This is a genomic window from Clostridioides sp. ZZV14-6154 (assembly GCF_020657785.1).
Taxonomy (GTDB): Bacteria; Bacillota; Clostridia; order Peptostreptococcales; family Peptostreptococcaceae; genus Clostridioides.
The window spans coordinates 1-57,671 of the sequence record NZ_JAGWCY010000007.1 but is presented as its reverse complement, the minus strand read 5'-3'; the positions used below and the strand labels follow the sequence as shown (position 1 = coordinate 57,671).

The 57,671-nt window shown below is 30.4% G+C and carries 48 protein-coding genes, 1 pseudogene and 1 other annotated feature (1 of these 50 running past the window's edge); of the genes and pseudogenes, 4 read left to right on the top strand and 45 right to left on the bottom strand.

What is annotated here, in order from left to right; genetic code table 11:
• The 25 genes from hisJ to KGF45_RS14170 form a co-directional block, all read right to left on the bottom strand.
• Nucleotides 1-779: the 5' portion of a histidinol-phosphatase HisJ gene (hisJ, locus tag KGF45_RS14290; protein ID WP_227842782.1), read on the bottom strand. 1 nt of this gene lie to the left of the window's left edge; 779 of the gene's 780 nt are visible here — the first part of the coding sequence; it begins with the start codon at nucleotides 777-779; the stop codon is cut by the window's left edge — 2 of its three bases fall inside, at nucleotides 1-2.
• A gap of 211 nt (nucleotides 780-990) precedes the next feature.
• Nucleotides 991-1,344, bottom strand: a complete 354-nt coding sequence (locus KGF45_RS14285) for a zinc transporter (RefSeq protein WP_227842781.1) — start codon at nucleotides 1,342-1,344, stop codon at nucleotides 991-993.
• 15 nt (nucleotides 1,345-1,359) lie between these two features.
• Nucleotides 1,360-1,776, bottom strand: a complete 417-nt coding sequence (locus tag KGF45_RS14280; RefSeq protein WP_227433437.1) for a DUF3842 family protein — start codon at nucleotides 1,774-1,776, stop codon at nucleotides 1,360-1,362.
• 18 nt (nucleotides 1,777-1,794) lie between these two features.
• Nucleotides 1,795-1,986 (bottom strand): CooT family nickel-binding protein, encoded by a 192-nt coding sequence (locus KGF45_RS14275; protein ID WP_227433438.1) that lies wholly within the window; start codon nucleotides 1,984-1,986, stop codon nucleotides 1,795-1,797.
• Between the two features lie 150 nt (nucleotides 1,987-2,136).
• Nucleotides 2,137-2,952, bottom strand: a complete 816-nt coding sequence (locus KGF45_RS14270) for a lipoate--protein ligase family protein (protein ID WP_227829480.1) — start codon at nucleotides 2,950-2,952, stop codon at nucleotides 2,137-2,139.
• Between the two features lie 46 nt (nucleotides 2,953-2,998).
• Complete coding sequence (locus KGF45_RS14265; protein ID WP_227829479.1) at nucleotides 2,999-3,937, bottom strand: radical SAM protein; 939 nt, start codon at nucleotides 3,935-3,937, stop codon at nucleotides 2,999-3,001.
• On the bottom strand, nucleotides 3,934-4,806 hold the full coding sequence (locus tag KGF45_RS14260) for a radical SAM protein (RefSeq protein ID WP_227829478.1): 873 nt from the start codon (nucleotides 4,804-4,806) through the stop codon (nucleotides 3,934-3,936). The genes KGF45_RS14265 and KGF45_RS14260 overlap by 4 nt, the downstream gene beginning before the upstream one ends.
• A gap of 67 nt (nucleotides 4,807-4,873) precedes the next feature.
• Nucleotides 4,874-6,802: a corrinoid activation/regeneration protein AcsV gene (gene acsV / locus KGF45_RS14255; RefSeq protein ID WP_227829477.1), complete on the bottom strand. Its 1,929-nt coding sequence runs from the start codon at nucleotides 6,800-6,802 to the stop codon at nucleotides 4,874-4,876.
• Between the two features lie 112 nt (nucleotides 6,803-6,914).
• Entirely contained in the window at nucleotides 6,915-7,292 is a 378-nt protein-coding gene (gene gcvH, locus KGF45_RS14250) for a glycine cleavage system protein GcvH (RefSeq protein ID WP_003418363.1), read from the bottom strand.
• Between the two features lie 86 nt (nucleotides 7,293-7,378).
• Nucleotides 7,379-9,505 (bottom strand): acetyl-CoA decarbonylase/synthase complex subunit alpha/beta, encoded by a 2,127-nt coding sequence (gene acsB, locus KGF45_RS14245; protein WP_227829476.1) that lies wholly within the window; start codon nucleotides 9,503-9,505, stop codon nucleotides 7,379-7,381.
• A 56-nt stretch (nucleotides 9,506-9,561) separates the two neighbouring features.
• On the bottom strand, nucleotides 9,562-10,368 hold the full coding sequence (acsE, locus tag KGF45_RS14240) for a carbon monoxide dehydrogenase/acetyl-CoA synthase methytransferase subunit (RefSeq protein ID WP_227433444.1): 807 nt from the start codon (nucleotides 10,366-10,368) through the stop codon (nucleotides 9,562-9,564).
• A gap of 49 nt (nucleotides 10,369-10,417) precedes the next feature.
• Nucleotides 10,418-11,785, bottom strand: a complete 1,368-nt coding sequence (gene acsC / locus KGF45_RS14235) for an acetyl-CoA decarbonylase/synthase complex subunit gamma (RefSeq protein ID WP_227842780.1) — start codon at nucleotides 11,783-11,785, stop codon at nucleotides 10,418-10,420.
• A gap of 30 nt (nucleotides 11,786-11,815) precedes the next feature.
• Entirely contained in the window at nucleotides 11,816-12,760 is a 945-nt protein-coding gene (acsD, locus tag KGF45_RS14230) for an acetyl-CoA decarbonylase/synthase complex subunit delta (protein WP_227829474.1), read from the bottom strand.
• A gap of 19 nt (nucleotides 12,761-12,779) precedes the next feature.
• Entirely contained in the window at nucleotides 12,780-13,550 is a 771-nt protein-coding gene (locus tag KGF45_RS14225; RefSeq protein ID WP_227829473.1) for a carbon monoxide dehydrogenase accessory protein CooC, read from the bottom strand.
• A gap of 55 nt (nucleotides 13,551-13,605) precedes the next feature.
• A complete protein-coding gene (gene lpdA, locus KGF45_RS14220; protein WP_227829472.1) occupies nucleotides 13,606-14,991 on the bottom strand; it encodes a dihydrolipoyl dehydrogenase in 1,386 nt (461 codons plus the stop codon).
• Between the two features lie 41 nt (nucleotides 14,992-15,032).
• Nucleotides 15,033-15,914: a methylenetetrahydrofolate reductase gene (locus KGF45_RS14215; RefSeq protein ID WP_227829471.1), complete on the bottom strand. Its 882-nt coding sequence runs from the start codon at nucleotides 15,912-15,914 to the stop codon at nucleotides 15,033-15,035.
• Nucleotides 15,915-15,949: 35 nt separating this feature from the next.
• Nucleotides 15,950-16,624: a methylenetetrahydrofolate reductase C-terminal domain-containing protein gene (locus tag KGF45_RS14210; RefSeq protein WP_227829470.1), complete on the bottom strand. Its 675-nt coding sequence runs from the start codon at nucleotides 16,622-16,624 to the stop codon at nucleotides 15,950-15,952.
• Between the two features lie 35 nt (nucleotides 16,625-16,659).
• On the bottom strand, nucleotides 16,660-17,532 hold the full coding sequence (locus KGF45_RS14205; RefSeq protein ID WP_227842779.1) for a bifunctional 5,10-methylenetetrahydrofolate dehydrogenase/5,10-methenyltetrahydrofolate cyclohydrolase: 873 nt from the start codon (nucleotides 17,530-17,532) through the stop codon (nucleotides 16,660-16,662).
• Between the two features lie 91 nt (nucleotides 17,533-17,623).
• Nucleotides 17,624-18,256, bottom strand: coding sequence for a cyclodeaminase/cyclohydrolase family protein (locus KGF45_RS14200; protein ID WP_227842778.1), 633 nt, complete (start codon nucleotides 18,254-18,256; stop codon nucleotides 17,624-17,626).
• Between the two features lie 84 nt (nucleotides 18,257-18,340).
• A complete protein-coding gene (locus KGF45_RS14195) occupies nucleotides 18,341-20,017 on the bottom strand; it encodes a formate--tetrahydrofolate ligase (protein ID WP_227829467.1) in 1,677 nt (558 codons plus the stop codon).
• Between the two features lie 240 nt (nucleotides 20,018-20,257).
• Nucleotides 20,258-21,037, bottom strand: a complete 780-nt coding sequence (locus KGF45_RS14190; protein ID WP_227433452.1) for an AAA family ATPase — start codon at nucleotides 21,035-21,037, stop codon at nucleotides 20,258-20,260.
• Between the two features lie 304 nt (nucleotides 21,038-21,341).
• Nucleotides 21,342-23,261, bottom strand: coding sequence for an anaerobic carbon-monoxide dehydrogenase catalytic subunit (cooS, locus tag KGF45_RS14185; RefSeq protein ID WP_227842777.1), 1,920 nt, complete (start codon nucleotides 23,259-23,261; stop codon nucleotides 21,342-21,344).
• 610 nt (nucleotides 23,262-23,871) lie between these two features.
• Nucleotides 23,872-24,783, bottom strand: coding sequence for a bifunctional enoyl-CoA hydratase/phosphate acetyltransferase (locus KGF45_RS14180; RefSeq protein ID WP_227829465.1), 912 nt, complete (start codon nucleotides 24,781-24,783; stop codon nucleotides 23,872-23,874).
• A 336-nt stretch (nucleotides 24,784-25,119) separates the two neighbouring features.
• Entirely contained in the window at nucleotides 25,120-26,262 is a 1,143-nt protein-coding gene (locus KGF45_RS14175; RefSeq protein ID WP_227839059.1) for a tetratricopeptide repeat protein, read from the bottom strand.
• Nucleotides 26,263-26,279: 17 nt separating this feature from the next.
• Complete coding sequence (locus KGF45_RS14170; protein ID WP_227829463.1) at nucleotides 26,280-28,034, bottom strand: B12-binding domain-containing radical SAM protein; 1,755 nt, start codon at nucleotides 28,032-28,034, stop codon at nucleotides 26,280-26,282.
• A 134-nt stretch (nucleotides 28,035-28,168) separates the two neighbouring features.
• Here KGF45_RS14170 and KGF45_RS14165 point away from each other — a divergent pair, with 134 nt between their 5' ends.
• Nucleotides 28,169-28,375 carry a hypothetical protein gene (locus KGF45_RS14165; protein ID WP_227433457.1) on the top strand — a complete coding sequence of 69 codons (207 nt, stop codon included), beginning with the start codon at nucleotides 28,169-28,171 and terminating at the stop codon, nucleotides 28,373-28,375.
• Between the two features lie 4 nt (nucleotides 28,376-28,379).
• Here the strand turns inward: KGF45_RS14165 and KGF45_RS14160 are convergent, their stop codons facing one another.
• The 4 genes from KGF45_RS14160 to KGF45_RS14145 all read right to left on the bottom strand — a co-directional run bounded on the left by KGF45_RS14160 (nucleotide 28,380) and on the right by KGF45_RS14145 (nucleotide 34,250).
• On the bottom strand, nucleotides 28,380-29,303 hold the full coding sequence (locus KGF45_RS14160; protein ID WP_227842776.1) for a hypothetical protein: 924 nt from the start codon (nucleotides 29,301-29,303) through the stop codon (nucleotides 28,380-28,382).
• Nucleotides 29,304-29,555: 252 nt separating this feature from the next.
• A complete protein-coding gene (argS, locus tag KGF45_RS14155; RefSeq protein ID WP_227829461.1) occupies nucleotides 29,556-31,256 on the bottom strand; it encodes an arginine--tRNA ligase in 1,701 nt (566 codons plus the stop codon).
• A gap of 177 nt (nucleotides 31,257-31,433) precedes the next feature.
• Complete coding sequence (locus KGF45_RS14150; RefSeq protein WP_227829460.1) at nucleotides 31,434-31,850, bottom strand: DUF523 domain-containing protein; 417 nt, start codon at nucleotides 31,848-31,850, stop codon at nucleotides 31,434-31,436.
• A 21-nt stretch (nucleotides 31,851-31,871) separates the two neighbouring features.
• Nucleotides 31,872-34,250: an endonuclease MutS2 gene (locus KGF45_RS14145; protein WP_227829459.1), complete on the bottom strand. Its 2,379-nt coding sequence runs from the start codon at nucleotides 34,248-34,250 to the stop codon at nucleotides 31,872-31,874.
• Between the two features lie 322 nt (nucleotides 34,251-34,572).
• On the opposite strand from KGF45_RS14145, the gene KGF45_RS14140 reads away from it, so the two are divergent.
• Nucleotides 34,573-36,024 carry an aminoacyl-histidine dipeptidase gene (locus KGF45_RS14140; protein WP_227829458.1) on the top strand — a complete coding sequence of 484 codons (1,452 nt, stop codon included), beginning with the start codon at nucleotides 34,573-34,575 and terminating at the stop codon, nucleotides 36,022-36,024.
• Nucleotides 36,025-36,337: 313 nt separating this feature from the next.
• Here KGF45_RS14140 and KGF45_RS14135 read toward each other — a convergent pair whose 3' ends face one another.
• From KGF45_RS14135 to KGF45_RS14080, 12 genes are all read right to left on the bottom strand, one after another.
• Nucleotides 36,338-38,830: a diguanylate cyclase domain-containing protein gene (locus tag KGF45_RS14135; protein WP_255287810.1), complete on the bottom strand. Its 2,493-nt coding sequence runs from the start codon at nucleotides 38,828-38,830 to the stop codon at nucleotides 36,338-36,340.
• Between the two features lie 243 nt (nucleotides 38,831-39,073).
• Entirely contained in the window at nucleotides 39,074-39,895 is an 822-nt protein-coding gene (locus KGF45_RS14130) for a nitroreductase family protein (protein WP_227842774.1), read from the bottom strand.
• A gap of 104 nt (nucleotides 39,896-39,999) precedes the next feature.
• Nucleotides 40,000-40,476, bottom strand: coding sequence for an 8-oxo-dGTP diphosphatase (locus KGF45_RS14125; RefSeq protein WP_227829455.1), 477 nt, complete (start codon nucleotides 40,474-40,476; stop codon nucleotides 40,000-40,002).
• Nucleotides 40,477-40,511: 35 nt separating this feature from the next.
• Nucleotides 40,512-41,090 (bottom strand): HD domain-containing protein, encoded by a 579-nt coding sequence (locus tag KGF45_RS14120; protein WP_227829454.1) that lies wholly within the window; start codon nucleotides 41,088-41,090, stop codon nucleotides 40,512-40,514.
• Nucleotides 41,091-41,193: 103 nt separating this feature from the next.
• Nucleotides 41,194-43,635 carry a U32 family peptidase gene (locus KGF45_RS14115; protein ID WP_227842773.1) on the bottom strand — a complete coding sequence of 814 codons (2,442 nt, stop codon included), beginning with the start codon at nucleotides 43,633-43,635 and terminating at the stop codon, nucleotides 41,194-41,196.
• A 137-nt stretch (nucleotides 43,636-43,772) separates the two neighbouring features.
• On the bottom strand, nucleotides 43,773-44,453 hold the full coding sequence (locus KGF45_RS14110) for a YoaK family protein (RefSeq protein WP_227829452.1): 681 nt from the start codon (nucleotides 44,451-44,453) through the stop codon (nucleotides 43,773-43,775).
• 201 nt (nucleotides 44,454-44,654) lie between these two features.
• A complete protein-coding gene (gene zapA, locus KGF45_RS14105) occupies nucleotides 44,655-45,245 on the bottom strand; it encodes a cell division protein ZapA (protein WP_227829451.1) in 591 nt (196 codons plus the stop codon).
• Nucleotides 45,246-45,269: 24 nt separating this feature from the next.
• Entirely contained in the window at nucleotides 45,270-47,663 is a 2,394-nt protein-coding gene (pheT, locus tag KGF45_RS14100; protein WP_227829450.1) for a phenylalanine--tRNA ligase subunit beta, read from the bottom strand.
• A gap of 16 nt (nucleotides 47,664-47,679) precedes the next feature.
• Complete coding sequence (pheS, locus tag KGF45_RS14095) at nucleotides 47,680-48,699, bottom strand: phenylalanine--tRNA ligase subunit alpha (RefSeq protein ID WP_227829449.1); 1,020 nt, start codon at nucleotides 48,697-48,699, stop codon at nucleotides 47,680-47,682.
• Between the two features lie 49 nt (nucleotides 48,700-48,748).
• Nucleotides 48,749-48,983, bottom strand: a binding site (T-box leader).
• A gap of 186 nt (nucleotides 48,984-49,169) precedes the next feature.
• Nucleotides 49,170-49,967 (bottom strand): TrmH family RNA methyltransferase, encoded by a 798-nt coding sequence (locus KGF45_RS14090; protein ID WP_227829448.1) that lies wholly within the window; start codon nucleotides 49,965-49,967, stop codon nucleotides 49,170-49,172.
• Nucleotides 49,968-50,148: 181 nt separating this feature from the next.
• Nucleotides 50,149-50,820, bottom strand: coding sequence for a potassium channel family protein (locus KGF45_RS14085; RefSeq protein WP_227829447.1), 672 nt, complete (start codon nucleotides 50,818-50,820; stop codon nucleotides 50,149-50,151).
• Between the two features lie 233 nt (nucleotides 50,821-51,053).
• The gene (locus KGF45_RS14080) at nucleotides 51,054-52,430 is read right to left on the bottom strand and encodes a TrkH family potassium uptake protein (RefSeq protein ID WP_227829446.1); all 1,377 of its coding nucleotides are present in this window, start codon (nucleotides 52,428-52,430) and stop codon (nucleotides 51,054-51,056) included.
• 427 nt (nucleotides 52,431-52,857) lie between these two features.
• Between KGF45_RS14080 and KGF45_RS14075 the strand changes: the two genes are divergently transcribed.
• Nucleotides 52,858-54,600: a peptidase M3 gene (locus tag KGF45_RS14075; protein WP_227842772.1), complete on the top strand. Its 1,743-nt coding sequence runs from the start codon at nucleotides 52,858-52,860 to the stop codon at nucleotides 54,598-54,600.
• Between the two features lie 81 nt (nucleotides 54,601-54,681).
• On the opposite strand, the gene KGF45_RS14070 is transcribed toward KGF45_RS14075, so the two are convergent.
• Together KGF45_RS14070 and KGF45_RS14065 are read right to left on the bottom strand one after the other, a co-directional pair.
• Nucleotides 54,682-54,879, bottom strand: a complete 198-nt coding sequence (locus KGF45_RS14070; RefSeq protein WP_227829444.1) for a hypothetical protein — start codon at nucleotides 54,877-54,879, stop codon at nucleotides 54,682-54,684.
• On the bottom strand, nucleotides 54,876-55,460 hold the full coding sequence (locus KGF45_RS14065; RefSeq protein ID WP_227829443.1) for a TetR/AcrR family transcriptional regulator: 585 nt from the start codon (nucleotides 55,458-55,460) through the stop codon (nucleotides 54,876-54,878). Before KGF45_RS14065 ends, KGF45_RS14070 begins: the two co-directional genes overlap by 4 nt.
• A gap of 162 nt (nucleotides 55,461-55,622) precedes the next feature.
• Between KGF45_RS14065 and KGF45_RS14060 the strand changes: the two genes are divergently transcribed.
• A complete protein-coding gene (locus KGF45_RS14060) occupies nucleotides 55,623-56,441 on the top strand; it encodes a MerR family transcriptional regulator (protein ID WP_227829442.1) in 819 nt (272 codons plus the stop codon).
• Nucleotides 56,442-56,817: 376 nt separating this feature from the next.
• Here the strand turns inward: KGF45_RS14060 and KGF45_RS14055 are convergent.
• A pseudogene (locus KGF45_RS14055) lies at nucleotides 56,818-57,315 on the bottom strand (GNAT family N-acetyltransferase); the annotation flags it as partial.
• Nucleotides 57,316-57,405: 90 nt separating this feature from the next.
• A partial coding sequence (locus KGF45_RS14050; protein WP_227842771.1) for a transposase occupies nucleotides 57,406-57,671 on the bottom strand: 266 nt, incomplete at its 5' end.

Genomic DNA, 57,671 nt, shown 5'->3' with positions numbered 1-57,671 from the left:
TAGCCTATATCATAATTATTTATTTCTTCTGCACAGTGAGAATCTGAGCCCAAAACCAATGGAATATCATATTTTTTTGCTAATTCTAATAAGTATCCATCTACATAAGGCTCTTTACAGTATTTTTTTCTGTTTCCAGAAACATTGTAGTCAAGTTCATATCCTTTTTCTTTAACTAACTTTATTAATTCTTCAAGAACTTTATTTCCTTCATAATCATATGGAAATACTTGATTAAACTTTCTAACTAAATTTAAATGACCTATTCTCTTTGGTTTATATGTACCCAAGTCAGCATTTACAGCTTTTATTAATGCTTCATAATATTTATTATAAACAGCTTCAATGCTTCCAAGCTTATCAATCAGATTTTGAAACTCTTCTACACTATAGTCTACACAACAATAATCACCATCAATTTTAATTATATGTACTGATAATAGAGAATCCTCTAATTCATCACCATGTTTATCTAAATTGTTTTTTATGCCTTCTTCATAACCTTCAAGAAAATCTACTTCCGCTCCTACATTTATCTTAATTTTACCCTCATATTTTTGCTTAAAATTTTTAACATCATTAAGGTAATTTGATAAATTTTCAAGATTCATGCAACTATCATTTTCGGGTGCAGGGTCTTTAAATCCCTCTGGATATGGAAAATGCTCTGTAAATGTCATTTCTGTTAGACCAACATCAATTGCCCTTTGTATATATTTTTCAAAATCATCCTTACTTCCATGAGGACAATAAGGTGAATGTATATGACCATCTTTCATAACTAATGCTCTCCTTTTATTAAATTGAACTACGTATACTTAACTGCCTTCAGTAACTTTTAAAGGCGGAGATATATTAAATAACTCAGTCTATAATAAATTTCCTCATTAAAGTATAGTACATACTCATTAGAAATTTCAATAATTAAATATCAATAAAACATAAAAAATCGCCTATATCAAAATATATAAGCGATTTTAACAATCATATTTACATATGTTTTTTAGCCTCTAATAACATTTTATTTGCTTCTTCCATACACTCTATAGCTTTTTCAATACTCTTTGCAGTTTCTTCTTTTCCAATAGCTCTGGCCTTTTCTACCCACTCTCTAAATCCTTCTTCATGAGTCTCATTGTGATTTATCCAATGCACTAAAAGTATTTTTAAAGTTTTCTCATCTTTAGACTCTGATGATTCTTCATGATTATGTTCGTGGTCGTGGTCATGAGTATGGTCGTGTGGATGTTCGTGACATATATCTCCATGAGTATGTTCATGGCAATGGTCGTCATGGTCATGGTGCCCATGGTGGTATCTTACAATCTCTTTATCAAACATCATTAGTTATTCCCCCTGTTATTTTATATTAAATTCTTTTTTTATAACATTAACAGAATCTTTTACAAGTAGTGCTAATGGTTTACCTTCTAATCCAACTAACTCTATATTTTCTGGCATAATAGGTAAAAGTATCTTAAGTGCCTCACTATCTGCAATAGCTTCACTTATATTACAAGTGACTTCACCCATCATAGAATTAGGTATTATTACAGAAATAGGTGCAACTATTATATTGGCTTTTCTAGCTGATACTACTATAGCATTTTCCCCTGTAGCTCCTTTATTAGCATGAGCCTTCATCATAGAACTAGTTGCTATAGAATTAGTTCCTAGTGCATAAATTTCTACATATGTAGGTAATTCTTCTCTCAAAGAAGAAACTATCTGGGCTCCTATACCTCCACCCATTCCATCTATCACTGCTATTATCATATGAAATTCCCCTATTAATTAATTTTCTTGTATTATTATCTTATGGTCCATCAATCTTATTTCTTTAATTATTCCATCTATTATTTTTTGTTCTCCTAATAAATCAGTTAAATAAATCTTTCCATCACAAGGGTCTATATTAACCACATTTTCCATAACCTTTTCTAATTCATTGTTATTCTTACAAATGAAAGCTGATGATTCACACATATAAATCTCCTCCTAATATGATTTTTATTAAAAATCAAAAAAAGACTTCCTCAGGTATTTCAATACACCAAAGAAACCTTCATGATTTCAATTTTTGTATATTATTATACCTTAAGTATATCACTTTAATTTGCCTAAAGTCAATTAAAGTTAACGCTTTTTATTATACTCTTCATCCTTGTATTTTTTATATAATTCTTCAGCTAATTGCTTTTCATAATCAGTCAATTCTTCTTCTACAAACTCAACATTAAATTGACTAGCCAGTCCTTTTATTAGATTAGCTTGTAGAGTATCTATGTCTATTTTTTTACCAATTTCATTCTCTATTCCACTGGCCTTTTTAGCTGTAAATTTCATTGCTCTTTCCTTTAGTTCTGGTGTTTTAGTCTTTATTAATTTAAACAATTTTTCTACATCAAAATCCATTATTATTGAACCATGCTGTAACAAAACACCATCTTTTCTACTTTGAGCACTTCCAATAACCTTTTTATTATTAATAGTAACTTCATATGATGCATGTGCATTAAAGCATGCAGCTGATAAATTTTCTCTACCTATTCTCTCTCCACTATTTAAGTTATCTGTTTCTATACCACTTAAATTCAATCCTCTAACTAAACCTTCACTTATATATCTATAAGATAGATTTATACTTTTATCAATTAAAGGATTATCTTCTCCTATAATTATACTATAAGTTAGCTCATTATCATGTAATACAGCTCTTCCTCCTGTGATTCTTCTGACACAGTCTATATTCATGCACTTACACTTATCCAAATCTACCTCATCTTCAAGTTTTTGAAAATATCCTACACTCAAGCAAGCTGGCTTCCAAGTGTAAAATCTAAGTGTTGGCTTCACACAGCCTTTTTTATATGCAGTGAATATAGCTTCATCAATTGCCATATTCATTGCACCATCATATGATTTATTATGTATAACTCTCCACTGATTCATGATTATTACGCCCCAATCTTTAGTATAAATATATTCAAGAAATCATTTACAGATTTAGTTCTCTTATAGACAAATCTATCTCATCTTGATTTAAAGGTCTTGAATAATTATATATAGTACTTCCTGGTCTTTCATTATAATACGGTCTATTACAATCCTTACAGCCTCTTATTTCAAAAGGGTAACCCCTGTTTATATCTGATACAATCTCATCATCGAGTTTTATATTCTCTAAGTATCCATTTTTAAATTCAAAGTATTCTTGTGAATAATCTTTATTTACCATATAGGACATTAGCTGTACTCTTCTGTAACTTTCTATATTTGGTTGACTTATTTTTTCCATTTTAGTTCCTCTAACTGGAGTAAATGCAAATAAACTAACAGTTATATTGTTCTTCTTTAAATAAGTATATAAGTTGTATATATCTTCATGACTTTCTCCCATACCAACAATTATATGTGTGCTGATTTTATTAGGATATAACTTTGACATTTTTGTTATAAAATTCAATTTTTCATAATAATTATATCCTTTTATTTTTTCATATAATTCCTTATTTGCTACATCTATCGCTATTCCTATTTTATCTACTCCAGCAGAAAAAAACTTATTTATTTCTTCATCACTTTCTAACTTTGCAGACAATGAAATAGGCATATCTATTTTACCATTTATATAATTTATAAAATCTAAGACAGATTTATGTGCCTCTTCACTTGCCATTGATTGTATACATATTCTCTTTATATTTTTTCCCTTATATGCTCTCAAAGCATCCAGTATTTCCTCTTTAGAATACTCTGGCCAAACTACTCTTGATAATTTATCTTTTCTAGTACTGCTTTCTATTGATTGAGAACAAAAACTACATTTGTTTATACATTTTTCCCCAATCATTATATATGCTGTAGTAGGAGGTATATCGCTTTTTTTATTTAATATTCCAAGTTCTATTGCTGTTCCTGATGATAGTCTAATCATAAAACGCAACACTCCTTACATTCAGTTATTGTCATATTCATATCTATAGCCTTGTTCTTAGCAGATTTTGATGGCAGAACTATTTTATTAACTCCACACATTATAGCTAATTGGTCTAACTCTTTTCTATATACGCCTCTAGGTCTCATACAACCTAGGTTAATCTCTGTATTTGGTAAATTAATTCTCGCTTCACATAAAACATCTGCTACTTCTTCCAACTTAGGAGGTTCTACATTTTCATATTCAGTACCTCTCGTGGGAATAAGAACTATAAATGTCAGTTTATTAGGAGGATTTTTTTGTAAGTATTCTATAATCTCATACTCACCTTTTACTTTTCCTCCTTTTAAACCAATACATATATGTGGTGCTACTTCTGTATTTTCTCTTATTGTATTGTAAGTTTTAATATAATCGTCTTTGCTTTTATCCATTTTATAAACTTCTTTTATAGTTTCTTTATCAAACACCAAGTCGAAAGAAACCATATCTAAATACTTACATAATTCTATAATACTCTCTTTATCCATAAGCCCTAAATGAGCATTTAATCTGTAGCCTTGTTCCTTTAATTCTTTAATGGTCTGTATATGAGTATTTATTGGGACATCACCTTCATAACTACAACCACCACTTAATAAAAAACTAGTTATATTTCTTGATTTAACTTTTTCTTCATAATCCTCAATTGGTATCATATTTTCTAAATAGTGACCATTACAATGAGCACATTTAAGACTACACTTATTACTTGTCGTACTAAGAGCTAGCGTCTGATTAGGATAAGCAAACTCTATCTCATTTCCGAAATTACTTAATTTAATGTCAAACGCAGTTCTTATTTTTTCAGACAAATCCTTATACATAATTTAATCCTCTACAGTAATGTTTTTATGTTTTACTCCTCTATCTATGCATTTATATTTTGATATTTTACTCTTCTAGTAGCTGTTTTGCAGTTGGGAACTGCTCTATATTTGTATGTGGTAAGAAGCATGCAGAAATAAATTCGTCCATGTAACTTGGATAAACACTAAGTTCAACATAAGTTATTTGTCTACCTATTTCTTCAAGTTTATTTTTGGCATCTTTACTTATAAGAGCCAAGTAAGAACCAACAAGTGAACTATTTCCTATATAAGTAAATTTCTCTCTATCGATATCAGGAAGTAATCCTATAATTATTGAATTTTCTATATCTAAGTTATTTCCTATACCACCTGCTATATAAACTCTATCTAATATACTAAAATCCATACCCAAGCTATCTACAAGAGTATATGCTCCTGAATATATAGCTCCTTTAGCTCTAATGAAATTATCTATGTCCACTTCATTTACTACTATATCATTCTCCAAATCAAATTCTTCTTTAAATGCTAATACATACTCTCCTATTTCATGTTCATTAAATCTAACTCTCTTATTGTTTAAATCTCTGTATATCTTACCTCTTCTATCTATTACACCCTTAGTAATCATTTGGCAAATTAAATCAATTATACCAGAACCACATATACCAACTGGCGCACATTCATCTATTATTTTTAATGTAGGCTCTAAAGTTTCTTTATCAATAGCCACCTTTTCTATTGCTCCTGCTGATGCTCTCATTCCACAGCTTATGCCTCCACCTTCAAATGCAGGACCTGCTGAACATGCACAGCTCATCATATAGTCTTGATTTCCAAATACTATCTCTCCATTGGTACCTAAATCTATAAATAAAACATTTTCTTCACTTGACCATATCCCTGCTGATAATACCCCTGCTGTTATGTCTCCTCCTACATAACTTGCTACAGATGGAGCTAAGTACACATATGCACTGTCATTTACAAAAAGGCCTACATTTTCACCCATAAGTTTTGGAGATTTTAAAAATGGAGGTATATAAGGTTCTTGTCTTAAAAAGTCTGTATACACTCCTAAAAATAAACTTGTCATAGTTGTGTTTCCAGCAGCTACTAAAGTGACTACATCCTCCTTATTTATGCCATTTCTTTCATATAATGTTTTTAATAGAGGATTTATAGTTTCATCAACTATAGCTTTGTGTAAAGTTTCTAATCCGTTTTTCTTAGCCGAATATATAATTCTATTTATAACATCTGCTCCATATTTTATCTGAGCATTTCCAGATGATGCTTTATCTACTACTTCTTTTGAATATAAGTCTACTAAACATACAACTACCGAAGTTGTACCAATATCTATTGCAACTCCATACAGAGAATTTTCCTTATTTCCTTCTTCTATATTTATGATTGTAAGTTTCTTTTGTTTTTGAACATATGTTATTGTAACTTTGAAATCGCTCTTTCTAAATATCGTTGGCATCTTTCTAAGTATATCTAATCTAAAATCTATTTCATTGTACCCCAGATGATTTCTAACATGTCTTTCTAATCTATCTACATCACTTATATTATCATCTAAGTTTGGTTCTTCCATTTCTATGTATTTCTTCTTTATATTTGTCTTAAATTGTAAGTTATGCTTTTCTATTATTTTTTTAGCTCTCTCAAAAAGTCCTCTATCTTTTTGTTTATTACTACCTTCTATCTTCATACCATGCATAGAAGATGATACTTTAGAAGGAACTTCAATTTCTATATCTGAGATTACTTTTGTACAACAAGCTAATATATAACCTTGCTCCCATTCGTTATCTGTTATATGTCTTGTTTTTTCTGTATCAACCTTACCTTTTAACAACTTCACCTTACATTTACCACAAGATACATTTCCATTACAAGGAGCATCTATGAATATATCTGCATTTCTTGCTACTTCTAGTAATATATCCCCCTCGTTACAATAAACTTCTTTATTGTTTGGCATAAAATTTACCTTTATCATGATATCCCTCCCAATTTGTTCTATATATTATAAAAGGAAAGTATAGCTAAATTTGCGTGCACTCAAATTTTACTATACTTTCCCCAATTATAATAACATCCCTAGTCTTTAATTATTCTAATCCAGCCTCATATTCTTTATCACTTAATAATGTATCAAGCTCAGCAACATCAGCTAGTTTTACTTTTAATATCCAGTTTTCGTATGGGTCTTCATTTATACATTCTGGCTCATCTTCTAATTTTTCATTAACTTCTAATACTTCACCATTAACAGGAGATATTAAATCAGAAGCTACTTTAGAAGATTCAACTACTCCAAAATCTACTCCCTTAGTTACAGTATCTTCTACTTCTGGTGTTTCAACAAATAATATTTCTCCTAATTGATCTTGAGCATAATCTGTTATACCTATATATACAACATCTCCATCAATTACTTTTACCCATTCATGATCTTTAGAGTATTTTAATTCTGGTAATAATTTCATTTCGATAGACCCCCAATATTATATTATTGATTAATTTATTTAAATCATATTAATATTATATCACATTATTTCAAATTTTCCATCAATTACATTACACTTTCCATAGCTAATGCTGGATGACCTTTTTCTTCTAAGAAAGCTAATACACCTTCAGAATCGTCAGCTATAGTTTCGTCACAAATCATATCACAGAAGTTTTCTATTCCAGTCATTTCTTTAACTGTAGCATTTAATTTATCAGCTACATAATCTTTTAATTCTTTTGGCATCCAAACTATTCTTTCTGGTCCACCTTCTGCATAAGCGAATTTTTTAGAAGATATGAAGTGTCTTCCGTGTCCCATGAATCCTGGAGTTTGAACTCCTCCACCTGTCATAGAAGCAAGTTCTCCGAAAGTCATACCAACTGGAGTAACGCTTGGGAATTCTCTGTTAACTACAACAAATCCATTTGCTTCTGGCATTATACCACAGATACACTCGAAACATCCACAAGAAGTCATAGGGTCTTCTAATATAGAGTATAATGTAACAGCTTCAACTGCACCTTGAGATATTTGGTTTACAGTTTCATTTACAGAGTTCCATACACCTGTTCTATCGTCTAAACATTCACCTTTTTCTATTGGTTGACAAGGACCTGTAGGGTCTAATTCTTTAGTAGCTTTAGCATCTAACCAGCTAACTGCTCCACAAAGACCAAGTCTTTCAGGAGTAACAACACAAACGTGAGCTGGTGCAAATGATTGACATAAGTTACAAGAATAGAAAGTCTCTACACTTTCATCAACCAATGAAGCTAATCTCTCATCTCTCGCATTGTACTTAGCTATTGCTTCACCTTTTAATTCAGAAACTTTTTCAGCATCTGTAATTATAGTTATTTCACACTTATCAACAACTGATTCAAATTCATCTAACATCTTAGCATATAAAACTTCTCCTATATGCTCAAGTCTAAATCCTTTATCAAATGCATCTTTAGAGATTCTTACCCAAGCCATATCTCTTTGTCCAACGTGCATTACACCTTCTATATAGTTTAAGAAGTAGTGGAAACGTCTTTCAAGAACTGGTTCGAAATCTTCTTGCATGTTTTTACCAGCTATCTTAACTATTACAGCAAGTGGTAATCTTAATACACCATCAGCTTCAACTTCATCTATGTTTGGTCCTATTATTTCTATCTTATGGTCTTCAACTTCAGTTGCTTCTTTCTTAACAACAAGCTCCCAAGCTTCAGTTTTATTTCCACCAAATTCAGCAAACATGTCGCTCTTTCTAATTCTTTCACCTTCAAATGCTGCTGCAAATGAAACTGGTATAGGTATTTCAGTAACTTTTATTTTTATTCCTCTAGCTTCTAATGAAGTAGCTACTATCTTATCATAATCTTTTTGAGTTAATAAGTTCATTGGAACTTCAAGAACAGTTTGGTCAGTTATAACTGGGAATCCTAAAGCTATTGCTCCAGCACCTGCAGATACAACTAATTCACTTAATGGTCCAAATGCATTTACAAATGCAGGAACTCTATTAGCTGTGTATTCTAATAATCCGTTTAAATCACCAGGAGTTAATCCACCGAATATTAATGCTGCTCTTACTGCAACAGATACAACGTGGATAACAGAAGTTACATCATATCCTAGAGGTATAACTCTTAGCTCAAGACCCATTTTTACTCCAGCTTCTATAGCTTGGTCTATAACCTTACCAACTAAGAAAGTTAATAAACCTTTAGATTGGTAGTCTTTTATAACTTTTGCTGCTGATTCAGCATCAGGACATTCACCAAGAACAACTGCAACACCAGGTATATCTCCTGTAACTAGTGGTACACCAAGTGATCTGATTATAGGGTCAGTTATATGACCTGCACATGGCTCACTATATGGAGCATCCATAGTTGAGTATTTTAATGCTTCAATTACTTCTGCCGCTAAAGCAGTAGCTAAACCAGCATTAAAAGCATGTTCTAATAAATGAGTTCTATTGATTAAAGATTTTACTACTTCTAAAGCACCTTCTAAGTCCCCTAAAGTGTTCATTTTTTGTCCTGTTGCAGCATATATACAAGGTAATGAATATGCTGTATCAGGGAAAGCTACTTTATGTTCTTTTCCGTTTTTTTCTATAGCTTCAGCTAACATAGCTTGAGCCGCACCTAAAGCTTGTTCTGACCCTGTAAAGATTATATTATATAGATTCATTCTATTTCCCCCTTTAATATTTACACCTATTTTTTATTAACTATACCCTAAAAACCCTAGAAAGCAAATCCACCTTCATTTAACTCTAAGAAAGAGTCTGCATATAAAGATGCCCCGTTGATTATGTCACAAGATTTTACAGTTTTCATTAATTCTGGGTCACATGGATTCATTATAGCTGAACTAAATCCATTAGCCATTGCCATTGCTAAGAATGCGCTATCTAAAACAGGTCTAACATGTTTAGGACATCCATTAGATACATTAGATAATCCTCCTGTAGTTAAAAGTCCCATTTCAGTCATCATTTTTATAGCTTCTAAAACTTCTACTTGTTTTTCTTGCATACCCTTTATAACTAAGCATAATGGGTCAAATAATATATCAGTTGGCTCCATTCCTAGCATTAAGCCTTTTTCTAGTATTTCTTGGCAGTAAGCCATACGTTCATCGTTATCTCTTGGGATACCTTCTTTTGCACATAAACCTATAACCATTGATTCATATTCAGCTGCTATATCTATTAAATCAAATCTTGAACCAGCATCAGCAGAGTTTATTATTGGTTTTGCATTAGTTCTATCATAAACTTTAAGTCCAGCTTCGATAGCCTTTTTATTAGCTGTATCTAATGCTATAGGAACATTGTTAAATTCAGATTGAAGTAGCTTAACTCCCCATGTCATTATCTCTTCGCCATCTCTTTCAGCAGGTCCTATATTGAAATCTATATAGTGTGCTCCTGCTTCTAATTGTTCTTTTGCTCTTTTTAATATTGGAGCTGGATCTCTTTCTGCTAATGCCTTTCTTATTGAAGGTGAGATACAGTGTATTCTTTCACCTATAATCATAAATTTTTCCATTTATAATGTCCCCCTTTAAATTTAATATTAATAGTTAGTTAATATTTTATTAGTTTGTTTGGCATGCTTTTTCTTGGTATCCTTTTAAGAACTTAGGTAATTCCATAGATTCTTCTGGTCCTATAACTACATTCCATCCTGGTAAGTTATCTTCTATATCACCTTTAAGTACTGCAACTTTTCCTGGAATAATAATGTCTTTACAATTAGTTACTTCATCTACTTTACTTTCTTTAATGAAAGCAGATATTGAATTTCCACCAAATTTACCAGCAGCCCAAGATGTAAGAACTGAATATCCACCTGCATCTGGTATTACTAACCATACTGGAACTTTTGATCTTTCTATATCTCCAGCAACTATGAAATAAGTTAATGCAAAGTCAACAGTAACTAATACTGGAGAATTTTCATCTGGGTTATTAATTGGGTAAATCTTTGGTTCAACTCTCATTGGTCTTTGTGGGTCAGTGTATATATTTTGTCTTAATGCAAATAATGGTAATGCTTTAGCATAACTAATATCATCTATTACTATTATAGAACCATATTTTATAGTAAATATTGATGATAAAGCAATTTCCATCATAGGATTTGAGTTAGATAATCTATTTGCAAATACTATTGAAGGATATCCAAATGTTCTATCTTGTTCTTTTAAAGCTATTCTTCTAACTTGCACAGCATTAGTGTAAGTATCTTTTATATTTTCTCCAGTTACATCTAATACTAATTCTTTATATCCAGCAGATTGAACTAATTCAACTGTTTCATATAATTCTTCTAAGCTAGCGGCTTTTACTCCTAATGGTAAGTTTGCTCCTTTAACTACTTCTATCATATCTTTGTAGTTATCTTTAGTTGCTCCATATACCATTGGTCTAGCATCTTTTAATACTTCAACAGCTTCTTTTACTGCTTGTGCATCATCACAAGCTAAAATATAAGCTACTTCTAATCCACTACCTTTTATTTTGTCTATTAGTTTTAAATATGCATCTTTGTCTCCACAGTATTCTAAAACAACCATTTCAACTTTCATTTGTTCACCAATTCTTATATAGTCAACTTTTTTCATGTTAGCTATTTTAGCGTCTACTGCTTCATCACTCATACAAGTACAGAATGAAACTGCATATCTATTTCTACTTACTAATGTTTTTTCATGTCTAAATAATACTGTTTCCCCACCTAGTTCATATTCAGATGCTCCAGCACCAACTTTTAATGCTTTCATTAAAGGTGCAGTAGCTTCTGATAGTTTCGCTATAGCGTCATCAGACATATGTGGGCATTTACCTACTTCTACAGCTCCTGAAGCAACCTTCATAGAGAAAGCCATACAAGTTGGGAATCCACAATCCTTACAGTTTTTCTTTGGTGTTAATTTAAATATATCTAAAGCTTTTAATGCCATTATTTTCTCCCCCTAACCTTAACAATTTAATTAAGCTAATGCGTTAACCAATTCTTTTATAGTTTCTATTGATTTTGGATGACGAAGTATAACTGCGTTTGAACCACCTACTAAAACACTTGCTGCAGTTGAAACTTCCATTGCTATAGTTCTTTCTTCTGGACAACCCCAATCTGGCTCATCTTCCACTGGAGCTATAGCTTCTTTAACATGACCTACTTCGAAAGCTACTGGTGTTATGATAGGCATTTGTAATGTCTTATCATTTTGACCAAATGCTGCAAGTCTAATTCTATCCATAGTAGATGCAACATATTCATATCCATAACCAACTGCTGAACATCCAACATTCATAACTATATTTTCACCTTTAACGCCTAATTGAGTTAACAGTACGTTTAATTGTTTTGCTAGGTTTATATCAACAGAAGATTCTGCTCCAACTTTGTGTGAATAAGCCATTCCAGCTGATGCTCCTACTCCTTTGTAGTTATCTTCTACTGCTGACATAAATAGACAGTTATGACCATCCAATGTTTGAGCTAATTTTTCAAACAGTTTACCATCTTTTTCATGATTTCCTGAACCAGCTACTACTAAAGGCAATGTTATTGCTTCAACTACTGCTTTAGCCACTTCAGCACAGTCATCAACTGATTTATCTAATCCATTTGGGTCAGAACCATCAAATTTTAAACAAATAAAATCTGCTTGTGTATTAGCTTCAACATATTTAGCCCATTCTACTGGACAATTAGCTACATCTTTGTATAACTCTTTATATGAATCAGTCCAGCTTTCAGGATAAACGTCTGATATTTGTATACCTATTTTTGGAGTATTCCCTACTTCTCCATCAAAACTATAAAAAGGTAATACATTTTCCCCACCTAATTTAATTGCTTTTTCCCCTATTCCTACTTCAACTTCTGATATTTTTCCAGAATATTTTTGAGTAGACATTTTAAATGCCATATTTTTTTCCCCCTTAAGCCTATTTTAATTCTAATTTAGCAAAAATTTCTTTCATAGCTACTTTAGATTTTGAATCTTCAGGTAAATCAACTAAAGGAATACCTGTAGAATCATATTCATATATCAATTCATCCATAGGTACAACACCGATTAGCTCTAGGTTATGTTTTTCTATTTCCTCTTTAACACCATCATTCATAACCCCATTTGGAACCTTATTTACAATTAGAAGTATTCTTCCAACATTTAATTTTAGTTCCTCAGCTAAATCTCTTATTCTAGCAACAGCTTGTATGCTACGTCTTGAGCAATCACTAACCAATAAAAGCGTATCAACATGTCTAGTAACTTTTCTGCTTAGATGTTCCATACCAGCTTCGTTGTCCATGACTAAGTATTTGTAGTGACCAGATATTTTGTTTACTTGTTCTCTAAGTATCCCATTTACAAAACAGTAACATCCTTCCCCTTCTGATCTCCCCATTACTAATAAGTCATATCCTTCGCCTTCTTCAATTATAGAATTTAATCTAAATTGTAGATATTGTGCTTTTGTCATACCACCTGGGAATGCATTGCCTAACTTTTCTCTTTGATTTACTTCTTCTCTTATTTCTCCTATTGTTGCTTCAACTTCAATACCTAATACTTCATTTATGTTAGCATTAGCATCAGCATCTACAACCAATACTGGTCCCTTATTGTCCTTAACCAAATAATCAATCAAAAGCCCTGTGAGACTTGTTTTACCAGTTCCACCTTTTCCTGCAACAGCTATATTGTATCCCATTTTAAGACTTCCCCCTTAAATCTAGCCACAGAGCCTTATGTACTCTGTTTACTTATTATAATTTAGGTACAGAATGAACACATTCTCCATGTACATCATGAAGTGCTTCCATTAGTCCTTCAGATAAACTTGGATGTGGATGTATTGCATCCCCTACTTGTTCTACAGTTAATCCTAGATGAACAGCAAGTGATAACTCTGTTAATAAATCTGTAGCATGAGGACCTACTACTGCTGCACCTATTATTTTATCTGTTTCTTTATCAGCTATTATTTTTACAAATCCTTGGAAATGTCCTATAGCCTGTGCTTTTCCAAGTCCTCTAAAATCAAATTGACCTACATTGTATTCTACACCTTCAGCTTCAAGTTGTTTTTCAGTTTTACCAACACCAGCAACTTCAGGTTCAGTATAAACACATCTTGGAATTGCTCTATAATCTACTACTTTAGTTTTTCCTAAAGCATTTTCAACTGCAACAATACCTTCTTTAGAAGCAACATGTGCTAAGAAAGGAGTATCTATTATATCACCTATTGCATATATACCTTCTACATTAGTTTCAAGATGCTCATTAACTACTACTTTTCCTCTTTCCATTTCAATTCCTATATCTTCTACTCCAGAATTATCAAGGTTAGGTCTTCTACCAACACATACTAATGCATATTGTGCTTCTATAACCTTTCCATTAGAAAGAGTTGCAACAGCTTTACCATCAACTACTTCACAAGTTTGTACTCCAATACCTGTAATAACTTTAATCTTATCTTTCTTAAATTGTCTAAGTAGTTGTTTAGCTACATCTTTATCTTCATTTAATAGTATCTGGTCAACCATTTCAACTATAGTTACTTCTGTTCCTAAGGCTCTAAAGAATTGCCCTATTTCACATCCTATAACTCCACCACCTACTATTAACATAGACTCAGGTATATCTTCAAGTCCAAGAACTTCATCACTAGTTATTACAATTTTTCCATCATATGGGAACATTCTTGGTACAACTGGAACAGAACCATTAGCTAGTATTATCTTATCCGCTTTTATAGATTCTACTGTTCCATCATCTTTTGTTACTTCTATAGTATTTTTATCAATCAATTTTCCAAAACCATTAACTAGTTTTACGCCTCTTTTTTCAAATAGGAATTCTATACCACTTATTAATTGATTTACAACTTTATTTTTTCTTTCCATTATAGCAGTGAAATTTGGTGTAACTGTACCATCTATCTCTATACCAAAATCCTTTGCTTCCCTCACAGTATTTAATACCCCTGAAGAAGCAAGAAGTGCTTTAGTTGGTATACATCCTGCATTTAAGCAAGTTCCTCCAACTCTTCTTTTTTCAATAACTGTTACCTCTGCACCAAGCATAGAAGCTTTTATAGCTGCTACATATCCTCCTGGTCCACCACCTACTACTACTATTTTCATCCTTAATTCCCCCAAACCTTATAATCTACAATCTTGTAATACTATAAACCTGCGGCATCTAGTATAGCAGGTATATTTTCTTCTGCCCCAATTGCCATTATATGAACACCATCACATAAATCTTCTTCTTTTAATTGTTTGATAAGTTCTCCTGCCATTTTTATTCCCTCACTTACCCAGTTTTCTTTTCCAGCTGCTCTTAATCTTTCGATTTGTTCATCTGGCACAAATATTCCTGGTACATTTGCAGTCATAAATTTAGCCATTCCTGGAGATTTTAAAGGTACTATTCCTGCTAATACCTTACAATCCATATCCCTTGTTAGTTCTCTAAACTTTCTCATTGTATTTATGTCATAAAGTGCTTGAGTTTGGAAAAATTTAGCTCCAGCTTTTATTTTCTTTTGCATTTTTAATAATTGAACTTCTATTGGAGAATATTCTGGAGTTACTGATGCTCCTAGATAAAAATCTGGAGAACCTTTTAATTTATTACCAGCCATATCCGTACCTGCCATTAGAGTTTCAGCAGTTTGAAGTATCCCTACAGAGTCTAAATCAAATACTCCTTTAGCCTGTGGATGGTCTCCTACGCTAGTATGGTCTCCTGTTAATGCCAACAAGCTGTTTATTCCAAATACACCTGCTGACAACATTTCTCCTTGTATAGCTATCCTATTTCTATCTCTCCCCGTTATTTGAATCACTGGCTCTAATCCAGCATCTTTTAGTAATTTACATGTAGCAAGAGAAGTTGCTCTCATAACTGCTGATTGAAAGTCTGTTACATTTGCTGCGTGAACTCTTCCAACTAACGGCTTCGCACATTCAATTAAATGTGAAAGGTCAGTCCCTTTTGGAGGAGCCATCTCAGTAGTAACTGCAAATTTTCCACTCTCTAGTGTTTCTCTTAATAAGCTCATCTCTAATCCCCCTTTTAACCTTCTAAAAAAAACTTTTATGAATTCGCTGTTGCTTCTTTCTTTTTCTTTGCACTTAAGCTTCTTGGATTATTTTGCTTAGAATAGTCTTTTGGTGGTCTTATTTCTGCTAAATTCTCTAATTGCCCTATAGATTCCAATCTTTCATATATTTTTATCCAAGCACAATCATTTTCTGGATTTACTTCACATTTACCATTTTTAGCTCCACCACAAGCCCCATTCATAAGACCTTTAGCACACATAGTTACTGGACATATTCCACCTGTCCAACCAAGTTCACAGTCTCCACAAGCTTTACAAGCTTCTTCATATTCTCCAACCCTTTGTACTTCCCCTATAAACAAAGTGTTGTTAGCTGGATAAACTGGTTTATTTTTTAGGTTTTTAACTATTGTTTGTGTTCCATCTCCACATGCTAAAGATAAAACTGCATCAGCTTCTTTAGTTTCTTCTTTTAGAGCCTTTAAGTCCTTTTTAGACTTTAAAAGGTTACAAGCAGGATCAAGCATTACATATCCTAAGATTTTTTTGCCTTCACCTTCAAGAGTTTCCTTCATTTTTAGAACTTCTTCTTCTCCACCACTCTTACAAGTCGCTGCACATTGATTACAACCAACTAAAACTAGCTTGTCAAAATTCTTTAAGTACCCTAGCACTTCTTCCAATGGTTTATTTTCAGAAATTATCATATCTACTTCCCCCCTAAACCTTCCACAATATCTATCTATTTATTGTTTTGCAACTTACAAGCTTTAACTACGTGTTTTGCAAGTATAGATGTTGTAACTGAACCAACCCCCGCTGGAACTGGAGTTATCATCGATACTTTATTTAAAACTGCATTTGTATCAACATCTCCACATAAATTTCCTTCTTCATCAACATTTATACCAACGTCTATAACTACTGCTCCATCTTTCACAAAACTTTCATCTACCATCTTAGCTCTACCAATAGCTGCTATCAATACGTCTGCTTCCGCAGCTACATCTGATAAGTTTTTAGTCTTTGAATGGCATATTGTAACAGTTGCATGTTCACTTAATAAAAGCATTGATACTGGCTTCCCAACTACCATTGATCTTCCAAGAACTGTTACCTTACTTCCTTTTAAATCAACATTATAATGTTTTAATATTTCTACTACTGCTGTAGGAGTACATGGTGGGAATCCACTCTTATCACCTTCCATGACTTTAGCAGAGTTTATTGGACTAAAACAATCTACATCTTTTTCTGGTGCAATGACATATTTTATAACTTCTTCATTTAAGTGTTTTGGAAGTGGTCTAAAACATAATATACCATTAACATCCTTGTCATCATTAGCTTTCTTTAAAACATCAATATATTCTTCTTGAGTTATATTTTCATCTAATTCCAACACTTCAGTTGTTATACCAATGTTTTGACATCTTTTTAGTGCTCCTCTTTCATATGATAAATCATCGCTTCTTGCTCCAACTCTAACTATTGTTAGCTTAGGATTTATACCTTCTTTAACTAGTAACTCGACTTCTTTTATTAAGTCTTCACTAATCTTATCAGCTACAGGTTTTCCTTTTATAATCTGTCCTTTAGTTGACATTACTTCCATATATTCACAACTCCCCTACAAGCAAACTTAAATTAATTTATTCTATATACCACATATTAATAACATAGTATTTACTTTCGTCATTTAAAAATTATTTTCCAAGAGCTTTTTCAACTTTAGCATAAACTTCATCACAAGTTTTAACGCCATCTTTAACCAATTTATCTACTTCTGTTTTTACTTTACTAACATATTCTTGATCTTGTATAGAATTTATATTTATAACTACATTTAATTGTCCTCCAAGTATAGCAGCTCTTAAACATTGAACCCCTACACCAACATCGCTTATAGCAAGTCTTGAACCTTTATCAACTAAATCTTCATGTAACTTAATAGCTTCATAACAAACTCTTACTATATTTAATGGCACTTCACAAGCAACTTTTAGTGCTTTTTCCATTGTTTCTGCTTTTATTCTTTTTTCTTCTTCTGTTTCTTTAGGAAGCCCATAAGCTTTTGATAATGGTAAGAAACATTCTGCATCATCATCTATCATTTTTAATAAATCTTTTTCTAATTTTCCTGCTTTACTTAATATATCTTTTACACTTTCTTCATACTCAGCATACTTTTTCTTTCCTATTGTAAGATTACATACCATACTCCCTAAAGCCATACCAATTGCACCAACTAGTGCGGCAGCCCCCCCGCCACCTGGTACTGCTTCTTTAGAAGATAGTACTTCTACAAAATCAACACAAGTTTTATCTGCTATTTTCATGATAATCCTCCTTAAAAGGATGTAGGAAAATATCTCAAATTATCTTAGAGATATTTCCTACTCTTTATTTATAAATTAATACACTTAGAATAATCCAGCTATTACTCCGTTTTCATCAACATCTATTTTTTCTGCTGCTGGAACTTTTGGTAATCCTGGCATTTTCATTATTTCTCCAGTAAGTGCAACTATAAATCCAGCCCCTGCTGAAATTGATGCTTGTCTTACAGTTATTCTAAATCCTGTTGGTCTACCTAATTTAGTTTGGTCATCAGTTAAAGAATATTGAGTTTTAGCCATACATACTGGAACTTTAGTAAATCCAAGTTTTTCTAAGTTAGCTATTTCTTTATCAGCTTCTGGAGTATAATCTACACCATCTGCTCCATAAATCTTAGTAGCTATAGCATTTATCTTATCTTTTATAGATAAATCATCTTCATAGCAGAATCTAAAATTATTTTCTTCTTCATCTAATAATCTTAAAACTTCTTTAGCTACTGCGATTCCACCTTCTCCACCTTTTGCCCATACTTCAGAAAGAGCAACATTAACGCCTAATTCTTTACACTTGTCTTCAACAAGTTTAAGTTCAGCTTCAGTATCAAGTGGGAATCTGTTTATTGCAACAACTGCTGGTAATCCATATACTTGAGTTATGTTTTCAACATGTTTTAATAAGTTTGGAAGTCCTTTTTCAAGAGCTTCTAGATTTTCTTCATTTAAATCTGTTTTAGCAACTCCGCCATTGTATTTTAATGCTCTTACAGTAGCAACTATTATAACAGCATCTGGTTTTAAGTTTGCCATTCTACATTTTATATCTAAGAATTTTTCTGCTCCAAGGTCAGCACCGAAACCAGCCTCAGTTATTACATAATCTGCAAAGTGCATAGCCATTCTTGTAGCTATAACAGAGTTACATCCATGAGCTATATTTGCAAATGGTCCACCATGTACAAATGATGGTGTTCCTTCAAGAGTTTGAACTAGGTTTGGTTTTAAAGCATCTTTTAATAATGCAGCCATAGCACCATTAGCTTTTAATTGTCTAGCTGTTACAGGTGCACCTTCGTAGCTATATCCAACTATTATGTTTCCTAATCTTTCTTTTAAGTCAGCTATATCACTTGCCAAACAGAAAGCTGCCATTATTTCAGAAGCAACAGTTATATCAAATCCATCTTGTCTAACTGCTCCATCACCTTTTTTACCCATACCATCAACGATATTTCTAAGTTGTCTATCGTTCATGTCTACACATCTTCTCCAAGTTATTTTCTTAGGGTCTATTCTAAGTTCATTTCCTTGGTGAATATGATTGTCAAGCATAGCAGCTAAAAGGTTATTAGCAGCTCCTATAGCATGAAAATCTCCAGTGAAGTGTAAGTTTATATCTTCCATAGGAACAACTTGTGCATATCCTCCACCAGCTGCCCCACCTTTAACACCAAATACTGGTCCTAGAGATGGTTCTCTTAAAGCAACTAATACATTTTTATCTAATTTTGCAAATGCATCAGCAACACCGATAGTAGTAGTAGTTTTTCCTTCACCTGCTGGAGTTGGGTTTATAGCTGTAGTTAATATTAACTTAGCTTTTTTCCCAGTTTCTCTTTTTAGTAGATTGTAGTCAACTTTGGCTTTGTATTTACCATATAGTTCTACATCTTCTTCACCTAGTCCTAATTTTTTTGCAACCTCTCTAATATCTTGAGGCTTAGCTTCTTGAGCTATTTCAATGTCAGATTTAAATCCCATAACTGAATCTCCTCCCACAACCTAAATAGATTTAAAATATAATTTTTGTATAAATTGTATTAATATGTAAAAATTATATTTTATAAGATAATTATACATGTAAAATTGCTTAAAAACTAGCTACTAAGCCATTAAAATATCTTTACTTAATAGCTAGTCATTTATCTAATTAATCATTCATTACCTATCTAATACCTATTTATTACCTTTAACCAACAAACCAATTATAAATCAAAATTTCTATTTATCTTTAAGTGACATTAATTTTTCTTTTATTTCTTTAATTTGTGCTTTTGTTGTTTCACTAGAATCATATGGAGATTGATTAGCTCTATCAGAATCTATAACATCTTGATTGTAATAGATAAATCCTAAAGATTCGCCATCTTCTAAGTTTTGTATTATAAATTCTTCATCTTCTTTATTTCTGATTTTGTTACCTACAACAAATACCTTATTTACGCCTATATCATGACCAAGTTTTTTAACTTTTCTATAGGTTTGTAGACTTCTTTCACCTGGCTCTACAACTACTATAAAAGCATCTACACCTTGAGCTGTTCCTCTTCCTAAGTGTTCAATTCCAGCTTCCATATCCATAACAACTACATCTTTATTTTGTAGTATTAAATGAGAACAGAGTCTTTTTAAAAGAACATGCTCTGGACATACACATCCAGTACCACCAGAATCTACTGTCCCTAATGTAAGTAATCTCACTCCATTGTATTCTTTACAGAAATTTTCAGGTATATCGTCTACTTTAGGATTCATCTTAAACATTTTTCCAAATGAACCTACAGAAGCTGCTGTTCTATCTGAAACTAATTTTTTCATTTCTGATATAGGTACTATTGATTCATATACTTCTTTTGGAAAACCTAGTGCTAAAGCTAAATTAGCATCAGGGTCGGCATCAACAGCAACAACTCTGTATCCGTCTTCAGCAAACATTCTAGAGAGCATTGAAGAAAAAGTCGTTTTACCTACTCCACCTTTACCTGTTATTGCTATCTTCATAATCCCTACCACCTTTATTACTATTTGCTTTTTATTTTATTTATTTATTTTTTAGTGTAGTTATCTATTTTTTAAACACTAAAAATAAACTACAGCTAGTCCTTACAGGAACCAATTACATTTACCCTACTAGCTTTTCAAAGCAGCATGTATAGTTTTAGTATTCTTCATTATATTGTTTATATTTTATTTATTCAGTATATTCATTGTATTTCGATATTATTTTCTTTAATATTTGACTTTATTCAACCATAAAATCTTCATTTAGATATAAAATCGTTTTTTCTAAGCCTCTAGCCATTTTCTAAGCTTCTGCTTCAACGCCCATTTTTTCTTCAACTAATGCTTCGAAGTGAACACGTTTCTTTTCTATATCTTCTATTATTGTAGCTGCTAACTCTTTTGGATTTGTATTTACAGTAAATGTTGCACCAACTTTATCTTTTAATTCGCTAGTTAATATATCTACTGCTCTTGAAGAACCAGCTATTGGAGGCATTATTCCTAGATAAGTGTCTATACCAGAAGCTACAACATAACATCCTATAGCAACTGCTTTTTCTGACATCCACTCTGGAGCTATACCTACAACTGGAAGGTCACACATATCCATATCTAAGTATTTAGCTGCTGCTCCAACTAAATCTAATATACGGCTTATATCAACGCAAGAACCCATATGTAGTACTGGTGGGATTCCTACTAATTTACAGACAGTTGCAAGACCTTTACCTGCATATTTTTCTGCTGCATCAGTTTCCATTAAACCAAATTTTGCTGCTGCTGAAGCACCACATCCTGTAGTAACTACTATTATGTCGTTTTTAATTAACTCTTTCATTATTGTTACATGAGCTTCATTTGAAACTCCTTTAGCGTTGTTACATCCAACTACACCAGCTGCTCCTCTTAATACTCCAGATTTTAAACAGTCTGTTAATGGCTTAACTGTTCCTGCTGGGTCTATATGAGAGTTTACAACTCTGTCTAATTGATTTACTACTGCTTCTACACTATACCCAACTGTTGCCCCTGATTTTAATTCAGGTATAAGTACTTTTGATTTATCTCTATTTTTAAAGTTTAAGATTGCTTCTTTAACTATTGATTTAGCATCATCAAGAGCTTGTTCTTCTCTGAATTCAATATAAGTTGAACCTGTTATTTTAGCTTTTGGAGAAGTTGTTACAAATTTAGTATGGTAACAATCTGCTACTCTAGCTAGTGCAGGGAATATACATTGAACGTCAACTATTACAGCTTCAACTGCTCCAGTTACTATTGCAAGTTCTTGTTGGTGGAAGTCTCCTGCTATTCTTACACCATGTCTCATTGTGATTTCATTACCTGTACAACACATACCAGCTAAGTTTATTCCATCTGCTCCAACTTCTTTAGCTAAAGCTACTAAGTCTGGTTCTTCTGAAGCTAAAACTATCATTTCTGATAATGCTGGCTCATGTCCATGTAATATTATATTAACTTTATTTTCTTCTAATACTGCTAAGTTAGCTTCTGTTCTTCTTGGTACTGGAGTTCCAAATAAGATATCGCTTAGACGAGTACCTATCATAGAACCACCCCAACCATCAGCCATAGAAGTTCTTAGACTCATGTGTATTAAACTATCTATATCACCAGTACATCCTATATGAGTAGAGTGCATTATTGTTGCAATTTCTCTATCTATAGCTCTTGGTTCTATAGCATATTCTTTCCATATTTTTTGTCTTGGTTCTGGTGCATTTTTTATAAATCTTAATGTCCCAAAAGGTTTACCAAATTCCATTAATGCAATTTCTGCCACTTCATGTGCTACATCATAGATATCTCTACCTTCTGTTTCTACATCCCATTCTTTAGCTAAATTAATTAACTTAGCTTCGTCTCTTATTTTATAGTTTCCATTTGGATCAGCTAATGCTAATGTATGTGCTATATCTCTAGCATGGTCTGAATGGGCAGCTGTCCCACCAGCAACCATTCTTGCAAAGTTTCTACCTACTATAGTATGCTCATCTGCTCCACATAACCCTCTTGGAGTTTTAGGACTTATTCTACATGGTCCCATTCCACATATTCTACAGCAAACCCCTTGAAGACCAAAACCACATTGTGCTTTAAAGCCTGCTTTTCTATCATACATTGTTTCTACGCCTTCTTCTCTAGCTTTTGCTATCATCTTCTGGCTGTTTAAATCAATTGTTAACATTTTTTCATCCATATTCCTATCCCCTTTTTTTGATTTTTAAAATCCCCCAGGTGACTGACTTCATGTCATAAAATAATAAAATAAATGCTTTCTAAGTTGATTATATACTAATTTTCAGCACTTTGCTTTAGATTTAAATATTTTTTTAACAAAATTAGATAATACATAAAAATTTTATTTTTAATGCCTAATTTAAGTTAATTTAACTGCTTATTTTTGGCTATTTTTTAATACTTAAGCCTACTTTTTTGATACTTTAGTTTAATTAAATTATGTTTTGATTTTTTAAAATCAATTTTGAATTATTTCTAGTCAATTTTTTGATATTACATCTTATTTGTGTGTTTGTTATTTCTCACTACTTTTTTGGACTTGTTACAGATTTTTACTCCCTATACCATAATTAGTAAAAACTTCTTAGAATAGCATTTTTTGGACTAATTTTTTGAATTTTTTTATTTTTCCTACTTTAATATTAATTATAGCTTCAAATTGAACATTTGTATATATTCATTTGAAGCTATAATTATTTTTTATATAAAATTTTTTTAATATTGCATTAATTCAGATATTATGACTACTTTTTATCTTTTAATGCATCTATTTTACACACTTAATGTTTTTATTTCATACTTTTCGCTACAATAGCTCCATATGCAATAGAGTATAATTTAGATTCATGTGAATCAGCTCTTGATACTAAAACTATAGGAGCTTTTGCACCCATAATTATACCTGCTGATTTAGAATCTGCCATATATGTAAAGGCTTTTCCTATTCCATTACCAACTTCTATTGTTGGAACCAATATAATATCTACATCTCCAGATACTTCACTCTTAAATCCTTTTATCTCGCTAGCTTCTTTTGAAACTGCTAAGTCAAAAGCTAAAGGACCTTCTACAATTACATTATCTCCAAATTCTCCTGCTTGACAAGCTTTTGCTAACATATCTGCATCTACAGTAGCTTGCATTTTAGGATTTACTTTTTCCTTAGCTGCTAAGCATGCAACTTTTACAGTTTCCATACCTAAAGATTTTGCTGCTTTTATAGAATTTTTTAATATTTTTGCCTTTTGTTCATAGTCAGGAGCTATATTCATTCCTCCATCTGTAGTTATCAACAGCTTATGGTATTTTTCTAACTCATATACCATAACATGGCTTAATAAACTATCAGTTCTAAGACCATAATCTTTATTTAACACTTCTTTTAATATAACAGATGTATCTAATAAGCCTTTCATTACAAAATCAGCTTCTTTACTTGATACTAATTTAACTGCTATTTCAGCACAGTCTTTAATATCATCCTTGTCAATAATTTTAATTCCACCCAAATCAAATTCTATTTCTTTTGATATTTCTCTTATCTTTCCTTCATTTCCAACTAATATAGGAGTAATTATATTTCTTTCTACAGCATCCTTTATCGCCATTAAAACTTCTTTGTCGTGAGCTGCTGCTACAGAAAGTACTATTTTTTCTCCTCCTTTAAGCTGCTCTAAAATATCATCTAATTTCTTTATCAAAAGTAACCCCTCCCTTATATATATTTAACTAAATAATACCATATTTGATATATCTTTTCTCAATTTATTTTTTATGTTCTAAAAAATTTGTATAACTAAAATCTGCTTTAATATTTAATTATTACAAGTTCAAGATATTTATGAAATATAATATTACAAAGAGTAAATAAAGGTAAAAAGCTCCCAAACGAAGTAAATAAAAAAGTGGTACAACATAATAAATGTTCTACCACTCTTAATTAATAAAATTTAATAACATCAAATAAAACTCACTAACATCAAATCCAACCTAATAAAATAAAACCTAATAGAATCTAATACAGTTTAACAACATTCTTACTTGTTTATACCAAGCTCTCTTAAACAAGCAATCGTAATCTCATCCTGTGGATTTAATTCATAAGCTCTTTCTATATAGTAAGTTGCATCATCAATATCACCATTGTTTAAGTAAGCCATACCTAAATTACAAAGAATTTCTGGGTCTTCTTTTATCTTGGCAGCTTGCTCAAAATACTCTATGGCTTTATCTAAATTATTTTTAGAAGCTTCACAAAGCCCTAATTCAACTATAGCATCTACTTGCTTAGGTTTTATTACTAATATCTTCTCAAAATACATTTTAGCCTGCTCTATTTCGCCCATACCCTTATATCCTAGTCCTATCATAAACAGTAAATTCCACCAATCCATATGTTCTTCTTCTAATGGCAGTAGTTTTTCTAATCCTTCTTTGAACTTACCATGGAATATAAGTGTATATCCTTCTTCATACTGTACTTTAAAATCCATCTTTCCTAAATTTTCTTGTATTTCAGCCACTAAGTCAGCATCTAGACCTAATCTTAATGCATCTTCCCATGTCAGTTTAGTCTTTAAATATTGACCTTGATTATAATAATGATAACCTAAATGATAATAACCTAATGCAAAATCACTATCAATATCTATTATCTTTTCAAGTTTGGCCATCGCTTCAAGTAAAAATGCATTCATAGCCTTATCATCTAGGTCTTTTTGATATTGTTTTGCTATCTCTTGGCACACAATTGCATAATTATACATTGCATCTAAATCATCTGGATACATAGTTATAAATGCTTTTATATATATTAAAGAATCTGTATGTTCACCAATCTCAAAGTACTTTCTAGACATGTATCCCATATATGCTTTTAAATCTAAGTTAATATCCTTAGCCAAAGCATCTAAAAACTTTTCATATTCTCCATTGTTTTTAAATTTACTATCTATACCAATTATATATATCATTGCATCTGCTATAGACATTGAGTTTAACTTATCTTGAGCAGTTTTTTCTTTTATTCCTTTTACTAGCACCTCATTTTTTATAGGTACATCTAGTCCACCTTTTGGCACATCATAACTCTTTAATTTAAATTCTCCACCATGCTTTATAGTTATAAAAGCTAGTTCTTCTGCCTTCTTTAGCAAATATTTTTCTATTTTAAAATCCATTTTTTCCTCCTAAATACTTAAATTTCTACTTTATGAGTTTTAGATTTCTCAAATATTTTTTTATCATCGTATTCAAATAAGACTATGTTTTCTTCTTCTCTTATTTCTGTATTTATATTATTTTTTAAATCCACAATATTAAATTTAAACGGTTCAAAATGAACATATTTTATTATATGTTTTGCTGGTTTATCAACAAAATTAGGTAGATATGTTGATAAGTTATCATTATCTTGTAAAAATACATGACATCTATTCTTAAAGTCATCCACATCTAACTTATTAAAAAACTGTGGTATATTTGATGTCTTACCTAGCGAAATATAGTCATATTTTAATATATCATTAAATACATCATTGTCTATATTTATTTTTTCATTATAGAAATCCAGTAATATTTTGTATAATTGATTTTTCCCCTGTGCCAAGTCAAAATACCCATTTTCATCAAAGTACTTAGCAAAAGTTTCAAAAAATTTAAAAGGACTTTGTTTGTAAAATCTGCCTATAATATATCTCATGGACAACACAAAGTTTTTAGAATTGTAGTATCTCTCAAGTATATCTTCTATATCCTTTAATTTCAATGTTTCTTCATAGCTTATATAATTATTGTATAAAAACTCATATGGAGCATAATCCTTATATTTAAATCCATGCTCATCTGCTACCTTTCTCATACCTGTACCCTTAATCATCTTTAAGAAGCCTAATTGTAAGTGTTCTATCCCTAGATTAAATACATCATTAAATGAGTTCTCAAAGCTTTCATAATCCTCATAAGGAAGTCCTGCAATTAAGTCTAAGTGCTGATGTATATTTCTATAAGATGCTACTGTCTGCACAACATGAGATAACTTTTTAAAATCATCTCTTCTTCCTACTGCATCAAGTGTTTTTTCATTTGTTGACTGTACTCCTATTTCAAACTGGAAAAGCCCTTCTTTACAGTCAGCCAAAAACTCAATCATCTTGTCATCTATCAAATATGCTGTAACTTCAAAATGATAGGTTGTATATCCATTATCATTTTTCATAAGAAAATCCATAATTTCCATAGCCACTTTTTTATTTGCATTAAAAGTTCTATCAATAAATTTAATTTGTGAGACTCTTGCATCTATTAAAGCTTTTAAATCCCTTTTTATTCTATCTAAGCTGAAATATCTCAGACCAGGAATGGTAGAAGATAAGCAGTATTGACAATTAAACGGACAACCTCTTGACGACTCATAATATACTATTCTATTTTCATATTCCTTTGGATTTAAATTTTCATAAGGACTAGGAATCTCGTCCAAATTTTGAAGAAGTTCCATAGGTTTATTTGCTATTATCTCGCTTCCTTGTCTATATACCAATCCGTCTACATTTTTTATTTCTTTCTTTCCTTTAAGATGAAGCACTAAATCTCTAAAAATTAATTCTCCTTCTCCATAAAGTATATAATCTACAAAATCGTATTTTTTCATTGCCTCATAGCTATCATAACTCACTTCTGGACCGCCCAAAGCTATTTTAGTATTTGGTCTAATTTTTTTTAGATTGTCACAAAGTTTAACTATATCTCCTATATTCCAGATATATGTTGAGAATAAAATTATATCATATTCATTTTTGTATATATCTTTTAAAATATAATCTAAGTCATTGTTTATCGTATATTCTTTCATGTCAACTTCTATTAAATCCCTTACAAATTCTTTTAGGTATCTTATAGCTAAATTTGTATGAATAAACTTAGAATTCAACGTTGTTAATAAAATTTTCAAATATTTCTCACCTCTTTTTAATATTATACTGCTTTTTGTACCCCTTATAGGTTAAAATAGTATATGTAAAGTCTATATAACATTTATATAATTAGATTATTAATTTCAAGTAATATGAGGAAAGGAAGTTTTTTATGGAATTAATTGAAAAAGTATCTATCAACTCTTTATCAAAAAGAGATTTACTGCTTATTATAAAGTCTCTTGAATACACTAATGAAAATACCCAAATTAGTGATTTTATCGACCTTAGAAATAATATAGTAAAAGAATTATGTTTCTTAACTGACACTAAAGAAAAAGATTTTTTGGATTACTTAGAAAAAAACAGTAATCTCTAGTAACCTAAACCTTTTTAAACTTTAATATATAAATACCTGATTTAGAATTTATCTTTATGCTTAATATATTATCACTAAAGGTTTTCGACATAACTGTTATTTGATTAAATATGGGGTCTATTGTAGTATCGCCTTCTTCAAGGCTTATAAGACCACTTGGGTCTATTTTTTTATTATACATTTTAACCCCAATTTTATATTTTCTCAACTTAACAACATATTCTGACATAGAAAAAATAAAATCTATATTATCTTCGTTTAATTCAGTCTCTTCACCTAAAATAGATAATATAGATTTTTTCATGCTTTTAATTCCTTGATTTTCTACATTTCTGTCTTCTATATAAATATCATATAAAATATTTAAAACACTTGGTAGAATACTTTCTTCATCATAATCTTCATATTTTAAATCAATATATTTATCAATTAATTGTATTGTGCTTATCCTTGCCATCTGAAACTTTACAATATCAGACTTGTCTAATTGTATAGAAAAACCTATTATCTTGTCTTTAATATTTTGTAGTAATTCGACATATTCAATTTTACTGTTATTTATAAGATTGTGCATGATAGAATTATACGCTACAGAACTTAATAAATAATCAAATAAAGATTCTTCTTTTTTAAAGTAACTCACATATTTTTTTATTAGTTTAACAACCTCATCTTCACTTTTTTGAATATTAGTATTTGATAAAATTAATGGTAATAAAATATTTAAAAAATTGACATTACCTATTTTTTCTCCATAAAATCTAAAGTAAATAAGTTCATCTTTCAATCTCTTTTCGTCTATATATACACATCTTTGAGTTTTATCATCTATTAAGGATTTTGTATTTATTATAATTAAATCTTTAAGAGCCTTACTTCCATTATTAAAAGAAGATGTGTAGACTTTTTTTATTAATACGTCATTCATAAATATATCCTTTCTCAAAAACTTAATTTAAATATCCTGCTATTAAAAAAAAAGAGACAGCCCGTTAAGAAGCTGTCATATATAGGGGGATAGTAGTGTACAAAAATCATTGTAATCTACTATCTATATATTATTATACGATACTACTTTTTTATATGTAAAGCATCAGTTTTCGACATCCCTATATTCTACAGTTATACAAATTGCGTACTAAGTTCAATTTTATTCTTTTTATTTCAACATTTTATTGTGTTACATTCTTTCTGGAGCGTGCATTCCCAACAGTTTCAGAGAATTTTCTAAAGTTTGCTTTGTAGCTAGCACCAAGGCAAGTCTCGATTTTCTAATCTCTAAATTTTCCACTAAAATTGGATTGTCATGATAAAATTTATTGAACGCTTGAGCTAAATCTAGCATAAATCTTGTAACTATGTGTGGCTCATTCTTCTTTAGAGCAAGTAAAATATTTTTATTAAATGATTCTATAACTCTAAGAACTTCTGCACTATCTTCGTCAGCCAATAGACTATAATCTATATCAGAAGTGATTTTTTCTTCTGCTTTTCTTAAAACTGCACAGCATCTAGCATGTGTATATTGAACATATGGTCCAGTCTCTCCATCAAAGCTCAATGTTCTTTCCCATGAGAAAGTATAGTCTTTTATTCTACTATTAGATAGTTCTTGGAATACTACAGCCCCAACACCTACTTGTTTAGATATTTCATCTACATTTTTAGCATCTGGATTTTTAGCTAGTATAATATCCTTAGTTTTATCTATAGCTTGATTTAATGCATCTTCTAAAAATACAACTCTTCCTTTTCTAGTTGACATAGTCCCTTCTTCAAGAGCTACCATACCAAATCCAACATGCACCAAGTCTTTTGCCCATTCATATCCCATAAGCTCAATTACTTTAAACCATTGTTGGAAATGTAGGTTTTGTTGAGAACCAACTACATATATACACTTATCAAAATCATAAGTTTCTTTTCTATATATTGCAGCAGCTAAATCTCTTGTCATATATAGTGTTGAACCATCATTCTTGGTAATAAGTGCTGGTGGCATCTTATATTCTTCTAAATCAACGATTCTTGCACCTTTAGACTCTTGTAAAAGATTTTTTTCTTCTAATAATTCTATCACTCTATCCATCTTATCAGAATAGAAACTTTCACCTGCTAGAGAATCAAATTCTATATCTAAAAGTTTATATACTCTACTAAATTCTTTTAGACTTTCATCTCTAAACCACTGCCATAATTCTTTTGCTTCTTCATCACCATTTTCTAATTTAGTAAACCATGCTCTTGCTTCATCTTCCATTTCTGGATGTTGTTCAGCTTCCTCGTGGAATCTTACATATAATTTCAATAATTCTGGGATTGGATTAGATTCTACTACTTCCTTTTCTCCCCACTTTTTAAAGGCCACTATTAACTTACCAAATTGAGTTCCATAGTCACCTAAATGATTTATTCTTATAGTTTTGTATCCTTGTGATTCATATATCTTATATAGAGCATTACCTATTACTGTAGTTCTTATATGCCCTATATGGAAAGGTTTTGCTATATTTGGAGAAGAGTATTCAACTATTACAGTTTTATCTTTTCCAAAATCGCTACAACCATAATTTTCTTTTTCATCTAATACTTTTTTGATTACAGTTTCTGCTAATTGAGATTTGTTTACAAAAAAATTCACATATCCGCCTAGTTGTATTACTTTTGTTATCTCTCCACTAGCTTCTATACTTTCTGCTAATTCACTTGCTATCATGTTTGGAGCTTTTCTAAATACTTTAGCTAGTTTAAAGCATGGAAAAGCATAGTCACCCATGTCCTTGTTTGGTGGAACTTCTATAAGTGCCTCTATCTCTTCTATCGACAATTCTTCTATTTTCTCTTTAAGGCAATTTGATATTGCTACCTTGAAATCTTGCATCTTGTTGCTCCTCTCTACATTGTTCCTGGTTTATATTGTGCTTATCTCTTTATGTTAAATCAAATTCCGTGTTTTTTCAAGTATTTCATTACATGGCAAAACACTTTAATAATTATGTTTTCTGTATCTATTAAAAATACTATAATTACAGTTTTTATCCATACCATTATTGACTTTCTATAAGTCTTTTTCACTCTTAACTTTTATTCCTTCTTCTTCTAGTAACTTTGCTGTAATACCTTTCCCTGGTATTTTTTTACCTGAAAAACTACCATCATACACTAGATTACATCCACAAGAGGGGCTACCCTCTTTTAGTATTGCTTCGCTACATACATATAACTTTGCTATTTTTAGAGTTTCTTCAGCACCTCTTACAAAGTTTTCTGTTACATCTTTATAATCTTCTTTTGTGATTACTTTCCCATCAACTATCTCAGCAGGTGGTCTTGGTGTAGATAGACCACCTAACTGTTCTGGACATACAAGGATAAAGTCTTTACCTTTTAGGTATTCTTTTACTTCTTTATTTTCATTATTATCGCCACTATATTTACAATTTATTCCTATTAAACATGCAGATACTAATATCATAAAAATGTGCTCCTATACAAATTATTTTAGTTTAACAATTGTTACTCCTGCTCCACCTTCTCCATACTGGCCACCTCTTTGTGATTTTACATGTCTATTTTTTCTTAAAATATCTTGTAGTCCTGCTTTTAGCACTCCTGTACCAATTCCATGTATTACTGTTACAGATTCTAGCCCTGCTACATATGCATCATCTAGATATTTTTCAACTTCCATTATAGCTTCTTCTAAATTTAAACCTCTAAGGTCAACTTCACTTTTTATATTTCCAGATTTTGCCCTTATGATATTTCTTGTTGATTTAGTAACATTTTTTGAAACATCCTTGTGAGATTTTTGTAACGATTTAAAAGGTAGAGTCATCTTCATTATACCAATTTGCACTACTGCTTCTTTTCTCTTTTTGTCTACAGAAACCACACTACCATTTTGATTTAAAGTTATTACTTTAACTTCTTCTCCTGGTTTTAGGTCTTTTATTTCTTTACTTGAAACCTTTGGAACTATCATACTTTTTACTGTTGGTTGAAGACTTCCCATAGAACTAGTCAATTCTTTTCTAAGTTCTTCTATTTTACGATTTTTTTCTTTAGAAGCTCTTTCTTGTTCTAAACTTCTAAGTTCCTTTATTATAAGGTCTACTTCTTCCTTAGCTTGTCTTGTTATTGAAAATGCTTCTGATTTAGCCTTTTCAATCATCTTATCTCTTTGAGTAACTAATTTTTCAAGTTTTTCGTCGTATTCTACTTTTAGTCTTTCTATCTCTTCCTTCAGTCTTTCAGCTTCTTCTCTATCTTCAATAGCTTTGATTCTATTCTTTTCAACATTTTGTAATACATCTTCTAAAGCTATGTTATCTGTATTTATATATTCTTTGGCACGTGAAATTACATAGTCACTAAGTCCAAGCTTTCTGGAAATCTCAAACGCATTTGATTTTCCAGGAACACCTATAAGTAACTTATATGTTGGACTTAAAGTTTCTATATCAAATTCAACTGCTGCGTTTTCTACACCAGATTTAGTAAGAGCATAATTTTTAAGCTCACTATAGTGAGTAGTTGCTATACATTTCGCTCCTACAGAGTTTATATCTTCTAATACTGCTATTGCAAGTGCAGCTCCCTCAACAGGGTCTGTTCCTGCTCCTAATTCGTCAAATATAACTAAAGAGTCTGCTGTTACGTTTTTTAGTATTGATACTATATTTGTCATGTGAGATGAAAATGTAGATAAACTTTGCTCAATACTTTGTTCATCTCCTATATCTGCAAATACATTATCATACACACACATACTACTTCCATAATCAGCAGGTATGTGAAGTCCACTTTGTGTCATAAGCGCAAATAAGCCTACAGTTTTTATTGTAACTGTTTTACCACCTGTATTTGGACCTGTTATTACCAATGTGTGGAAGTCTCTTCCTAAATAAATAGTATTTGCCACTACTTTTTTCTTATCTAATAGTGGATGTCTTCCATTTTTTATATTTAAATATTTATCCTCATTTAATGTAGGTTCTATACCTCTCATTTGTATAGAAAGTTTTCCTTTTGAAAATGCAAAGTCTAATCTTCCGAGTATCTCTTGATTGGAAATCAAATCTTCACTTACTTCTCCAACCATTGCAGAAAGTTCTGATAAAATTCTCTCTATCTCTTCTTGCTCTCCTAATTTTAGCTGTCTTAACTCATTGTTCATCTCTACTATAGTCATTGGCTCTATAAAAAGTGTCGCACCAGAAGATGACTGGTCATGTACTATACCAGCTACTTGCGACCTATATTCAGATTTTACAGGTACTACAAATCTATCACCTCTTAGAGAAATTATGGCATCTTGTAAGTATTTTTGATAAGTAGTTGAACTTATTATTGAATTTAATTTAGACCTAATGGATTGATTTTTTTGAGCTATTCTTCTTCTGATATCTCTAAGTGTACTTGAAGCATTGTCAGATATTTCTACTTCACTTATTATCGCATTGTATATCTGGTCTTCTATATCTTTATATACATATAGAGAATTTGATAGAGATTGTATTATTGGATAATTAAAATCTTCTTCATCACTGCTAGACAGACTATTTTTTAATCTTCTAGCTACTCTTAAAGTATCCGCTATCATAATTAAACTTCCTGGGTCAAGAGATGCACCTATATAGGCTCTTTTAACCTTATCTTCTATATCATGAATACCATCCAAACCTACTGAACCTCTCTTTATAATAATTGATTGAGCTTCACTAGTTTCTTCTAGCATGGACTTTACTTCTACAAAATCAGTATTTGGAACTAAACTTTCTATATATTTTAGACCTAAAGAAGATGAGGCTTTCTTCTTTAATAAATCTATTATTTTATTGTATTCTAGAACTCTTAACGATTTCTCATTCATTTTTCTATATTCACCATCCTCAATATTTTAACTTTTTTCTTTAATATCTAAAATGTATGCTTTCCAAGCATTTTCAATAAAAACTGCAAGTTTTATTTCTTTTTTATTTCTAAATTTATTATATTTTTTCTCTTTTAGATATATTTTAAACATATTTTGTATTATACTATGTATGTAGCTATCTATATATTATACATAAACATGCTTTATTTGTAATATAATCTGTTAAAAAATCTTCTTTAATATTTTTTAAAGGAGTTTATTTTAGCTTATTTTATAAAAATAGCTACTTATATAGATAAATTAAGGAGGAACACAAGTCATGGGAAACGTATTAGAAGGATTAAAGCCAGAAAATGTTTTTAAAAACTTTGAGAAAATATCTCAAATTCCTAGAGGTTCTGGAAACGAGAAAGGCATAAGTGATTATTTACTTAGCTTTGGTAAAAATTTAGGGCTTGAAACTATCCAAGATGAAAGTTTAAACATAATAATAAGAAAGCCTGCTACAAAAGGATATGAAAATTGTCCAGGAGTAGTTCTTCAAGGACATATGGATATGGTTTGTGAAAAAGAAAAGAATGTTGAACATGATTTTCTTAAAGACCCTATAAAATTAAGAATTAATGGTGATATGATATACGCTACTGGAACTACTCTTGGAGCTGACAATGGTATCGCTGTTGCTATGGGTATGGCTATATTAGAAGATAATACTTTAGAGCATCCAGCATTAGAAGTTTTAGTTACTGTTAATGAAGAAGATGGTATGAACGGTGCTGATGCATTAGACCCAAGCTTAATCAAAGGTCAATATATCTTAAACATGGACTCCGAGGAAGAAGGATACCTGTTAGTTAGTTGTGCTGGTGGTAAAACTTGTGTTGTTAGTCTACCTGTTGAGTACAAAGAAGTTGGAGCTGACAAACAAGCTTTATTAGTTGAAGTTACTGGATTATTAGGTGGACATTCTGGTATGGAAATTGTTTTACAAAGAGCAAATGCTAACAAAGCAATAGCTAGAGTATTAAGCGTACTAGATGTTGATTACGAATTGGTTTCAGTTGATGGTGGTACTAAGCATAATGCTATACCTCGTGAAGCTAAGTGTGTAATAGCCGTTGATAAAGCTGATGTTGAATCTGCTAAAAAACAAATAAATGATATTTTAACTGCATTTAAACATGAGTTTACTACTTCTGACCCTGATATGGCTTATTCAGTAGTTGAAACTTCTGCAACTAAAGCTCTTACTAAAGACTGCAAAGAAAAAGTTATTCAAATGTCAAGCTTAACTCCTCACGGTGTTCAATCTGTAAGTCTTGATATAGAAGGGCTAGTTGAAAGTTCTACTAACTTCGCTATAATTGAAACTAAAGAATCTACTATTGAATTCTTAACTTCTGTTAGAAGTTCTGTTATGTCTATTAGAGATGAGATAGCTGATAGAATAAGACTTTTAGCTCAAGCTTTAGGTGCTAACTATGGTCTTACATCTCAATATCCAGCTTGGGAATTTAAAAAAGGTTCTAAATTAGAAAAAATATGTAGTGAAACTTACGAGAAATTAACTGGTAAAGTTCCTACTGTTATGGCTCTACATGCTGGTCTTGAGTGTGGATTATTACTTGATAAACTTCCTCATGCTGAAGCTATCTCTATAGGACCAGATATGTTTGATGTTCATACTCCAAAAGAACACGTTAGTATACCTTCTATTGCTAATGTTTGGGATTATGTTATTGAAATATTAAAATCTATGAACCAATATTAAGACTAAGTTTTAAGAGATTTTAATTCTAAGTAAATCTATATAAAATTAACCCTGTAAATTAAGACTAATGTTAGCATCAAGTTTAATTTTAGCATTAATTTATAGAAATAAAGCCTAATGATGATAATAACATACATCATTAGGCTTTATTATTTTCACTTTAAAAAGATTTATTATATACTTTCTATTTAGAAATTTATTATATTTTTATACTTCATCTTATATAAATTAACACTTCTATTTTATTTACAATTATACAAAACTCGTTCAATTATATCTTATTTCTAATTTCTATAGTAAATCTTTCTAAAAATTATACTTCTACTATTTTAAATTTATTTCTTCCTTGCTTCTTAGAATCATAAAGAGCATCGTCTGCCATTTTGTATAATTCATCATATTTCTGTCCATATTTTGTTATCGCTACACCCATACTTATAGATACACTTTTTCCATTTGGTAACTTTATAAGGTGAATCTGTTCATATACATAATTACATTTAGCGACAAGTTCTTCCTTATTTATTATATCTCTAATGTAGATACTAAATTCGTCTCCACCCAAGCGACCTACAATATCATCTTTTTCAAAACTTCTTTCAAGCATTTTTGCAACATCAATTAATACTTCATCTCCAACTAAATGTCCATAATTGTCATTAATAGACTTAAAATAATCGATATCTAAAATTAGCAAAGCTCCGTTTTTGTTAGGAGATAAAGTCGATAAACTTTCTGCTGTTAACTTTCTAATATATGCTGCATTAAAAATATTTGTTAAACCATCTTTTTGAGCCTTATCCAGTAACCTATCCTTTTCCTCTTTTTCAGAATCAATATTAGATATTTTTCCAATTACATACACTGGTACATTTTTTTCATTATAAATTATTTTTGAAGTAATCCTAATCCAGTGACAATTACCATCAGAGCAGAGAGAATACATTTCAGTAGTCCCATTTTCCTGTGATTTGATTACATCAGAAAACTTTTTATTATATTCTATTTCAATTTCACTCATAGTACTATTATCACTCTTACTTATACCATAATAAGTACTAATTCCTTTCCCTTTCATAGAAACTATCAATTTATCTTGTCTATAATCATATTCAAAAAAGTATTCACTTGCCATTTCATACACTTCAGAGTGCTTTTTAAGTTCCAAAGAGATTTTCTGATTCATACTTTTACGTGTATGCAAGCTCCATGCCATACCTCCAATAATACAAAGTAATAAACTAGCAACTATTAAAACAGTTTCAATTGGATTTTGTTGCATAATATAAAGCAGTGAAAAATCTTGTCTATATGTAGTATTTTGATAAATAATTGATTGCATCTTTTCTGATGGAATACTTATAATAGCTTTATTAAATATACCCAATAATTCCTGCTTACTTGGTTTAACTATACCAAAGCAAATACTCTGTGGCTCATAAGTCTGTGGAACTAAACGTACATTTTTGTACTTAGGTTGATTCATATAGTACTGTATAGAATAGCCTTCTCCATAAGTATAATCTACATCTCCCTTGTTGACGGCTTCTATACACTCTTCCAAAGTATCATACCATACAACATCTCCCTTAAAATAATTATCATAAATGATACCTTTAGGTAGAGCTAGACGTTTTCCATCCAAACTATTCTCATTTAATTTATTGTTAATCATCATAATGTATTGAGTAGAAACGAATGACCGAGACATAGTTACATTGTGTTTACGAGAATTTTCATAATCATAAATCATTCCTGCTACAATATCAATTTCATGATTTTCAGTCATTTTGTCCAAATCTTTTTGGGACTTTGCAGGTACCAGTTCAAATTTCAGTCCAGTTTTGTCAGATATATGATTCAATAAATCTATTGATATCCCTTTTAATTCGCCTGTTTTTTCATCTATGTTTTGAAATGGTGGCTTATTTAAAAGTACCCCAACTTTTAATGTATCTATATCTTTAATATATGTAGTTTCATCATCAGACAAAAGCATCTTATTATTTTCTGGTGTAAAATATTTTTCATATAGAGTAGTTGAAAAATATGGGTCTGTCTGTTCAATATTGTTAATTGCTGAGTTGAGCCTTTGAGTTAGGTCTGTATTACCTTTAGGTGTAATAAAATAGAATGGTTTTGGTGAGAATTTAGCTATAGTACGCACACCTTCTATTGGACTCATACTCACATTAAGCAGTGCATCTGCCTTACCATTCTTTAGTACTTGTAACTGTTCTTCTTGTGACTTACAATATACTAATTTAGGTGATATTAAATTCATCTTGCAATATTCATTTAATTCTTTAAGCCTAGTATTAGAATTCTCTATTACAGCAATACGAATTTCTTTCATAGATTCTAAACTTATACTATCAATAGCTGTATTTTCATATAATACTTGCAATACTGTATTTACTACTCCATAACTATTACCTGCATAATTATACAATTTTTCCATCTGCTCATTGTATAACATGCCTCCCATTATATCAATCTCACCTTTTTCTAGCATTTTCATTAGTTTTGTAAGAATTTCATTTTCATCTCCAGATACTTGAACAAATTCATAATTCCATCCAGTATATTGCGCAATTTCCAACAAATATTCATATGTATATCCAGAGTATTTACCTTGCTTATCTAGTTCAGTTAGACCTTTTTGAATAGGATAAGCAACCCGAATAGTACGACTATCACTACCTAAAGCATTAACATTAAAAGGAAATATGCCAGAAGTGAATATAGACGCAATTACAATAATTAATAAAAGTAATTTTTTTGAATTCACTATACACTCCTCCATATAATTAAGATTTACAGTGCAAATAATTAAGATTTACAGTGCAAATTACTATATAAATTTTTAGATATGAAAAAATAGATTAGCATATAAAAGGATATAAAAATTTACTTAAAAATTTAAATATCCTTTTATATACAATATATCTAAATTATAACTGATTTATTTGATTATTACAATAAATTTGCTATATTAAATATATACATTCTCTCGTATTAATCGCTAGTATATAATACATTTTAAGTTCTATCTTATTTCAAATTTAGCACTATTTCTATTTACAGTTCTCTTATATTTTACACTTGGGTATCCCAATATAAATGAAGTTATAACTGCTTCATTATCATTCATTCCCAATAATTCCTTTAACTTTGGCTCTACATTTGATGCCATAACGAAAAATCCATTGTAACACATTCCTAATCCTTGAGAATAAGCCATAAGCTCCATATTAGATGCAGCTAATCCACCATCTACATATACACTTCCTCCTAAAGAAGTGTCACCAACAACTACCATAAGTAATGGTGCATCATAAAATAGAGAATCATATCCTTCTTCTTTATATCTTTTGTACATTCTCTTAAATGTATTTTTATACATAGAACGTACAGGGTCTTCATCATCAGTGTTTAATGCCAAGTTATAAAGCCCTTCTATTGCTAATTCTTTTACTTCTTTTAGTTTTTCTTTTACTAATATGTATCTTATAGGTTGTCTATTTCCACCTGTTGGTGTGTATCTTCCTGCTTCTACTATATTTTTTATTTTTTCTTCTTCTACCTCTATGTCTTTATAGCTTCTTATACTTCTTCTAAATTTGATGAAGTTTAGTAATTTTTCAGGCTCTAAATCAAATTTTTCATGATTGAATTCTAATACTTCATTTTTATCAAATCCCTGCATTTCTATTGCATCTGTTGGACATATCGCCATACAGTGACCACAGTTAATACAGAGAATATTTTTCACCTTTGCTTTATCTTCTTTAACTCTTATTGCATTTACAAGGCAGTCTGACTCACACATGCCACATCCTACACATTTGTCTAAATTTATGTCTATCATTCCAGCTTATTCCTCCATTTTAAAATTTTCACTCTAGTATAAATCAAATAGTTGTCTAAGTCAATTTTTATTTTTTTAACAATATACAAGCTTTAATTTTTTAATTAATCTAAGAAATTTACACTGTAATCTTTCAATTTGCCATTATCATATGTTATCTTTGCACTAAAAATTTTGCCTGTTTTAGCCCAATCTAAAAATAACCTGTCACCTTCCCACATATTTAAGTCAAATATTTTATCATTATCAACCCAAAGTAATTTACCTTCTTTACAATCATCTAAATCTTTGCTAGATAAAGTTCCTTCAAATTCATCTGAAAAATACAAAAACATATACCAATCTTCTTCATCTTTAAATTTTGGAAAAGTTATCAATCCTTTATATGTTAATGACTTAATAGTAAGACCTGTTTCTTCTTTAACTTCTCTGATTATACATTCTTCAGGTGTTTCTCCCTGCTCAAACTTTCCACCAACACCTACATATTTACCTTCATGTACATCATCTTTCTTCTTATTTCTATACAACATTAAAGTCTTACCATCTTTTTCTATATAACAAATAGTCGTAAGTTTCATATAATTCGCCTTACTTTCTCTTTTCTATTTTTTATTTACTCATTTTCATTGTTTTCAAGTACATCACTAATATTCTTCATTGCATTAAGAGAAAGCTCAGCAAATTCATCAAATGGGATACCTATATCTTCTATACTTCTCATTGCATCTCTATTTACATTTGAAGCAAATCTTGTTTCTTTCATTCTTTTAATTACAGATTTTGTCTTTACACTTGTAAGTTTTTTATCTGGATAAACTAAAGCTATTGCAGTTATAAATCCAGTTATAGGGTCTGCTGCATATATAGCTTTTTCCATTAGGCTAGTTCTTGTAACTCCCATACCATCATGATGACCAAGTATTGCTCTATACATTTCTTCATCACCAAAATTTTCTTTTTTAAGAAGTTCTACAGTCGTTGTTGCATGACCTTCACAGATTTCTCCTGGCTTTCTTCCAACTATATCTGAATCCAAATCATGTAAAAGACCTGCAACTGCCCATTTTTCTTCTTTTTCTGGCTCTAGTCTTTTGGCTAAATCTTTCATAACTGCTTCAACTGCATAGCAATGTTTTCTCATTCTATCAGTTTCTAAATACTTAAATAAAATCTCTAAAGCTTCTTCTCTCATTTTCAGAAATCCCCCTGTTTTTTCATATATATGATATTTTTTTATATTAATATACATAAATTCAAGTTTTTTTATATATTTATGTATATTTTTCATGTTATATCTATTCTACACCTTTATAGTAGTGTCCTGCAACTGTTCCAATTTCGTCCAATTGCTTATATAAATTAGTAGCTTTTTCTCCAAGTTTATAATTATTGTTTAAAACCTCAATATGGGCTTCAATAACTTTTTTTACCATTTCACTATTTTCCACTGTAAAATCTATTCTAAATACATCTACTCCAATTTCATCTAATTCATAAAGATTGTCCAACATACAAGTGACCTTTGAATTGTAAATAGTGCTTCTACAGAATATATCTTGTGTTATCCTATAACTTGCATCTGTAAAATCTCTTAGAGCATAACTGCTCTCCTTACATTTAGCTACTCTCTTATCTTTTTTACAATCTCTAACAACAACCCCCATAGGACAGTATTCTGTGACCATCATAGGCGTATATCCATATATCACTGCTTCAATTTCTGCATCTGTATATTTTAACGTTTGTTCAATCTCACTTAAATTTAACTCTTGTGATAAACAAACCGTACTTGCTCCTACATCCCTAAAGTGATTTATACTTTCACTATTAAAAGAGTTCAAATAGCAATCTATATTTAGATTTTTATCTTTAAAATAATCCATAGAACCCCAATTGCCAACTTGAATTTTATTAAGCCCTTTTATGTTATCTAATATTTCAAACTGTTTATATTCTCTATTTCTAATAATTCTTGGTGCTGAATAGATTAATCTATCTTCAAGACTAGGTATTTCTTCACTTGAAGCCATTTCCAAAGCTTCAGATAACGTGTTTATATCTTCATAATAAATTAAATCTACATTATATTTTAGTACTGCTTCTAATTGCTCTAAATTCTTAACTTTAACTCTAAGTTTAGGAGTTGTATTAAATTCTTTATGTCGATTTATTTTAATTAGTCTGTATTTTAATTTGCTTTCCTTAAATTTTCTATCTTTTATCTTTATTCTTTCTTCATCCAAAAGCTCAATACAATCTCTTCTCATTTGATTTAATATACTTATAGGCATACTTACACCTTCATCTAAATCAATTTCTATATCTTTTAATTTATAAGGCGTATTTCCAAGTTTTTGAATCTGTGTTTCGATTTTTTCTTCACTTAAAGCAACCTTTATAGCTTTTTCAGCTACCTTTTCACCCTCTACAACTGCTTTATTACCACAAAAATCACTTATAGAAAGTACTGGTTTTTCACCCAATTTAATACTTACTTTTGCACTTATGTTAGTTTTTATAAGTTCTTTATCTTGCTGGAATGTAGACTGTACTTTGTCCATTAATTCACTGTCTGAAGTCTTGAATATAAGTTGATTTCTCTTTGCTTCCCCAATAAAATCTAATTCGATTAAATCTCCTTTGTGTGCTATTGTAGTTATCTCTCCATCTTTTATAACTCTTCCAATAGTCCCTCCACCTAAGTTGATTCCATCGCCTTTTTTAAGGGTATTCTCTAGTATCACTCTAAGTCTCTTTGTTTTTCTATTATGGTCTAAAACTTTTCCAACATATAGACCTTGATTGTTAGGTCTATCAGAATTCATTATATCCTTACCAACTTCACCTAATATATATCCTTTAGTAAACTTTCTATTGAAGATAGTATACAAATTATTTATTATTTCCTCAGAAATATTTATTTTATTCCTACTTATAAACTCATTAATCGCTTCTCTATACCCTGAAACTACAGTAGCTACATATTCTGGCTTTTTCATTCTTCCTTCAATTTTTAGAGATAATACTCCTGCTTCGATTATTTTATCTAAATCTTCTATAGTACTTAAATCTCTAGGACTTAATAAATACTCTCCATTACTATTTACTACTTCACCTGTATTTATATCTATTAACTCATATTTTTGTCTACATGGTTGTGCACATCTACCTCTGTTTCCAGACCTGTTTCCTATCATACTACTCATAAGACATTGACCTGAATAACATACACATAAAGCCCCATGCACAAATACTTCTATATCTACAGTTGTATTTTCACAAATCCATTTTATCTCATCAACATTTAATTCTCTTGCCAAGACCACTCTATCAAATCCTACACTTTGAAGGTATTTTACATCCTCTAATGAATGAGCTACCATCTGAGTACTTGCATGTAATTCAAAATCAGGTAGTAATTTTTTTATAAGCCTTGCCATACCTATATCTTGAACTATTAATGCATCAATATCTATATCATATAAAAATTTTACATACTCGACAAAATCATCTATCTCATACTGTTTTATCAATGTATTTACAGTGACAAATACTTGTACTCCTCTTATATGACAATATTTAACAGCTTCAATCAGTTCATTTCTATCAAAGTTATTTGCAGATGCTCTAGCACTAAAGTCTTTTCCACCTAAGTACACAGCATTTGCTCCATTTTGTACTGCTGCTTTCAGTGAATCAAAAGAGCCAACTGGTGCAAGTAATTCTATTTTTTTCATATTTTTCTCCTCTATTTATACTTATTAGGTTAATATAATTATATCTATAACATAAATATTTACATTAAATTTATACACTATTTACTATATAAAGTATATCAAATAATGACTCCATTTTTTTATCAATTTACATTAAGTTAATTTTCATTAAATGAATCATCTTTATTGATAAACATAATTCCAAAGACTACTGCCAAAATAAAGAAACATATTAGGATTGATTTTTCTACAAAAATTCTTGTAAAAAAAGTACCTAAAATAGCTCCAAATATAAAGAATATAATAATAGAATAATACTGCAAACTCTTTTTTATCATAAAAATATTCTTAGTCTGTATATAATGAAATAATGTTTCTGTCGCACTTCTTAAATTTCCAGTACACATTGTAGTTGCAAAACTATTTCCATTTACCTTTCTAAAACTCTCTACTTGCATTGAAGAAATAAAAGAAATAGCAATATTTACAAACATATTAAATTGCCCTCTAGGTACAAAAGAAACCACAAGTATTGTAATCATTTCAATTATAACGATAACTTGACGCCAATGAATCTTAGAATTCTTTTTAAAGTACTTTCTTATTTTCTCTGCTATAAATACACCTAACATAAATGCCAAAATAGGAATCAAGTAATAAAAAGATTTTTTTATATTACCTTCTGCTATATTAAGTCCTAGTAAGACTATGTTTCCAGTCTGTGCATTAGCAAATACTTTTCCTCTTACTACATAAGTATAAATATCTAAAAATCCTCCTATTATCGCCAATAAGGCACATAAGAAGAATGATTCAGACATCTGGCTCTGTTTTGTCATATATAAACATCTCACTTTCTACTGATAGATACCAAATCAAAATTCTTTTAGATATCATTTTTTATTTTAATATTAAAATAAAATTTTATATTTGCATACAATGTATACACTAGTTATATATACATTATATGTTATTTATATTTATTATTTATAAATTAAAAGAAGCTGTCTCAAAAAACAAGAGACAGCAAATCTTTTAATTTATTCCACGTTTTTTACATCATTATTTAACCCTGTACATTTTAGCTGTAAATCATAAGCCTTGTTTTGAAACTCAGAAGCTAAATTTTCAGCTATAGTAGCTCTTTCATTTGATTCTTCAAGCTGAGCAGTTAACTCTTCTATCTTGTTTTTATAAGCATCTAACTCGGCTTTAGAGCCTTCTGTTGTATTACTAAGTTCAAATATTTCTTGCTTTTTATTCTCTATAATCTCAATTAACTCTTTCATTTTAGCTTCAGTTTCACGATTTTCTGCTTCTTTCTCTGCTATTGTAAGTTTTAAAGATTTGATTTCTAATTGAAGCTCTTCGTTAGATGAACCAACCTTCTTGCTCAATTCTTCATTAGCTTTAATCAACCTCTCATTTTCATCTGAACATTCAAATAAAAGGTCTGATATATTTAATGCAGTTAATATTGCAGCAACTGATAAGCTTAGTTTCGGGTTTTGACGTGTTATCTTATCCATTTCTTTATCAACAAAATCAGCAATACTAATCATAAACTTCTCTGACTTGTCTCCAACCATTGGATACTCAACGCCATGGATTTTCACCATTACTTTGTTCATCCTAACCTCCCACGACATTAGTTGTTAATTTGATCTTAAGTTAGCATTCAATTTTTCGCTTAATTCACTTAATATCTTATCATGCACCTTAGCTACTTCTTCATCTGTTAGAGTCTTATCTTTGCTTCTATAAGTTATTGAATATGCAATTGATTTATATCCAGCTTCTATTTGAGAACCTTTGTAAACATCAAATAATTTGTAGCTTTCTACTAATCCTTGACCATTTTCCTTTATTATATCTTCTATTTGCTTTACAAATACATCATCCTTAACAATAAGAGCTATATCTCTTGATGTAGATGGATATTTTGGTAATGGCACATAATTCTTTGTTCTATCAGAATTATCAAATACAAAATCAATATCTATTTCAGCAACATAAACTCTTTGACCTAGATTGTAGTTTTCTATAACATCTGGATGCAATTCACCTAATGTACCTACATATTTATTATTATACACTATTTTAGCACATCTACCAGGGTGGAAGGTAGTATTATTATCTTGAGGTTCAATTTCATAATCTTTGAATCCTACATTAATAAGTACAGTTTCTATAGTTCCTTTTAATGCAAAGAAATCTACGTCCTTGCCATACATACCTACACACATTCTATTTACTTCCATAGGAAGTTCTGAATCTTGTGGTATGAATATATGTCCACACTCAAATGCTGATACTTCTTCTATTTTATGAGATACATTAGTTGATAAAACATCTAACATATTTGGTATTAAAGTAGTTCTCATTACAGAAGTTTCTTCTCCTAATGGGTTCATCAACTTAACAAAATTTCTCTTTATATTACCTTCTGGTACTCTTATCTTGTCAACTCCCTTAGGGCTTACAAATGAATATGTTAATATTTCGTTTAATCCTACAGCAGTTGAATTATTTTTTAGTGCTTCCATGAATTTTTGTTTTGAAGTTTTAACTCCTGCTGTTGTATTTCCTTCTAATTGTACAGAAGGTATATTTTCAAATCCATAAATTCTAGCTATTTCTTCCCATACATCAGCTTCTTGTTCCATATCTGTTCTGAAACTTGGTACATCTACTTCTAGCTTATCATCAGCAATTAAATTACATTTAAATTCTAATGATTCTAAAATTCCTACAAACTGTTCCATTGGAACATCTACACCTAAAAGATGGTTGATTCTTTGAGGATTTACCACCAATTTTTTAGGTTCTGGTTTATTTGGATATACATCAACAGTTCCTTTTAATACTTTTCCTGCTCCTAACATCTCAACAAGTTGTACAGCTCTATTTGCTGCTATTTCTGCAAGATTAGGGTCTAAGGCTTTTTCATTTCTTGAAGATGCTTCTGACCTAATTCCCACTTTTTTAGCTGTCATTCTTATGTTTTCTGGTTTGAAATTGGCACTTTCGAAAAGTACAGTCTTTGTCTTATCAGTTATTTCTGAGTTTGCACCACCCATTACACCAGCTAGACCAAGTGACTTTTCTCCATTTGTTATAACTAACATATCTTTGTCTAATGTTCTTTCAACATCATCTAGTGTTACAAGCTTTTCTCCGTCTTTAGCAGTTCTTACTACTATTCTTCCTGTTTCTACTTGGTTTATATCAAAAGCATGAAGTGGTTGACCAAGCTCTAACATTACAAAGTTCGTTATATCAACTATGTTGCTTATAGGTCTTACACCTGCTTCTGTAAGTCTTCTTTGCATCCAGTATGGAGAAGGTTCTATTTTTACATCAGTTACCATTCTGGCAACATATCTTCTACATAAATCTGGATTATCTATCTCAACTTTGAAGTCTATTTCTTCATCACTTTCTTTTACTTCTATTTCAGGATATTTTACTTTTGTTCCTATAGTTGCAGCTGCTTCTCTAGCTATACCCATCATACATTTGCAGTCAGGTCTGTTTGAAGTTAATTCAAAATCTATTAAAGCATCATTTAATCCTAAAACATCTTTTACATCTTTTCCTAATTCATAAGAGTCTTCGTGGTCTAAAATATATATACCACCTCTTTTGTATTCTTCAATATAATGTTCATCTATACCTAATTCAGCTGCTGAACACATCATACCATCTGATAATTCCCCTCTGAAGTCAGTTTGTGTAATTTCAACTCCTCCAGGTAATTTAGAACCATTTACAGCTACTGGAATATAATCTCCTTCTGATATATTTGTAGCTCCTGTAACTATTTGAACAACTTTCTCTCCAACATCTACTTTAGTTACAACTAACTTATCAGCATTTGGATGTTGTTTTATTTCTAAAATCTTTCCAACTAATATATTTTCTACTTCTTCACCATAATAATCTATTGTTTCAACTTTAGTTCCTGTCATTGTCATTTTATCAGCGAACTCTTTTACATCCATGTCTATATCAACATAGTCTCTAAGCCATTTTAAAGATACTAACATCTACACACCCTCCTAATTAAAATTGATTTAAGAATCTCATATCATTTTCGAATAATAATCTAATATCATCTATTTCATATTTAAGCATTGCAAGTCTTTCAACCCCAACTCCAAATGCAAATCCACTGTAAACTTCTGGGTCTATTCCACAATTTCTAAGTACATTTGGATGAACCATACCTGAACCTAATATTTCTATCCAACCTTCATACTTACACATTGGACAACCTTTACCACCACATTTGAAACAAGTAACATCAACCTCTGCACTTGGTTCTGTAAATGGGAAGTTATGAGGTCTAAACTTAGTTTTGATATCAGAACCAAACAATTTTTCAACGAAGATATCCATAGTTCCTTTAAATTCTGCCATAGTAACATCTTTTCCAACAACAAGCCCTTCTATTTGATGGAACATTGGTGAATGTGTCGCATCTGGTGAATCAAATCTAAAGCATCTACCTGGTGCTATTACTTTAATTGGTAACTCTTGACTTCTCATAGATCTTACTTGAACTGGAGACGTTTGAGTTCTAAGTAATACACCATCATTGATATAGAATGTATCACTCATATCTCTTGATGGATGGTCTTTAGGAGCGTTTAATGCATCAAAGTTATTTTCTACTGTTTCAACTTCTGGACCTTCTGCTATAGAGAATCCCATTCCGATAAATATATCTGTTACTTCATCTATAATTTGAGTTATTGGATGTTTCTTTCCAACTTTTAATACTTTTCCAGGTTGAGTAACATCTATTACTTCTTCTCTTAATTTTCTTTCTTTTTCAATAGCATTTATTTCTTCTTTTTTAGAATTTATGCTAAGTTCAATATTCTCTCTTACATCATTGGCAACTTTTCCAACTACTGGTCTTTCTTCAGCAGATAATTTACCCATCTCTTTAAGTATGGCAGTTATCTCACCTTTTTTTCCTAAATACTTAACTCTTAAACTTTCTACACTTTCTATGCTTTGTGCCTCTTTTATTTCAGCTAAAGCTGCTTCACGTAAAGCAAGTAATTTTTCTTGCACACATATCACCCTTTCGTTTTTTTGTATAAAAAAAGCCCCTCAATCCCTGTCTAGGGACGAAAGGCTATAGTTTCGCGGTACCACCCTAGTAGTTTAACAATCTAAAAATCATCAAACCACCTCTAACAAACTTAACGCGTTTTTCACGTCAAAGCCTACTATCAAATTTCAGCTTTGTTACTCCAGAGGGAACTTCTCCTGACCTCTTAGAAAACACTCCCAGCCTCGGTGTTTATCTCTTTACTAAGTTTAATCAAAATACTTTCCTCTTTCATTGCATTTACAATATTATATTGTTTATTTTAGTATTATATCATTTATATCTACATTTTGTGATTATCTTATTGTGACTATTTTAAAGTACAATCACATAATATTTTTATCAATCATTTTTAAAATATATTGACTATTTTTGATACTCTACTATTTAATTCAAGATTATAACACGACATTATATTTATTACAATACATTAAATTAAGTATTTTTTTATTTCATACATCAGTATAGCAGAACTTATTGCGGCATTTAACGACTCAGCTTTGCCATATATAGGTATTTTAACCAAAATATCAGATTTTGATACAAGCTCTTCATTTATCCCATTTGCTTCGTTTCCTATCACCAAAGCTACTTTTGAGCCATAGTCTATTTTGTCATAAAAATTATCTGTATTTAAATAACTTGAAACTATATTAAACCCTTGTGATTTAAGTACATCTGCAGTCTCATCTTGTAGGGCATTAATTATATTCATATCAAAAATAGAACCCATAGTTGACCTAATTACCTTTGGATTGTATATATCGACACATCCCTTTAGTGCTATTATTGCATCTACTCCAGCAGAGTCAGCAGTCCTTATTATGGTCCCCATATTTCCTGGGTCTTGTATTCTGTCTAAAATCAATACAAACTTATCTTTTTCATTTATACTTTCTTTTAAATTTTTTTCCTTAAATGAAACTACACCTATTATACCTTGAGTATTTTCTGTGTCTACAAGTTCTTTAAAATTTTTATTAGTAGTCTTATATACATTTGTGTTTTTTTTATCTAAGTTTTCTAATAGTTCCACGTGTTCCTTTTTATTTTCAAAGTCCTCATGGATAAATACATAATCAAGATTTGCATTACATTCAAGTGCAAGCACTACTATTCTGTACCCTTCTATTATGAACTTTGACTCTTTTGTTCTATTTTTTGACTTTAACAGTGCTTTAGTATATTTTAATTTTTCATTATCCTTACTGCTTATAGTTGTAATCATTTTATCTAAATGCTAACTTAATATTAGCACAACCTCCTTATCATTCTTTATCCTACTTTTAAAATCTTGATTTCGATTAAAACTCTATTCTCAATTAAAATAAAAATAGTATCATATAACTATTCATAATTATATGATACTATCTACTTTCATTGCAATCAAATATATCTTAAATAATAAACTATCTTCTTCTAATTATACCCTTATTTCCAGATGTAATAGCTGTTATACTAGTATTTTGACCAATTATAACCAATATACTTCCAGCTGTAAGTTCCTCGTCAGGAGAAGGTGTCACATTTATATTTTTACCAGTCTTGATGGCAAGCACAGTTATCTCATATCTAGCTCTAAGCTCAAGTTCTACAAGTGTTTTACCAACCCAATCATTTGGAGTTACGATTTCAACAATTGAATATTCTGGGTCAAGTTCAATATGGTCTAATATATTGTCAGAAACTAAATTATGTGCAACTCTTACTCCCATATCTCTTTCTGGGAATACAACTCTATCTGCACCAATCTTATAAAGAACTTTGGCTTGTAATTCATCTTTTGCCTTACATATTATCAACTCTACGCCCATTTCTTTGGCTATAAGAGTCGCCATTATAGATGCTCTTATATCAGAACCTATTGCAACTACTGCTACATCAAAGTTACCTAGACCCAATGATCTTAATGCTTGTTCCTCAGTAACATCCACTATAAGTGAATGCGTTACTTTATCAGATATACTTTGGACTGAATCTTCATTTTTATCTATTGCCATTACTTGATGTCCTAAAAGATGCATAGTAGATGCAACTGAACTTCCAAATCTCCCACACCCAATGACTATATATTGCTTCATCTCGAAACTTCCTCCCTAACACACAATTTGTATAATATCTATTAAATTAACTTTTATATAGATAAATTAATTTAATTTTTATATTTAATATTTTTGTTTTATTTGATTAATCATATCTAAATTTATTTCCTAGATTATTACTATCATTAGTTAATTTATTTAATTAATCACATCTAAGTTTATTTTCCTATATTATATATCATTATTAATCAATTTATCTCATAAATGGTACTCTATCCAACCATAATCTTCCCTTCTGCGTATCTAACTGGCTGACTCTTTCTTTTCCCTCCAGAAAGTATAGCCATAAATAAAGTAAGAGAACCAACTCTCCCCATAAACATAAAGATTATTATTATAACCTTACCTAAAGCATTTAGGTTTGAACTTCCAGCTAAACTTGAACCAACTGTAGCTAGTGCTGAAGTAACCTCAAATGCTGATTGAACTAGCGTAAACTTAGGTTGAGTTATTGAAATAATCAAAGTTCCAAAAATAACTGCGGATATACTAATTACAAATATCCCTAGAGATTTTTTTATAGTTGCTGGAGCTAGTCTTCTCTCAAAAGCTTCTATATCAGATTTTCCTGATAAAAAACTTCTAACTGTAATTATTAATACTGCTAATGTTGTTGTTTTGATACCTCCACCAGTAGATGCAGGTGATGCTCCAATAAACATCAAAATTATCATTATAAATATACTACTTTCTCGTAAAGTAGCTAAATCAAGTGTATTAAAACCAGCCGTTCTTGCTGTTACTGATTGAAATATCGCTGATAATATTTTCCCTTTTACAGGTAATTCTGCCATAGTGGCCTTTTGGTTAAACTCTATAAGAAAAATAAATATTGCACCTACTAAAATAAGTATTACAGTTGAAAATAAAACAACTTTAGAATGCACATTTAATTTTGAAAATCTTTTTTTTCTTACAATATCAAGGACAACTGGAAATCCTAATCCACCTAACACTATAAGTGCGCAAATAGTCATTGATACTGTAACATTGTTTACATAAGAATTTAGCGATGTAAATGGCCCACTTACACTACCCATTAAATCAAATCCGGCATTACAAAACGCTGATATTGCATGAAATATGCTATACCATATTCCTCTAGATAAACCAAATTGTGGAATAAAGACAGTTGATAAAACTAGTGCACCTATTCCCTCTATTGTTATAGTTATTATTAATACAAATCTTGTAAGTCTTACTAGCCCTGATAAATCTGCTTGGTTTAATGATTCTTGTATCAATAATCTTTCTCTTAGTTGTATTTTTTTTCGTGCCATAAGTGAAAACATTGTAGCTACGGTCATAAATCCAAGACCACCAATTTGTATCAATGTTATTATTACTATCTGTCCAAATAAACTCCAATAAGTTGCTGTATCTACCATAACGAGACCAGTAACACAAACCGCTGAAGTAGCTGTAAATAGAGCATTTAATAAGCCTATACTCTCTCTACTCTGTGACGATATCGGGAGTGTTAACAATATGGCTCCAATTAAAATAATTGCTGCAAACCCAGATACCATTATTTGAGTAGGTCGCATTCCATCTGCGTAGAGAATAAGTCTTCTAACTATTGTTTTCAACTTTCTTTATACCTCCTTAACATAAAATCATTACTGTTAAGACCTTTAATTTGTTTATTTTTAGAGCTTTCCTCTAAATTATTATTCTATTATAGTATAAATATTGTATAAAGACAATGATATGAATTTTTATAATTTTTGTTTGGAATATTGCAAATTTTTATATATGTCTTTTAATTTCAATTACATCAAAAATTCCTATATTTTTTGCATATAATAAGTATAATATTAGAATAGTTTTTCGCATTTTGTACTTAAAATTTATTTATCATTTTACCAATACAATTTTCATATACTTTTTTGAAGTTAAGTTTTTATATTATTTATAATCTTGTCCATATTTTTATGTTAAATTTTCTTAATATGCATTTTTTATATTTAATATAGTAAAATAACTAATAACTATATCCATGATTGGAGGATTTCTATGATTAAATCCAAGAAAAGATTATTTATTTCTCTAATTTTAATTGTAATTTTTATTATATTTGCATTATACATAAAAAATTATACTAATGATTCAAAAAAAGATTCAGTTAGAGGAACTATTCCTTTTGAAAAAATGGAATATAAGCGTCCTGATATAAAGTCAGTATGCGAAAATATTAACACATATAACGACAAACTTTTAACATGTAAAAATGCCAAAGAGCAATTGAACGTATTTAATAATGTCGATAAGATTTACCAAGACTTCTATAGTACACTTACTATAGCAAAACTTAGAAACAATATAGATTCATCAGATGAATTTTACTCTAAGGAATACAAGTACCTTATGAGTAAATCTGTGGATGTTGACATGGCATACAAAGATTTTCAGGATACATTTGTAAATTCTAAGTTTTCTAAAGAACTAAAAAAAGAAATTGGAAAAGATGGATTTAATTATTTAAAAAACATTGGAAAGCTTAATTCAGAAGAAGTCGAAAACCTACTTAAAAAAGAGCAAGACTTAGTTGTTAGATATGAAGACTTATTATCTAAGTCTACTGTATCAGTAGATGGAATGGAAATAGATTTTGAAGAAGCTATGTCAAAACCCAATCTTAGTTATGAAGAATATGTAAAAATTTATTCAGATTACTTAAAAAAATACAACCCTATATTTGGTAATATTTTTTTAGAGCTTGTGCAGACGAGAACTGAGATAGCAACTAAACTAGGTTTTAAGAATTATACCGATTATGCTTATTTAAATTTAAATAAAGATTACTCCCAAGAGGATGCAAGAAAATTTAGAAGTGAGGTAAAAGAGTATATAGTTCCATTATATATGAAAGTTACATCACAACCTTCTGACTCTTCTATTTATATTAAGGCATATAAGAATCGTTCATTTAGAAAATTTGATAAAGTACTTGAAGATATATCTCCAAAATTAAAAGAGTGTTTTAATTACATGAAAAAATATGACTTATACGATTATTCTTCTGGAAAGAACAAATCACCTGGAGGTTATACTACTTATATAAACAAGTACAAAGCACCCTTTTTATTTAATACATGGGACAATTCTTTTTTAGGTGTTACTAGCTTTGCCCATGAGTTTGGTCATTTTTATAATTACTACAACAGTATTAACTTAAATAATACGATACAGCCAAGTATTGATATATGCGAAGTTCATTCTACATCTTTAGAAATTTTATTTTACAAGTATTTTGATGAATTCTTTGGGAAACAATCTGAAGCCATAAAAAAGGAACACTTATCGATTGTTTTAAATACTATTATTGATGCTTGTCTTTACGATGAGTTTCAAGAAATTATATATAAAAACCCATATATGAGCTTAAATGATATCAATAAACTATTTTTTGACTTAGAAGAAGAATATGGAGTATCTAATAAGATACTTAAAGACAAAAATGCTCCATTTTGGATACTTGTATCTCATAACTTCCAAGTTCCTTTTTACTATTTAAGCTATGGCCTTGCATCTGATGTATCTCTTCAAATATGGGAGTTATCACAGGATGACTATAGAAAAGCTGTTGATGTATACATGGATTTTTTAAATCAAAATACAGATGCAGGATTTAAAGATGTAGTAGAAAAAGTTAATCTACAATCTCCTTTTGAAAGCGGAAACTTGGAGGAAATAAGCTCAGCTTTATACGATTATTTTGGTCTAGAGAACCCTCTTGAATTAGAAAATGCTTCTTAACATTTAATAATAAAAACGTCAGAAATTTTATAAGCCTTTGCTTTTATTACTTCTGACGTTTTGTATATTTGCCCAGTTAGATTAATATTTTTTTATGTACATAATTAAAAGAATTATAGTAATCAATAAAAACACACCTGTAAAAATAGCACTATTCATGTGAAATTTAATAGAACTTGTATCTGTTACCTTGTTATTTCTAATCCAAAAACCACAAATCATAGTTGAAATAAAAAATAAAGCAGTAATAATACTTGCACCAATAGTTATAAGTTTCATTTTACATCATCCCCTTTGATAATATTTTCTATTAAAATATCAATAAAATTATCTCTCTGATGTTTAACTTTTATATTTGTACCACTATATAATTGAAATGATTCTGGTGATAAAGCCGCCATTTGTATAGGTAAAATAATTTGTAAGGCAATAGTTCTTAAACTCATTTCGTCTTTTTCGTCCCCAAATATATTACGAAGTATAGGAATGATAGCAAGTTGTGCCTGCATATTTCCATTGATTATACATTGATTCAATATAAAAGGTAGTACCTTATCATAATGTATACCAATATCACACAGTCTCTTCAATAAATCCTTTAAGTTCTCAACAGAATCTAGAGTATATACACTATCATACGATAACTCTGTTATTATATTTGACATTGTATCTCCTATTGCTATACTCAATAAATTATCTTTAGTCTTAAAATGATAATTTATTAATCCAACTCCAACCCCTGCACGTTCAGCAATTTGACGAACTGTAATCTTATCAACATCCTCTACTTCTTCTAAAATCCTTAATGTAACTTCAATTATACGCTCTCTCGCATCTTTATCTTTTTCTTTATTTATCATAACATACCTCCAAAACATTTACATTTTTTGTTCTGAATATGTTCAGTATAATGGTTTTTTTATTATATGTCAATATATAATTTTTAGTTGACTCTACCACTATGATATGGTTTATATTGAGATTGAGCTCAAAAATAATACCTTTATAAAGGAGATATAAATATGTTTAAGATAGGCGATTTTTCAAAACTTAGTAAAATTAGTATTCGCATGCTACGTCACTATGATGAAATTGGACTTTTAATACCAACTCATATAAATAAAATTAATGGTTATAGATACTACAGTGCAAATCAACTTTCCACTACAAATAGAATCCATGCCTTAAAAGATATGGGATTTAGCTTATCTTCTATCAAAGAAATTTTGACGGAATACAATGATAGAGAAAGCTTGATAAGGTATTTAAATATCCACCATTCTCAAGTAAGAGAACATCTAGAAGACACGCAAAAAAAACTATTAAAAATAGAAACTACTATTGAGAGAATTGAAAGGATTGATATTATGAAAAATTATGATGTAACTATAAAAGACTTTGCTCCAAAATATATGATGACTTTAAGAAGAACTATACCTACTTATCAAGATGAAGGAATGCTATGGCATCAATTATGCTCAGAAACAAAAGGGCATAATGTACAAGTTGATGTTCCTAACTATTCTAAAGCAGTCTTTTATGATGTTGGGTATAAAGAAAATTATGTTGATGTTGAGATACAACTTGCTGTATCTGGAAATTATAAAGATACTGAAAATGTTAAGTTTAGAACTGTTCCAAGTGTAACTGCTGCAACTGCTATTGTAAAAGGAAACTTCAATCAACTTACAGATGCTTGTGAGGCTATTGGTAATTGGATATCTGACAATAACTATGATGTAGATGGCCCTATGTTTAATATTTATCATATAGGACCTGGTCAAGACAGTAATTCTGATAATTGGGTAACAGAAGTATGCTTTCCAGTTAGAAAAAAATAAGTTTCAATGATGTTTTATTTATGTAATATTTGTATTCTAGCTCTTGTTGTACTTCTTTATAAGTCTTTTAAACATAGATTCATACTTTAAGTACTACTTTTGAATAAACATCCCAATTAATGACTAAGAAATTGCTATAACCATCAATTACAATCGGCTTTAGATTCTTTCGTTTTTTCAAACTTTGCTAGAATGTCTGACAAGCTTCCTAACTAATAGGAACTTGTTAGACCTCACATTTTATTTCTTCACTGAGTATAAATATCCTTTGTTAAACTTACAAACTAGCGAATAATATTTATTTTTATTCTAATATCTTATTTTCCAAACATCGAACTACTAATAGCAAAAGTGTATTTTTTCATAGCATTGTTAACTACTCTATTGAAAGTACCATATTCACATTCTCACCTTCTGGATAATCACCTTGACCCCATTTACCGAAATGTTTCCCATAATAATCTTTAGGATTAAAACAATCACTTACCACAAAACCACATTTTTCATAGGCCTTTATAGCACGAGGATTTTTAATCCATGGTCGAATAATAAATGTGCCTATCTCATAGTCTCTAGTCAAGCTGTCAATTAACAACTTCATAGCTTTTGAACCAATCCCCTTACCAGTATATTTCATTGAACGCAACCACATATCTAGCTCCATATTAGGTATCTTCCCATCATTGTATGCATGAGAAATGGTCCCCACAATTTGATTATCATATTCTATAAGCAAGTATTTATTAAGACCAGGAGTACTACTAAAAAAGTAAGATTCTTCATCATGAATGTCAGACCAGTCAAAATCCTCTTTATTATCAAACATTGACTTCCATATCTCATCTTCCTCAAATGCCATATCATATATTAGTTTTCTATCAGAATCTTCAGCTTGAACTACTCCACCTTAATTACCTTCGGTAATGTTTGAAGGTGGATATTCCTATTCGATAGCACTTTTGCACTAAGCATTCATAGGCTCTAAGGGCTGTTCCATCCCCACTAATCTTAATCCTTCTTTTAGTATATTTATGCTGGCATTTATATCTCTGTCATGCTGTGTATGGCACTCTGAACAAACCCACTTTCTAAGTGATAAGTTTTTTACATCTTTATTTCTATGAGCACATACACTACATAACTGACTTGATGGATATGTATTTCCTATTACAGAAATTAATCTCCCATACCAAGTAGCTTTATACTCAAGTAACCTTCTAAATTCATACC

Coding starts and splice junctions, on each gene's coding strand:
- KGF45_RS14285 (WP_227842781.1), bottom strand. CDS start 1,344: ATGATGTTTGATAAAGAGATTGTAAGATACCACCATGGGCACCATGAC.
- KGF45_RS14280 (WP_227433437.1), bottom strand. CDS start 1,776: ATGATAATAGCAGTGATAGATGGAATGGGTGGAGGTATAGGAGCCCAG.
- KGF45_RS14275 (WP_227433438.1), bottom strand. CDS start 1,986: ATGTGTGAATCATCAGCTTTCATTTGTAAGAATAACAATGAATTAGAA.
- KGF45_RS14270 (WP_227829480.1), bottom strand. CDS start 2,952: ATGAATCAGTGGAGAGTTATACATAATAAATCATATGATGGTGCAATG.
- KGF45_RS14265 (WP_227829479.1), bottom strand. CDS start 3,937: ATGATTAGACTATCATCAGGAACAGCAATAGAACTTGGAATATTAAAT.
- KGF45_RS14260 (WP_227829478.1), bottom strand. CDS start 4,806: ATGTATAAGGATTTGTCTGAAAAAATAAGAACTGCGTTTGACATTAAA.
- acsV (WP_227829477.1), bottom strand. CDS start 6,802: ATGATAAAGGTAAATTTTATGCCAAACAATAAAGAAGTTTATTGTAAC.
- gcvH (WP_003418363.1), bottom strand. CDS start 7,292: ATGAAATTATTACCAGAATTAAAATACTCTAAAGATCATGAATGGGTA.
- acsB (WP_227829476.1), bottom strand. CDS start 9,505: ATGAATCTATATAATATAATCTTTACAGGGTCAGAACAAGCTTTAGGT.
- acsE (WP_227433444.1), bottom strand. CDS start 10,368: ATGGAAAAATTTATGATTATAGGTGAAAGAATACACTGTATCTCACCT.
- acsC (WP_227842780.1), bottom strand. CDS start 11,785: ATGGCATTAAAAGCTTTAGATATATTTAAATTAACACCAAAGAAAAAC.
- acsD (WP_227829474.1), bottom strand. CDS start 12,760: ATGGCATTTAAAATGTCTACTCAAAAATATTCTGGAAAAATATCAGAA.
- KGF45_RS14225 (WP_227829473.1), bottom strand. CDS start 13,550: ATGGGATACAATATAGCTGTTGCAGGAAAAGGTGGAACTGGTAAAACA.
- lpdA (WP_227829472.1), bottom strand. CDS start 14,991: ATGAAAATAGTAGTAGTAGGTGGTGGACCAGGAGGATATGTAGCAGCT.
- KGF45_RS14215 (WP_227829471.1), bottom strand. CDS start 15,914: ATGAGCTTATTAAGAGAAACACTAGAGAGTGGAAAATTTGCAGTTACT.
- KGF45_RS14210 (WP_227829470.1), bottom strand. CDS start 16,624: ATGATAATTTCTGAAAATAAACCATTGGAAGAAGTGCTAGGGTACTTA.
- KGF45_RS14205 (WP_227842779.1), bottom strand. CDS start 17,532: ATGGAAGTAATGTCAACTAAAGGACAGATTATAAAAGGAAAACCTGTA.
- KGF45_RS14200 (WP_227842778.1), bottom strand. CDS start 18,256: ATGAAAATAGCAGATAAAACTTGTGTTGATTTTGTAGAAGTACTATCT.
- KGF45_RS14195 (WP_227829467.1), bottom strand. CDS start 20,017: ATGGGATTTAAATCTGACATTGAAATAGCTCAAGAAGCTAAGCCTCAA.
- KGF45_RS14190 (WP_227433452.1), bottom strand. CDS start 21,037: ATGAAGATAGCAATAACAGGTAAAGGTGGAGTAGGTAAAACGACTTTT.
- cooS (WP_227842777.1), bottom strand. CDS start 23,261: ATGGATGAAAAAATGTTAACAATTGATTTAAACAGCCAGAAGATGATA.
- KGF45_RS14175 (WP_227839059.1), bottom strand. CDS start 26,262: ATGGATTTTAAAATAGAAAAATATTTGCTAAAGAAGGCAGAAGAACTA.
- KGF45_RS14165 (WP_227433457.1), top strand. CDS start 28,169: ATGGAATTAATTGAAAAAGTATCTATCAACTCTTTATCAAAAAGAGAT.
- KGF45_RS14160 (WP_227842776.1), bottom strand. CDS start 29,303: ATGAATGACGTATTAATAAAAAAAGTCTACACATCTTCTTTTAATAAT.
- argS (WP_227829461.1), bottom strand. CDS start 31,256: ATGCAAGATTTCAAGGTAGCAATATCAAATTGCCTTAAAGAGAAAATA.
- KGF45_RS14150 (WP_227829460.1), bottom strand. CDS start 31,850: ATGATATTAGTATCTGCATGTTTAATAGGAATAAATTGTAAATATAGT.
- KGF45_RS14145 (WP_227829459.1), bottom strand. CDS start 34,250: ATGAATGAGAAATCGTTAAGAGTTCTAGAATACAATAAAATAATAGAT.
- KGF45_RS14140 (WP_227829458.1), top strand. CDS start 34,573: ATGGGAAACGTATTAGAAGGATTAAAGCCAGAAAATGTTTTTAAAAAC.
- KGF45_RS14135 (WP_255287810.1), bottom strand. CDS start 38,830: ATGGAGGAGTGTATAGTGAATTCAAAAAAATTACTTTTATTAATTATT.
- KGF45_RS14130 (WP_227842774.1), bottom strand. CDS start 39,895: ATGATAGACATAAATTTAGACAAATGTGTAGGATGTGGCATGTGTGAG.
- KGF45_RS14125 (WP_227829455.1), bottom strand. CDS start 40,476: ATGAAACTTACGACTATTTGTTATATAGAAAAAGATGGTAAGACTTTA.
- KGF45_RS14120 (WP_227829454.1), bottom strand. CDS start 41,090: ATGAGAGAAGAAGCTTTAGAGATTTTATTTAAGTATTTAGAAACTGAT.
- KGF45_RS14115 (WP_227842773.1), bottom strand. CDS start 43,635: ATGAAAAAAATAGAATTACTTGCACCAGTTGGCTCTTTTGATTCACTG.
- KGF45_RS14110 (WP_227829452.1), bottom strand. CDS start 44,453: ATGACAAAACAGAGCCAGATGTCTGAATCATTCTTCTTATGTGCCTTA.
- zapA (WP_227829451.1), bottom strand. CDS start 45,245: ATGAACAAAGTAATGGTGAAAATCCATGGCGTTGAGTATCCAATGGTT.
- pheT (WP_227829450.1), bottom strand. CDS start 47,663: ATGTTAGTATCTTTAAAATGGCTTAGAGACTATGTTGATATAGACATG.
- KGF45_RS14090 (WP_227829448.1), bottom strand. CDS start 49,967: ATGATTACAACTATAAGCAGTAAGGATAATGAAAAATTAAAATATACT.
- KGF45_RS14085 (WP_227829447.1), bottom strand. CDS start 50,820: ATGAAGCAATATATAGTCATTGGGTGTGGGAGATTTGGAAGTTCAGTT.
- KGF45_RS14075 (WP_227842772.1), top strand. CDS start 52,858: ATGATTAAATCCAAGAAAAGATTATTTATTTCTCTAATTTTAATTGTA.
- KGF45_RS14070 (WP_227829444.1), bottom strand. CDS start 54,879: ATGAAACTTATAACTATTGGTGCAAGTATTATTACTGCTTTATTTTTT.
- KGF45_RS14065 (WP_227829443.1), bottom strand. CDS start 55,460: ATGATAAATAAAGAAAAAGATAAAGATGCGAGAGAGCGTATAATTGAA.
- KGF45_RS14060 (WP_227829442.1), top strand. CDS start 55,623: ATGTTTAAGATAGGCGATTTTTCAAAACTTAGTAAAATTAGTATTCGC.